The organism is Streptomyces sp. NPDC032721 (assembly GCF_055579625.1).
The window spans coordinates 78,081-135,751 of the sequence record NZ_JBVIMX010000023.1 but is presented as its reverse complement, the minus strand read 5'-3'; the positions used below and the strand labels follow the sequence as shown (position 1 = coordinate 135,751).

The 57,671-nt window shown below is 71.5% G+C and carries 45 protein-coding genes and 2 pseudogenes (2 of these 47 cut by a window edge); 21 read left to right on the top strand and 26 right to left on the bottom strand.

All coding sequences use genetic code 11. The features are described from left to right. The 3 genes from ACZ5PB_RS36285 to ACZ5PB_RS36275 form a co-directional block, all read right to left on the bottom strand. Window positions 1–551: the 5' portion of a TetR family transcriptional regulator gene (locus ACZ5PB_RS36285; protein WP_468697212.1), read on the bottom strand. 109 nt of this gene lie to the left of the window's left edge; the window shows 551 of its 660 coding nt (coding positions 1–551); it begins with the start codon at window positions 549–551; its stop codon lies off the left edge, out of view. A 124-nt stretch (window positions 552–675) separates the two neighbouring features. After that, complete coding sequence (locus ACZ5PB_RS36280) at window positions 676–963, bottom strand: YiaA/YiaB family inner membrane protein (RefSeq protein WP_468697211.1); 288 nt, start codon at window positions 961–963, stop codon at window positions 676–678. Between the two features lie 76 nt (window positions 964–1,039). Continuing rightward, window positions 1,040–2,191, bottom strand: coding sequence for an acyl-CoA dehydrogenase family protein (locus ACZ5PB_RS36275; RefSeq protein WP_468697210.1), 1,152 nt, complete (start codon window positions 2,189–2,191; stop codon window positions 1,040–1,042). A gap of 62 nt (window positions 2,192–2,253) precedes the next feature. Here ACZ5PB_RS36275 and ACZ5PB_RS36270 point away from each other — a divergent pair, with 62 nt between their 5' ends. From ACZ5PB_RS36270 to ACZ5PB_RS36260, 3 genes are read left to right on the top strand one after another with little or no spacing between them, the layout of a single operon-like run. Further along, complete coding sequence (locus tag ACZ5PB_RS36270) at window positions 2,254–2,985, top strand: TetR/AcrR family transcriptional regulator (protein ID WP_468697209.1); 732 nt, start codon at window positions 2,254–2,256, stop codon at window positions 2,983–2,985. Between the two features lie 14 nt (window positions 2,986–2,999). Next, window positions 3,000–3,767: an ArsR/SmtB family transcription factor gene (locus ACZ5PB_RS36265; protein WP_468697208.1), complete on the top strand. Its 768-nt coding sequence runs from the start codon at window positions 3,000–3,002 to the stop codon at window positions 3,765–3,767. A 32-nt stretch (window positions 3,768–3,799) separates the two neighbouring features. Continuing rightward, window positions 3,800–4,792, top strand: coding sequence for a DMT family transporter (locus ACZ5PB_RS36260; RefSeq protein ID WP_468697207.1), 993 nt, complete (start codon window positions 3,800–3,802; stop codon window positions 4,790–4,792). A 9-nt stretch (window positions 4,793–4,801) separates the two neighbouring features. Here ACZ5PB_RS36260 and ACZ5PB_RS36255 read toward each other — a convergent pair whose 3' ends face one another. From ACZ5PB_RS36255 to ACZ5PB_RS36225, 7 genes are all read right to left on the bottom strand, one after another. Beyond that, entirely contained in the window at window positions 4,802–5,884 is a 1,083-nt protein-coding gene (locus ACZ5PB_RS36255) for a zinc-binding dehydrogenase (RefSeq protein ID WP_468697206.1), read from the bottom strand. Window positions 5,885–6,689: 805 nt separating this feature from the next. Further along, window positions 6,690–8,084 carry an aldehyde dehydrogenase family protein gene (locus tag ACZ5PB_RS36250; protein WP_468697243.1) on the bottom strand — a complete coding sequence of 465 codons (1,395 nt, stop codon included), beginning with the start codon at window positions 8,082–8,084 and terminating at the stop codon, window positions 6,690–6,692. Window positions 8,085–8,292: 208 nt separating this feature from the next. Beyond that, window positions 8,293–10,560, bottom strand: coding sequence for a molybdopterin oxidoreductase family protein (locus ACZ5PB_RS36245; protein WP_468697205.1), 2,268 nt, complete (start codon window positions 10,558–10,560; stop codon window positions 8,293–8,295). A gap of 99 nt (window positions 10,561–10,659) precedes the next feature. Next, complete coding sequence (locus ACZ5PB_RS36240) at window positions 10,660–11,253, bottom strand: TetR/AcrR family transcriptional regulator (RefSeq protein WP_468697242.1); 594 nt, start codon at window positions 11,251–11,253, stop codon at window positions 10,660–10,662. Between the two features lie 352 nt (window positions 11,254–11,605). Further along, a complete protein-coding gene (locus ACZ5PB_RS36235; protein WP_468697204.1) occupies window positions 11,606–12,940 on the bottom strand; it encodes a hypothetical protein in 1,335 nt (444 codons plus the stop codon). Beyond that, window positions 12,937–13,797, bottom strand: coding sequence for a cupredoxin domain-containing protein (locus ACZ5PB_RS36230; protein WP_468697203.1), 861 nt, complete (start codon window positions 13,795–13,797; stop codon window positions 12,937–12,939). The genes ACZ5PB_RS36235 and ACZ5PB_RS36230 overlap by 4 nt, the downstream gene beginning before the upstream one ends. After that, the gene (locus ACZ5PB_RS36225; protein ID WP_468697202.1) at window positions 13,794–15,854 is read right to left on the bottom strand and encodes a right-handed parallel beta-helix repeat-containing protein; all 2,061 of its coding nucleotides are present in this window, start codon (window positions 15,852–15,854) and stop codon (window positions 13,794–13,796) included. The genes ACZ5PB_RS36230 and ACZ5PB_RS36225 overlap by 4 nt, the downstream gene beginning before the upstream one ends. Window positions 15,855–16,064: 210 nt before the next feature. Here ACZ5PB_RS36225 and hmgA point away from each other — a divergent pair, with 210 nt between their 5' ends. The 3 genes from hmgA to ACZ5PB_RS36210 are packed head-to-tail and all read left to right on the top strand — an operon-like array spanning window position 16,065 to window position 19,423. Then, window positions 16,065–17,396, top strand: a complete 1,332-nt coding sequence (gene hmgA, locus ACZ5PB_RS36220) for a homogentisate 1,2-dioxygenase (protein ID WP_468697201.1) — start codon at window positions 16,065–16,067, stop codon at window positions 17,394–17,396. 33 nt (window positions 17,397–17,429) lie between these two features. After that, a complete protein-coding gene (locus ACZ5PB_RS36215; protein ID WP_468697200.1) occupies window positions 17,430–18,179 on the top strand; it encodes a GntR family transcriptional regulator in 750 nt (249 codons plus the stop codon). 26 nt (window positions 18,180–18,205) lie between these two features. Beyond that, window positions 18,206–19,423: a type ISP restriction/modification enzyme gene (locus ACZ5PB_RS36210; RefSeq protein WP_468697199.1), complete on the top strand. Its 1,218-nt coding sequence runs from the start codon at window positions 18,206–18,208 to the stop codon at window positions 19,421–19,423. Window positions 19,424–19,555: 132 nt separating this feature from the next. Here ACZ5PB_RS36210 and ACZ5PB_RS36205 read toward each other — a convergent pair whose 3' ends face one another. Continuing rightward, complete coding sequence (locus ACZ5PB_RS36205) at window positions 19,556–19,831, bottom strand: hypothetical protein (RefSeq protein WP_468697198.1); 276 nt, start codon at window positions 19,829–19,831, stop codon at window positions 19,556–19,558. A 244-nt stretch (window positions 19,832–20,075) separates the two neighbouring features. Here ACZ5PB_RS36205 and ACZ5PB_RS36200 point away from each other — a divergent pair, with 244 nt between their 5' ends. After that, a complete protein-coding gene (locus ACZ5PB_RS36200) occupies window positions 20,076–21,785 on the top strand; it encodes a serine/threonine-protein kinase (protein ID WP_468697241.1) in 1,710 nt (569 codons plus the stop codon). Between the two features lie 88 nt (window positions 21,786–21,873). Here ACZ5PB_RS36200 and ACZ5PB_RS36195 read toward each other — a convergent pair whose 3' ends face one another. Next, complete coding sequence (locus ACZ5PB_RS36195) at window positions 21,874–22,677, bottom strand: SGNH/GDSL hydrolase family protein (protein ID WP_468697197.1); 804 nt, start codon at window positions 22,675–22,677, stop codon at window positions 21,874–21,876. Between the two features lie 201 nt (window positions 22,678–22,878). Between ACZ5PB_RS36195 and ACZ5PB_RS36190 the strand changes: the two genes are divergently transcribed. The 6 genes from ACZ5PB_RS36190 (at window position 22,879) to ACZ5PB_RS36165 (ending at window position 31,597) form a co-directional block, all read left to right on the top strand. Then, window positions 22,879–23,340, top strand: a complete 462-nt coding sequence (locus ACZ5PB_RS36190) for a hypothetical protein (RefSeq protein ID WP_468697196.1) — start codon at window positions 22,879–22,881, stop codon at window positions 23,338–23,340. A 1-nt stretch (window position 23,341) separates the two neighbouring features. Next, on the top strand, window positions 23,342–24,457 hold the full coding sequence (locus ACZ5PB_RS36185; protein WP_468697195.1) for a GNAT family N-acetyltransferase: 1,116 nt from the start codon (window positions 23,342–23,344) through the stop codon (window positions 24,455–24,457). Between the two features lie 343 nt (window positions 24,458–24,800). Then, window positions 24,801–25,676 carry a glycosyltransferase family 2 protein gene (locus tag ACZ5PB_RS36180; protein ID WP_468697193.1) on the top strand — a complete coding sequence of 292 codons (876 nt, stop codon included), beginning with the start codon at window positions 24,801–24,803 and terminating at the stop codon, window positions 25,674–25,676. Next, a complete protein-coding gene (locus tag ACZ5PB_RS36175) occupies window positions 25,673–26,794 on the top strand; it encodes a glycosyltransferase family 2 protein (protein ID WP_468697192.1) in 1,122 nt (373 codons plus the stop codon). The genes ACZ5PB_RS36180 and ACZ5PB_RS36175 overlap by 4 nt, the downstream gene beginning before the upstream one ends. Next, a complete protein-coding gene (locus tag ACZ5PB_RS36170) occupies window positions 26,791–27,636 on the top strand; it encodes a polysaccharide deacetylase family protein (protein ID WP_468697191.1) in 846 nt (281 codons plus the stop codon). The genes ACZ5PB_RS36175 and ACZ5PB_RS36170 overlap by 4 nt, the downstream gene beginning before the upstream one ends. Continuing rightward, window positions 27,629–31,597: a lipopolysaccharide biosynthesis protein gene (locus ACZ5PB_RS36165; protein ID WP_468697190.1), complete on the top strand. Its 3,969-nt coding sequence runs from the start codon at window positions 27,629–27,631 to the stop codon at window positions 31,595–31,597. The genes ACZ5PB_RS36170 and ACZ5PB_RS36165 overlap by 8 nt, the downstream gene beginning before the upstream one ends. Window positions 31,598–31,616: 19 nt before the next feature. On the opposite strand, the gene ACZ5PB_RS36160 is transcribed toward ACZ5PB_RS36165, so the two are convergent. Further along, complete coding sequence (locus ACZ5PB_RS36160; RefSeq protein WP_468697188.1) at window positions 31,617–33,050, bottom strand: xylan 1,4-beta-xylosidase; 1,434 nt, start codon at window positions 33,048–33,050, stop codon at window positions 31,617–31,619. 123 nt (window positions 33,051–33,173) lie between these two features. On the opposite strand from ACZ5PB_RS36160, the gene ACZ5PB_RS36155 reads away from it, so the two are divergent. Beyond that, the gene (locus ACZ5PB_RS36155) at window positions 33,174–34,316 is read left to right on the top strand and encodes a DUF5925 domain-containing protein (protein WP_468697186.1); all 1,143 of its coding nucleotides are present in this window, start codon (window positions 33,174–33,176) and stop codon (window positions 34,314–34,316) included. Between the two features lie 46 nt (window positions 34,317–34,362). Here ACZ5PB_RS36155 and ACZ5PB_RS36150 read toward each other — a convergent pair whose 3' ends face one another. Beyond that, window positions 34,363–34,752: a GntR family transcriptional regulator gene (locus tag ACZ5PB_RS36150; RefSeq protein WP_468697185.1), complete on the bottom strand. Its 390-nt coding sequence runs from the start codon at window positions 34,750–34,752 to the stop codon at window positions 34,363–34,365. 69 nt (window positions 34,753–34,821) lie between these two features. Here ACZ5PB_RS36150 and ACZ5PB_RS36145 point away from each other — a divergent pair, with 69 nt between their 5' ends. After that, entirely contained in the window at window positions 34,822–35,754 is a 933-nt protein-coding gene (locus ACZ5PB_RS36145; RefSeq protein ID WP_468697183.1) for a GNAT family N-acetyltransferase, read from the top strand. Continuing rightward, on the top strand, window positions 35,741–36,265 hold the full coding sequence (locus ACZ5PB_RS36140; protein WP_468697181.1) for a ribonuclease FAU-1 family protein: 525 nt from the start codon (window positions 35,741–35,743) through the stop codon (window positions 36,263–36,265). The genes ACZ5PB_RS36145 and ACZ5PB_RS36140 overlap by 14 nt, the downstream gene beginning before the upstream one ends. 24 nt (window positions 36,266–36,289) lie before the next feature. On the opposite strand, the gene ACZ5PB_RS36135 is transcribed toward ACZ5PB_RS36140, so the two are convergent. The 8 genes and pseudogenes from ACZ5PB_RS36135 to ACZ5PB_RS36100 form a co-directional block, all read right to left on the bottom strand. Then, window positions 36,290–36,937, bottom strand: coding sequence for a hypothetical protein (locus ACZ5PB_RS36135; protein ID WP_468697179.1), 648 nt, complete (start codon window positions 36,935–36,937; stop codon window positions 36,290–36,292). An 8-nt stretch (window positions 36,938–36,945) separates the two neighbouring features. Next, window positions 36,946–37,872 (bottom strand): annotated as a pseudogene (locus ACZ5PB_RS36130) (NUDIX domain-containing protein); the annotation flags it as partial. A 141-nt stretch (window positions 37,873–38,013) separates the two neighbouring features. Next, window positions 38,014–39,228, bottom strand: coding sequence for an MFS transporter (locus tag ACZ5PB_RS36125; protein WP_468697177.1), 1,215 nt, complete (start codon window positions 39,226–39,228; stop codon window positions 38,014–38,016). Between the two features lie 108 nt (window positions 39,229–39,336). Then, window positions 39,337–39,936 (bottom strand): TetR/AcrR family transcriptional regulator, encoded by a 600-nt coding sequence (locus ACZ5PB_RS36120; RefSeq protein ID WP_468697175.1) that lies wholly within the window; start codon window positions 39,934–39,936, stop codon window positions 39,337–39,339. A gap of 20 nt (window positions 39,937–39,956) precedes the next feature. Beyond that, complete coding sequence (locus tag ACZ5PB_RS36115) at window positions 39,957–40,421, bottom strand: GNAT family N-acetyltransferase (protein WP_468697174.1); 465 nt, start codon at window positions 40,419–40,421, stop codon at window positions 39,957–39,959. A gap of 10 nt (window positions 40,422–40,431) precedes the next feature. Continuing rightward, entirely contained in the window at window positions 40,432–41,928 is a 1,497-nt protein-coding gene (locus ACZ5PB_RS36110; RefSeq protein WP_468697171.1) for a tripartite tricarboxylate transporter permease, read from the bottom strand. Between the two features lie 5 nt (window positions 41,929–41,933). After that, window positions 41,934–42,416 (bottom strand): tripartite tricarboxylate transporter TctB family protein, encoded by a 483-nt coding sequence (locus tag ACZ5PB_RS36105; RefSeq protein WP_468697240.1) that lies wholly within the window; start codon window positions 42,414–42,416, stop codon window positions 41,934–41,936. A gap of 71 nt (window positions 42,417–42,487) precedes the next feature. Continuing rightward, on the bottom strand, window positions 42,488–43,471 hold the full coding sequence (locus ACZ5PB_RS36100; protein WP_468697169.1) for a Bug family tripartite tricarboxylate transporter substrate binding protein: 984 nt from the start codon (window positions 43,469–43,471) through the stop codon (window positions 42,488–42,490). Between the two features lie 187 nt (window positions 43,472–43,658). Here ACZ5PB_RS36100 and ACZ5PB_RS36095 point away from each other — a divergent pair, with 187 nt between their 5' ends. Together ACZ5PB_RS36095 and ACZ5PB_RS36090 are read left to right on the top strand one after the other, a co-directional pair. After that, entirely contained in the window at window positions 43,659–44,354 is a 696-nt protein-coding gene (locus ACZ5PB_RS36095) for a response regulator (RefSeq protein ID WP_468697168.1), read from the top strand. A 285-nt stretch (window positions 44,355–44,639) separates the two neighbouring features. Next, window positions 44,640–45,680: a lytic polysaccharide monooxygenase auxiliary activity family 9 protein gene (locus ACZ5PB_RS36090; RefSeq protein WP_468697166.1), complete on the top strand. Its 1,041-nt coding sequence runs from the start codon at window positions 44,640–44,642 to the stop codon at window positions 45,678–45,680. Window positions 45,681–45,736: 56 nt separating this feature from the next. Here ACZ5PB_RS36090 and ACZ5PB_RS36085 read toward each other — a convergent pair. Beyond that, window positions 45,737–46,371, bottom strand: a pseudogene (locus tag ACZ5PB_RS36085) (hypothetical protein). Between the two features lie 598 nt (window positions 46,372–46,969). Here ACZ5PB_RS36085 and ACZ5PB_RS36080 point away from each other — a divergent pair. Continuing rightward, window positions 46,970–48,025, top strand: a complete 1,056-nt coding sequence (locus ACZ5PB_RS36080; RefSeq protein ID WP_468697165.1) for a YhgE/Pip domain-containing protein — start codon at window positions 46,970–46,972, stop codon at window positions 48,023–48,025. 35 nt (window positions 48,026–48,060) lie between these two features. Further along, window positions 48,061–49,245, top strand: coding sequence for an AAA family ATPase (locus ACZ5PB_RS36075; protein WP_468697163.1), 1,185 nt, complete (start codon window positions 48,061–48,063; stop codon window positions 49,243–49,245). A gap of 69 nt (window positions 49,246–49,314) precedes the next feature. On the opposite strand, the gene adhE is transcribed toward ACZ5PB_RS36075, so the two are convergent. Next, entirely contained in the window at window positions 49,315–51,909 is a 2,595-nt protein-coding gene (gene adhE, locus ACZ5PB_RS36070; RefSeq protein WP_468697161.1) for a bifunctional acetaldehyde-CoA/alcohol dehydrogenase, read from the bottom strand. Window positions 51,910–52,248: 339 nt separating this feature from the next. Here adhE and ACZ5PB_RS36065 point away from each other — a divergent pair, with 339 nt between their 5' ends. Next, complete coding sequence (locus ACZ5PB_RS36065) at window positions 52,249–55,005, top strand: M4 family metallopeptidase (protein ID WP_468697159.1); 2,757 nt, start codon at window positions 52,249–52,251, stop codon at window positions 55,003–55,005. Window positions 55,006–55,200: 195 nt separating this feature from the next. On the opposite strand, the gene ACZ5PB_RS36060 is transcribed toward ACZ5PB_RS36065, so the two are convergent. Both ACZ5PB_RS36060 and ACZ5PB_RS36055 read right to left on the bottom strand, forming a co-directional pair. Further along, window positions 55,201–56,853 carry a dipeptide ABC transporter ATP-binding protein gene (locus ACZ5PB_RS36060; protein ID WP_468697158.1) on the bottom strand — a complete coding sequence of 551 codons (1,653 nt, stop codon included), beginning with the start codon at window positions 56,851–56,853 and terminating at the stop codon, window positions 55,201–55,203. Beyond that, window positions 56,850–57,671, bottom strand: partial view of an ABC transporter permease gene (locus ACZ5PB_RS36055; RefSeq protein ID WP_468697157.1) — the 3' portion only. 171 nt of this gene lie beyond the right edge of the window; the window shows 822 of its 993 coding nt (coding positions 172–993); its start codon lies off the right edge, out of view; it ends in the stop codon at window positions 56,850–56,852. The genes ACZ5PB_RS36060 and ACZ5PB_RS36055 overlap by 4 nt, the downstream gene beginning before the upstream one ends.

Below are 57,671 nucleotides of genomic sequence, written 5' to 3'. Positions count from 1 at the left end.
CACAGCGAAAGGACGGCGAGCGTGGTGCCCGACAGGTCGCTGACGTCGAACTCACCGGCCTTCACACCGTCGTTGATGATGCGCCGCACCGCCGCGTCGCTCCTGCGCCGCAGTTCGACGATCTCGGCGCGGTGCTCCTCGCCGAGGGCGTCCAGCTCGTACTGTACGACGCGCGCCGTGGTGTGGTGCGCGGCGTGCCACCGTACGAACGTGGTGACGGCGTCCGCGAGGCGTTCGGCGGCGCTGCCGTCGCCGTCGGCGGCGGTCTCCAGGATGCGCAGGGCCTTGTCGTGGCCGATGCGGCTGATCCGGTGGAGCAGCTCTTCCTTGGTCTTGTAGTGGATGTAGAGCGCGGCCGGGCTCATGCCCGCACGGCCCGCGATGTCGCGGGTGGTGGTGGCGTGGTAGCCGCGCTCGGCGAAGGCGCCGACGGCGGCGATCAGCAGCCTGCGGGCGGCGTCCGGCGCGACCTCGTCCCAGGCCGACTCCTCGGCCTGCTCCTCGCTGCCGGTGCCGTCCGCGCCCTCGGGCGTGCCCTCCGCCGTGCTCATCGCTGGTCCCTTCGCCCGGTGCCGTGCCGGTTCCGGCAGGACGAACACCATACCCCGGGTCTCTGAGCAAGCGCTTAGCGAGCCGGGTGTGCGTGCGTGCGGGTGCCCTGCACGGCCCGGCGTACTAGAGCTTCTGGAAGGGGTCGTGCTCGGCGAGCATCTTCTCCAGGCGGGCCTGGTCGACCCGGCTGACGATCTGCCCGGCCTCCTGCTTGTCCCTGATCACCTTGGCCAGGGTGAAGGAGGAGGTCGTGAGGTAGAGGACGGCGATGGCGAGGAAGGCACGGACCCAGCCGCTGACCTCCAGGTAGAAGATGCCGATGGTGACGGCGCCCAGTGCGACGGCGAAGGAGGCGATGGCCTGGGCGTAGTAGGCCCCGGTGTTCTGCTGCTTGACCTGTGTATCGCTCATGAGGTCAGGGTGACCGGCGTCACGTCGGCCGGATATCCGTACCCGTACTCAGAAACGTACTCAGAAGGCTCAGAAATCAGAAAGCCGAAACCCCCGTCAGCGCGCGGCCGATGACCAGTTTCTGGATCTGGCTGGTGCCCTCGTAGAGGGTCATCACGCGGGCGTCACGCAGCAGCTTGCCCGCCGGGTACTCGTCGATGTAGCCGTAACCGCCGTACACCTGGAGGGCGTTGTTCGCGGCCCGCACCGCGGCCTCGGAGGCGAACAGTTTGGCCTTGGACGCCTCGGTGACGAAGGGTTCGCCGCGGTCGATCAGGTCGGCGACGCGCCAGGTGAGCAGGCGGGCGGCGTCGACGTCGACCGCGATGTCGGTGATCAGCTCCTGGACGAGCTGGTGGTGGGCGATGGTCTTCCCGAACTGCTCTCGCTCCCCGGCGTACGAGAGTGCCGCGTCCAGCGCCGCCTGCCCGATGCCCACGCAGCCGGCCGCGACCGACATCCGGCCCTTGGCAAGGGCGGACATGGCGACCGAGAAGCCCTTGCCCTCGGGGGCCAGCATCGCGGACGCGGGCACCCGGACGTCCTGGAGGACCAGTTCGGCGGTGGCCTGGCCGCGCAGGCCGAGCTTGCCGTGGATGGTGCGGCGGGTGAGTCCCGGGGTGTCCGTGGGGACGAGGAAGGCGGAGACGCCCTTGTGTCCCGGGGCGTCGGTGGAGCGGGCGAAGAGGAGGACGACATCGGCCCAGGTGCCGTTGGTGATGAACATCTTGGTGCCGTTGATGACGTAGTCACCGCCGTCCCGCACCGCCTTGGTGGTCAGGTTCCCGGCGTCCGATCCGGTGCCAGGTTCGGTCAGGCCGAAGCAGCCGATCGCGTCGCCCGAGGTGAGCCCGGGAAGCCACTGCCGCTTCTGCTCCTCGCTCCCCCAGGCGGCGATCGTCTTGGCGACCAGGCCGAGCGATACGGAGACGATGCCGCGCACCGAGGAGTCGCCCCGGCCGAGTTCCTCGGTGACCAGGCAGTAGGTGAGGTGGTCGCCGCCGGAGCCGCCGTACTCCTCGGGGACGGTGAGACCGAGGAAGCCGAGCGCGCCCAGCTTCTTCACTATCGACCTGTCGACGTTCTCGGCGCGGTCCCAGGCGATGACGTGCGGGGTGACCTCGCGGGCGACGAAGTCGCGGGCGAGCTGCCGGACGGCACTCTGTTCCTCGCTGAGCTCCAGGTTCACGGCGGGCCACCTCTTTTAATTAGCAGTGCTAGTTTCCTGTGTGCGTGCCTACTATGTGCCGCATGGCCCGACCGCGCAAGCCCCTCCTGAGCAGAGACCGCATCGTCGAGACGGCGAGCGCGCTCGTGGACTCCGAAGGGCTGGACGCGGTCTCCACCCGGCGGCTCGCGGCCGAACTCGGGGTCAGCGGCCCGTCGCTCTACAACCACTTCCGCAACAAGGACGAGATCCTGGGGGCGGTCGCGGACACGGTCTCCGCGAAGGTCGATCTGTCGATGTTCGACGAGGACGATCCGCGCGGCTGGCGGACGGCGCTGCACGACTGGGCCCTCTCGTACCGCTCGGCACTGACCGAGCACCCGCACATCGTCCCGGTGCTGGCGAGCGGCCCAGGGCGGCGCCCGGCCGGACTGAAGGTGGCGGACGCGGTGTTCGGGGCGATGGTGCGGGCGGGCTGGCCGCCCGCGCAGGCGACGTACATCGGGGCGCTGATGCGGTACTTCATCACCGGCTCGGCACTGGGTTCGTTCGCGCGCGGCTTCGTCGACGACGAGGCGGCGTACGACCCGGCGGACTATCCGCACCTGGGGCAGGCGCATCTGCTCGCCGACCACCAGGAGAAGGTCGACGAGGGCGCGTTCTCGACCGGGCTGCGGGCACTGCTGGACGGGCTGAGCTGCCAGTACGAGGCCGGGGGGCATGGGGTGGAGGCGGCGGGCGGGACCTCTGGGGCGTCCGGGGCCGCCGTACCGGAGGACTTCGGGACAGTTCGGCCCGCGCCGAAGGGTTCTTAGGGCACCCTGGAAGGATGTCGCCTTCCTCCGCTTCAGGCTCCGGCTCCGATTCCGGCTCCGGCTCCGGTTCTTCCGGTACGCACACACCGCCCGCGGCGCGGCTGGCCGCATTCGCCGGGCTGCTGGCCGACGAGACCCGGGCCGTCTTCCTGCTCTCCCTGCTGGACGGCCGCGCCTGGACCGCGAGCGAACTGGCCCGGCAGGCGGGCGTCGCCGCCTCCACCGCCAGCGAGCACCTGGGCAGGCTCGTCGCGGCCGGGCTGCTCGCCGAGGAGCGCCAGGGCCGGCACCGGTACGTACGGCTGGCCGACAGCACGACGGCCCAGCTGGTCGAGGCCCTCGCCGGGCACGCGATCCCAGGCCGCGACAACCCGCACACCCTGCGCGCCGCCAGTGCGAGCTCCGCGATGGCCAGGGGCCGCACCTGCTACGACCATCTCGCCGGGCGGCTCGGCATCGCCGTCACCGATGCGATGGAGCGGCGCGGACTGCTGCTGATGAGCAGCGGGTTCGCGCTCACCGACGAGGGGCTGGCGTGGTTCGGCGGTCTCGGCATCGATCTGGCGCAGGCCAAGGGGCGCCGCCCGACGGTCAGTTCGTGCCTGGACTGGACCGAACGCAAACGGCACATCGCGGGCGTCGCGGGCGCGGAGCTGTGCCGTCACGCGCTGGCGGAGAAGTGGTGCGTACGGATCGGCAGCGAGCGGGCGGTAAAGGTCACGCCGGAGGGCGAGCGGGCGCTGCACGACCTCCTCGGTATCGAGGCGGACATACTTCGGTGACAGCCGAAGTGTTCATGCCCTAGCATCGCGGCATGACCAACTCCCCCTCCCCTTCGGGCATCTCATCCGAGTCCCGCACCGAACCGCTCGCAGTGATCGCCGCCGCCGTCACCGTCGTGCTGTGGGCCTCGGCCTTCGTCTCAATCCGCAGCGCCGGTGAGTCGTACGCGCCGGGTGCACTGGCGCTCGGCCGGCTGCTGTCCGGCTCGCTCGTCCTGGTCGCGATCCTGCTGATACGCCGGGAGGGCCTGCCGCCGCGCGCCGCCTGGCCGGGCATCGTCGTCTCCGGCCTGCTGTGGTTCGGCGGCTACGCGGTGGTCCTCAACTGGGGCGAGCAGCTGGTCGACGCGGGTACCGCGTCCCTCGTGGTGAACGTGGCGCCGATCCTGATGGCCCTGCTCGCCAGCCGTTTCCTGGGCGAGGGGCTGCCGCCCCGGCTGCTGGCGGGGATGGCGGTGTCCTTCGCGGGCGCGGCGATCGTGGGCATCTCGATGTCGGGCAGTGGCGGTACGTCACTGCTGGGTGTGGTGCTGTGCCTGGTGGCGGCCGTGACGTACGCGGTCGGTGTGGTCGCACAGAAGCCCGCGCTGGCGCATGCGAGTCCGCTCCAGGCGACGACGTACGGCTGTGTGATCGGGGCGGTGGCCTGCCTGCCGTTCTCGGGCCAGCTCGTCGACGGCCTCGCCCACGCACCGCTCTCGGCCACGCTCAACATGATCTACCTGGGCATCTTCCCGAGCGCACTGGCCTTCACGACCTGGGCGTACGCGCTGAAGCGGACGACGGCGGGGAAGATGGGCGCGACGACGTACGCGGTGCCCGCGATCGTGGTGCTGATGTCGTGGCTGCTGCTGGACGAGATTCCCGGGTGGGTGACGCTGCTGGGCGGGGTGGTGTGCCTGGCGGGGGTGGCGGTGTCGCGGTCGAGGTCGCGGCGGACGCGGGCGGCGGGCGTGCCCGGGCCGGTGCCGGTGGCCGGTTCGGCGGGGGCGGCCGACGCCCCCACCGAACCCGAGAAGGTCTGAAGGCTCCGACTAGAAGACCACGAGTGCGCGGCCGCCCTTGCCCGCGAGCATGTTGTCGAAGGCGGCCGGGATGCCGTCGAGTGCGATGTGCTCGGTGACCATGGAGGCCAGGTCGAGGCGGCCGGCCCGGACGTGTTCGGCGAGGACCGGGAGGTCGCGGGCCGGGTCGCTGTTGCCGTACACGCAGCCGGTGAGGGTGCGGCCCCAGTGGAAGATCTCCAGCGCGTTGAAGGTGACCTGCTGGTCCTTGCCACCGATGCCGACGACGGTGGTACGGCCGCCGCGCCGGGTGGATTCCCAGGCGGTACGGATCGTGGCGGCGCGCCCCACGCATTCGACGGCAACGTCGGCGCCGTGCCCGCCGGTGAGCCTGCGGACGTCCTTGGCGGTGGTGTCGGAGGCGACGAGGTAGTCGGTGGCCCCGGCGGCGGTGGCCAGTTGTTCCTTGGCCGGGGAGACGTCGACGGCGATGATCTGTGCGGCGCCGGCGATGCGGGCGGACTGGATCGCGGCGAGTCCGACGCCGCCGACTCCGTACACGACGACGGTCTCGCCCTCGCGGACGCGGGCACTGTGGTGGACCGCACCGTACCCGGTGAGGACGGCGCAGCCGAGGAGGGCCGCGTCGACGAGCGGGATGCCGGGCGGGGCGGGCAGGACACACTTCGCGGCGACGACGGTCTCCTCGGCGAAGGCGGCGACGTTGAGGCCGGGGTGGAGGTCGGTGCCGTCGTCGGTCGTACGGGCGTAGACGTCGGCGGCGCCGGTGAGGGCGTCGGCACAGAGCCAGACCTCGCCGAGGGTGCAGGCGTGGCACTTCCCGCAGGACGGCGCCCAGTTGAGGACCACGTCGTCACCGTGGGCGAGGTCAGTGACGCCCTCGCCCACGGCCGTGACAGTCCCGGCACCCTCGTGGCCGAGAACGGCGGGGAGCGGGACGCGCATGGTGCCGTTGGTGAGGGAGAGGTCGGAGTGACAGACCCCGGCGGCGGCGAGCCGGATGCGGACCTGGCCGGGGGCGGGGGTGGGGAGGTCGATGTCGGTGACTTCGAGGGGGGTGTGGGGGGTGCGGAGGATGGCGGCACGGGTCATGGGGGTGGGGCTCCTGGGATAGGGGGCGGGGTGAGTGTGGGGTGGAACGGTCGGGCTGTGTCCGGGGGGCGGGGTGGGGTGGGGCGTGGTGGTGCGGGGCGGTGCTTCGGGGGCGGACCCTGACAGCCGTACGACTCGGCGGCACGGGGGCATGCCGCCCCATCCACCCCCGCGTGGGGCTGCGACCGTGTGCGACTCCACCGCCGCGGGCGCGGCCAGCCACGAAGCAGCCGGACACCCCCACCCACCCTGGAAGGGCTGCCACTTGGGGCCCGGACGCAGCCCCGGCAACCCCGCGGGGGTACGCCCCGTCAGGGGCGCGGGGTTGTGCCACTGTGCGGCTCCGCCGCGCGAGCGCGACCAGCCCTCCTCGCAGGGGTACCTCCTTCCCACCCACCCCCGCAGGGTGCGCCCCGTCAGGGGCGCGGGGAACTGCGCGACCAGCCACGAACCACCCGCACCTCCCCCACCCACCCCCACCGGGCTGCCACCCCGGGGCCCGGGGCGCAGCCCCGGCAACCCACCCACCCCCGCCCGCCCACACGGGCGGGGTCCGGGGCAGCGCCCCGGTTTCGGGAAGGGGCGGGGTGGGGTGAAGCCCCGCGCAGCGGCCACTCGGGTACGGAGCGGGGGCCAAAGCGGAGCTGGGACGGGGCCCAAGGGTGCGGCTCCGCCGGGGGCCGCCCCCTTGCCCGCCCGTTCCGCCCCCGGGGGGGCGGCCCCGCCGCCCAAGAGGGCGGGCGGCGTAGGCGGCTTCGCCGCCCAAGGGGGCTAGGGGGCGGGGGTAGCGGCCCCGGCACGGGGGTTAGAACTGGAGGGATTTGGTTTGGAGGTATTCGGAGAGGCCGTGGGTGCCCAGTTCTCGGCCTACGCCGGATTGTTTGTAGCCACCGAAGGGGGCCAGGGGGTTGAAGCGCCCCCCGTTGATGTCGACCTGGCCGGTGTCCATGTGGCGGGCGAACGCCGCCGCCGTCTCACCGTCCGCCGCCCACACCGCCCCCGCCAGCCCGTACACGGTCCCATTGGCGATGCGCAGCGCGTCGGCCTCGTCCTCGTACCGGAGGATCGAGATCACCGGGCCGAAGATCTCCTCCTGGGCGATGGTCATCTCGGGCGTGACGTCGGCGAAGACGGTCGGGGAGACGTAGTAGCCCTTGTCGAGGGGGGCTTCGGGGCCGCCGGCCACCACCCGTGCGCCCTCCTCGACGCCCTTGGCGATGTAACCGCGCACGCGTTCCTGCTGCTTGGCGTTGACCAGGGGGCCGACCCGCTCCCCCGGCACGTACTTGGCGACCGCGTCGGCGGCCAGCGAGACCGCTTCGTCGTAGCTGTCGCGGTGGACCAGCATCCGGGTCCAGGCGCTGCACGTCTGGCCGGAGTTGGACATGACGTTGGCGACGCCGACGTTGACCGCCTTGGCGAGATCGGCGCCGGGCAGGATGACGTTCGCGGACTTGCCGCCCAGCTCCAGCGCGACCCGCTTCACCGCCGCGCCCGCCGTGGCACCGATCTGGCGGCCGACGGCGGTGGAGCCGGTGAAGGACACCAGGTCGACGCCCTCGTGCCCGGCGAGTGCCTGGCCCGCGACCGGGCCGAGTCCGGTCACCAGGTTGAACACCCCGGCGGGCAGCCCGGCTTCGTGCACCACCTCGGCGAAGAGCTGCGCGGTCAGCGGGGTGTCCTCGGCGGGCTTGAGGACGACCGTGCAGCCCGCCGCGAGAGCGGGTGCCACCTTGGCAACGATCTGGTGCAGCGGGTAGTTCCAGGGTGTTATCGCGCCGACGACACCGACCGGCTCGGCGTAGACGGTCGAGTTGCCGACCTTCTCCTCGAAGGAGTACGTCGCCGCGAGTTCCGCGTACGAACCGGCGACCAGCACCGGCAGCCCGGCGTGCACGGCCTCGGCGAGGGCGGGCGGGGCCCCCAGTTCGGCGGTGACGGTGGCGGCGATGTCGGCCTGGCGGGCGGCGAGCCCGTCGCGCAGCGCGCCGATCAGCGCGGCCCGCTCGGCCTGTGGGGTGGCCGCCCAGCCGGGGAACGCGGCCCGTGCCGCGTCCACCGCGGCGTCCACGTCGGCCGCCGTACCCGCCGGAACATGCGCGATGACCTGCTCGTCCGCCGGATTCACCACGGCGATCGTGTCCTGGCCCGCGGCGGGCCGCCAGGTCCCTCCGATGTACATGCCGTCGTGTGCCTGCATAGCCATGCGTGTCCTCCCGCGCCGGTCCGGTCGTCGTCCGGACCCCAAACTAGCGGCGTTAGTTTTTCGGCGCCAGGGGCGGCCGGTGCGGCGTCCGGCACAGCCCCCGCCGCCATCAGTAATTCGCCAGTCTCGGCCGACCCGCCCCATAGGTCCCCGGAGGCACGTACCCATGCATCCGTCCCACAGTCCCCGGCGTAGACGCGCCCTATCCGGCGGGGGTGCGGCCGGCGGAGGAGGCCGAGCGGGTGCCGGGCCGAGCGGTGGACTCGGCTTCCGTGGTCCCGTCCGCCATTGCCGCCACCTCCACCGGGAACCCGTTCAGCACCGCCGTGCCCGACAGCGGGTCCAGCCGGGTGCCGTCCAGGAGTTGGTTGACGTTGACGCCCGGCCGTCCGGCGGCGACCGTCATCCGGGTGCCGGGGCGGTCGTGGCCCCAGCCGTGCGGCAGGCTCACCACTCCGACCCGTACCGCGTCGGTGATCTCCACCGGGGCCCGTACCTCCCCGCCGTCGCCGGTGATCCGGGCCGTCGCGCCGTCCGCCAGGCCGAGGCGGCGGGCGTCGTCGGGGTGGACCTGGAGGGTGCAGCGGTTCGAACCGCCGTTGAGGGCGGGGACGTTGTGCATCCAGCTGTTGTTGGACCGCAGGTGGCGGCGGCCGACCAGGAGCAGGCTGCCGCCCGTCCGGTGCTCCTCCACCGCCCGGCGCAGTCGCGGCAGGTCCGCCGCGAGGGGTGCGGGCAGCAGCTCGACGCGTCCGCTGCGGGTCCGCAGGACCTGGCCGAGCCTGGGCAGCAGCGGTCCGAGGTCGATGCCGTGCGGGGCGGCGCGGAGTTTCTCCAGCGTCAGGCCTTCGTACGGGCCGAGCCTGAGCATCAGGTCGAGGCGGCGTTCCGGCCCGCTGTCGCCGGTGAGGCTCGCGGCCAGTTCCTCCGGTGCCCCGGCCTTCGCGAGCGTACGGGCGATGACCGATTCGTCCACGGTGGCGGGGTCGGCGCCGTGCATGCCGCCGACGGCCAGTACGAGGCGGGCGTGGATCTCGCACTCGTCCATCCGGTCCGCTTCGAGCGGGAGTACGGCCGGGGTGTAGCGGACCTGGTTGCGGACGGCGAACCCGTTGAAGGCGAAGTCGAAGTGGGCGCTGCGGGAGGGCGGCGGGGGCGGCAGGACGACGTCCGCGCGGCAGGAGGTCTCGTTGAGGTACGGGTCGACGCTGACCATGAAGTCGAGGCCGTCGGCGAGCGCGGCGTCGAGCCGGTCGCCGTCCGGGGCGGAGAGGACCGGGTTGGCGGCGATGGAGATCAGCGCGCGGATCCGCCCTTCGCCCGGGGTGTCGATCTCCTCGGCGAGTGCGGCGAGCGGCAGTTCGCCCTTGGCCTCGGGGTGGCCGCCGACCCTGCTGTGCCACCGGCCGAGGTCGAATCCCCTGCCGGGTCCGGGAGTTCGCGGCTTGGCCGAGGTCGCGGAGAGCGGGAAGAGGGCGCCGCCGGGGCGGTCCAGGTTGCCGGTCAGCGCGTTGAGCACGTCGATAAGCCAGTTGGCGAGGGTGCCGAACTCGACGGTGGAGCTGCCGACCCGCCCGTACACGGCCGCCGTGGGCGCGGCGGCCAGTTCGCGTGCCACGGCCCTGATGTCGTCGGCCGGTACGTCGCAGACCCCGGCGACCTTCTCCGGCGTGAACCCGGCGACTGCGGCGGCGACTTCGTCCATCTGCGACAGCTGCCCTTCGAGCTCCCCGGGCGCCACGAGCTTCTCCTCGAAGAGGACGTGGGCGAGGGCTGCGAGGAGGGCTGCGTCGGCGCCGGGCCGGATCGCGAGGTGCCGGTCGGCGAGTTTCGCCGTACGGGTGCGGCGCGGGTCGACCACGGTGAGGGTGCCGCCGCGCGCCTTGAGCGCCTTGAGCTTGCCGGGGAAGTCGGGGGCGGTGCACAGACTCCCGTTGGAGTCGAGGGGGTTGGCGCCGAGCAGCAGGAGGTGGTCGGTGCGGTCCAGGTCGGGTACGGGGATGGCGAAGGGGTCGCCGAAGAGCAGCCCGCTGGAGACGTGCTTGGGCATCTGGTCGAGGGTGCTGGCGGTGAAGAGGTTGCGGGTGCCGAGCGCGGCGAGCAGCACGGGCGGGTAGAGGGCGCCCGCCATGGTGTGGACGTTGGGGTTGCCGAGGACGACGCCGACCGCGTTGCCGCCGTACTCCTCGACGAGCGGCCGGATGCGGGCCGCGATCAGGTCGAAGGCCTCGGCCCAACTCGCCTCGCGGAGTGCGCCGTCGGTACGGATCAGGGGTGCGGTGAGCCGGTCCGGGTCGGAGTCCAGTTCGCCGAAGGCGGCGCCCTTGGGGCAGATGAAGCCCCGGCTGAACACGTCGTCGGCGTCACCGCGTGCGCCGGTGACCCGGGTGCCCTCCAGGGTGAGGGTCAGGCCGCAGGTGGCCTCGCAGAGCGGGCAGATGCGCGGGGCGGTACGGGAGTGTTCGGACATGGGTGCTCCCCGTGGCGGCGTCGGTGGCGCATGGGCGCAGCCGAGCATACCGACCGGTACGCACTTCGGCGAGGGGCCGAGCGCGGGGCAGCCCCGAGGTCAGTCGCGGGGGCGGTCGAGAACTCCCGCGAGGTAGGCGCGGAGCAGCACCCGGGTCTCGGCGATGATCTCCGGATCGCCCAACGGGTCGTTCCGGAAGGCGAGTTGGAGTACGGAGTCGGCGGCTTCGACGGCGACGGTGAAGATCCGGCGCAGGTGCGCGTCCGGGGTGCGGCCCAGATGGGCGGGGAGCAGGTCGATGAGCCGGTCGGCCACCCGGTTGTCGGGCTCCCCGGCCCGTGCGGGAGCGATGAACTCGACCAGCGCGAAGCCCGGCCGGGTGCGCTTCATCACCAGGTACTCGTCCAGGACCGCGTCGACCGTCGCGCGCCAGTCGGCCGGGGGGATCGTCTCCAGGCGGTGGGCGATGGCCTGGGCGTAGGTGTCGAGGTTGCGCTGCGCCAGGGCGTCGGCCATGGCGCGCTTGTTGGAGAAGAAGCGGTAGACCGAGCCGATGGGAACTCCGGCGCGGGTGGCGACGGCACGGGTGGACAGGTGCTCGTAGCCGGTCTCGTCGAGGAGCTCGGCACAGGCGTCCAGGATCCGGGCGAGGCGCTTGGCGCTGCGCTGCTGCACGGGCTCGCGGCGGAGCACCGGGCGGCCGGTGCGACCGGCCGGGGACTCCGGATCGGCCGGATCGGCTGCGCCTGCCGCGTCGGCCGCGTCCGTCACGTCGACGGCATCCTCCCCCTCTGCGGCATCTGCCGTACCGGCCACGCACTTCGGGGGCGCCTGGGCGGCTGCGGGAACCGGAGCGAGGGAGGACGACGGACCGACCGGGGACGTCTGACCGACCGAGGACGACGGACCGACGCGGGACGTCTGACCGACTAGGGACTCTGGGCTGACCGGGGACTCTGGGGACACGGACACCATGATGCCGCTCCTGTCGTACGCGGAGAGCGTCGGCATGTCAGAACGCACGCGGGGGTATCGGCCCCGGACCTCACGCGAGCAGCAGGCTGAGCCCTCCCGTGGTGTACGCGATCATCAGCACCAGCAGCGGGAGCTGGCCCGCGACCGCGCGGTGGGGCGGGAAGAGCCGGACGGACCGGTCGTGGGCGGCGATCACACCGAGCACGTGGCCGGTGACGACGGCGCCGACCTGGAGGGCGGCGATGGCGCCCGGGGACAGGGGTGGTTCGGGCGGGGCCGGATTGTCAGTGCCGAGTGCCAGCATGAAAGTACGCGGTCCTTCGGTGACCAGCAGCGTGAAGTAGTGGGCGACGAGGTAGCCGAGCGCGATGGGCAGGAGGGAGTGGGCGAAGGCGGTGAGGGGGTGCGGAAGTGGGCGCCCGGACCCGGACCCGGGGCCGGCGCTGGTGCTGGTGCTGGTGCTGGTACTGCCCGAGATCAGGCGGGTGGCTCCGGCACACAGGCAGTAGAGCGCGGCGGCCAGGGCGATGGCGCCGAGCAGTCCGAGTGTGGCCGTGGGGGTGCGGCCCAGCGGCGAGGTCTGGACGGTGGTGATCCAGGAGGGGGCGTCGGAGAAGCCGTCGTACGCGGTGGAACCGAGGAGGACGCAGAGGACGGCGACCAGGCCGGGGCGCTGCCCGATCGCGTCGAGTCCGTTGAAGGGCGAGCGCAGCACCAGGCGGCCGTCGCGTCGTCTGCCCAGCGGGGAGAGGTGGGCGAGCAGGGTGGAGTACACCTCGAAGGCGTCCGAGGTGGCGAACCAGCGGGAGCCGTACCGGGCGGCGCCGAGCAGGTGGACGGTGGCGTAGCTGCCGAGGAAGGCGAGCAGGACGGGGCTCGACGCGGAGTCGGGGGCGGCGAGTTCGAGCCAGGTGTAGGCGAGCAGTCCGGCGGCGGCCGGCCACAGGCCCAGGCGGGGCGGGAGCGGGCGGCCCGCGTCGGGGGCGCGGTCCCGGGCGCGGCGGAACAGGAGGTGGAGCGTACGCAGGGGGTTGAGGAGGCGCCAGACGGGGCCCAGGAGGAGGGAGGCGGGGACCAGGCCGACCCAGAGCAGGACGTGGACCGCGCCGGGGGCGGGGTTGCGGTCCGGGTCGTCGGGGCCCAGGAGGAGGTGGAGAGCGACGAACAGGGCGGCGGCCAGGCCGAGTGCGCGCAGTGCGGTGCGGGTGGCGCGGGCGTCGGCGAGGCCCTGGAATACGGCGGGGAGCGGACGGCCCGCGCGGTCGCCGCGGAAGCGGGAGGCTGACCAGAGCAGGCCGAGTGCGAGGAAGGAGACGAGGAGCGCGGCGAAGGCGCCCGCGAAGGCGTAGAAGGGCGAGAGGGGCAGGTCGTGCTGGGAGCCGATGCCGTGCGCGAGGGTGTTCACCGCACGGCGAGTTGGGTCAGGAGCAGCTCGGACCCGTGTGTCTCGACCTCGAAGAGGCCGGTGCGGTCGACGACGAACGAGAGGACGGTGCGCTGCCCGGCGGGCAGTTCCGCCTTCCGGTCGTAGCCGTGGACGTGCAGGGTGTCGTCCTTGTCGCTGATCACGCCGAGCGCGACGCGCTGTCCCTTCTTGAGCTCGGTGCGGCCGGGCGCGGGGGTGACCTTGCCGTCGGCGATCGTGATGTCGACGGTCCGGTCGGCCTTGGGCGGCGCCTGGTCGGGGGCGCCGGCGCCGGGTGTCGCGGTTCCGGGTGTCGCGGTACCGGGCGTGGTGGGGCCGGGTGCCGACTGCGTGAGGGGCGTCGTGCCCTCCACCGGTTTGCCCTTGACCGCCCAGACGGTGTGGTCGTCGGCGTGCAGGCGCACGGTGAGGGTGTGCGCGCCCTTGGGGGCTGCGCTCCTCGGCAGGTGGTGCCAGGGGCCGTAGAGGCGGGCCAGTTCGCGTCCGTCGAGGTAGAGGTGGGCGTGGCCGCTGCCGGGGAGGGCTGCTCCGCCGGTGCTGTCGGGGGTGAACCGGAAGCGCTGGAGGGTCAGTTGGAGGTTCCAGCCGTCCTCGGAGTCGGGCCGGACGGTCACCTTCACCCCGGGTGCTCCCCCGGCGTCGACCTCCCGCAGCCGGTGGCCCTCCTCGTCCTTGGTGTCCAGGAGCCGCCCGGACGTCCCGGTGGCGACCTCGTGGCCGGTGCCGGGCCTGTGGTGGGTGGTGGTCGGCTCGCCGCACCCGGTCAGCAGAACGGCCGGGGCGAGCAGAGCGCCGCTGAGGAGCGCGCGGGTCCTGGTGCTCGCGGTGAGCTTCATGCGGCGACCCCGGTCCGCTCGGACACGGGCGCCGGTTCGGGTTCCGCGCCGTGCCGGGCGGCGGCGACCACTGCCCAGAGCACCCACACCACGGCGAGCAGCCCGCGCATCCAGGCCGGTCCCAGCGGGATCCAGGGGATCATCACCACCGCCTTGTCGAAGGCGTCGAGCAGGGTGAGCCCGCCGAGGAGGACGGTGGTTCGGCCGAGCCACCGGCGCTGCCCGCGCAGGGCGAGCCCGACGGCCGTCCACCAGACGCCCATCAGCAGGAGCGCCAGGGCGGGCAGGTAGCCGGAGTTCAGCGGCCTGGTGGACCCGACGACGTCGAGCACCAGGCCGACGGCCCCCAGCACGGTGGCCACGGTCGCGATCCGGTGCTGCCGCAGCCTGCGCCACCACAGCACTCCCCCGACCAGTGCCAGCACCGCCGCCACGGCCAGCGCGAGCTGTGTCTCGACCCGGGAGATGCCGGTGGCCCCGTACCAGTCGCAGCCGGCGGGCAGCCGCCGTGCCTGGACGTTGTAGTCGGCGCAGACCAGCAGTTGGGCCAGTTTCACCGGTTCGCCGACGAGGCGGTCCGAGCCGCCGGACAGCTCGCCGAGGCGCTTCCCGCACTCCGGGAGCGCGCGCGGGGTGCTGGCTCCGGAGTCCCCGTCCCAGCAGTTGCCCTCGCCCTGTCCGTCCCAGAAGACGTCGGTGGCGTTGGGCGCGGACCTGCCCGCCCTGTCCTTGCCGAGCACGTTCCCGGCGTACCGGTTGTGGTGCGAGGTGTCGGCCTGCTTCGACCAGGCCTCCTCGCCCCGGATGAAGGCGGGTACGGCGTGCAGGACGAAGCCGGCGCGTTCGTGTCCGTACACCCAGTTGTTCTCGTAGCGGTTCCAGTTGCCGCCCGCGGTGATGATGCCCGAGCCGGGCGGCATGGAGATCTGCGGGCAGACCACGCCGCGTTCGTAGCCGCGCTCGGCGGGCTGCTTGGCGCAGGTGCCGTCCGCGACGTACGGGTAGTAGTCCTCGTTGTTGTCGTGGATCAGGTTGCGCTCGAACCGGGCGTGGTTCTGCGGGAGTCCGGGGTGTCCGGGGAAGGCGCTGTCCATCGAGGCGCCGCCCATGTTGTGGTCGAACTCGTTGTCGTGGACGTAGACGGAGTCGCCCGCCGTGCCGGAGTAGCCGACCATGTTGTGGTGGCTGCGGCAGCCGGTGATCTCGATGGAGTAGCGCGGGACGTCGTAGCCCCGGCCGTTGTTGATGTCGGAGGCGCTGCCGGGGTAGATGCCGGAGTCGCCGTTGCCGTAGGACTCGCAGTTCTTGTAGAGGCCGTGGTCGCTGGCGAAGGTCAGGAAACCGTACTCGTCGTTCCACCGGGTCAGTACGTCGTCGATGACGAAGCCGTCGCCCGCCAGGACGTACAGCGAGTTGAAGGTGGTGCGCTGCGCGGTGAAGTTCTTGAAGTAGACCCCGTCGGACTCGTCCGCGCGTATCGCGTTGAGCTTGCGGTACTTGGCATCGAACACGACGTCGGTGCGCCGGGCGCCGGTGCCCTCGATCTGGAGGTCCTTCTTGCCGAGGATCGCCACCAGGTTCTGGTTGTGCGGGCACTGCTTCTGCTGGGCGAACGACAGGATCTGGTAGCCGAGCTGCGACTTGCGGGCCTTCAGCGAGGCGCAGGCCCCGGTCGGCCCGGCGGTGTACGGGTCCTCCTCGTACAGCCCCGGCAGCACCGCGATGTTCGTGCCCGGCTTCTTCGCGGCGTCGACGGCCTGTTGCAGGTGGCGGTAGCCGGAGGTGGCGCAGCGGGCGAAGAGCGCGAGGTTACGGGCCTTCAGCTGCTGCGGGAATCCGGAGATGCGGCGCTCGAAGTCCGCCCTGTCGGTCTTGCAGACGATCAGGTCCGGTTCGCCGCCCCGGTACGTGGGGACGCTGCCCGAGCCGTCCGGGAAGGTGACGGGGCGTTCCTCGTGGGCCTGCGCGGCGGGCGCGGCGAGGAGGGCGAGGGTGAGGGCCAGGAGGGCGGCCAGGAGGGCGGCCGGCCACGTGCGGAACGAGCGTGTCCACGACATGCGCGAGAGAGTAGAGCAATGTTCATGTTCTTGGATCCCCCCGCGCAGCACCAATTCCCGGACCCCACTTCAAGGCCGCCTCGCCCGCCCCCTCAGCACTAATCGCACCCCACCCGCCCCTCCCGCCAACCCGGTTCCCGTTGACGCCCGGGCAGCCAATTCCTACAGTTGTGCATAGGATTCTTTCGTCAGTGGCACCGGGAGCGGACAATGAGCGACAGCGGGCACGGCATCGAACAGGCCAGGAAGACCGCACAGGCCCTGGTGTACTCCACGGGATTCGGCAACGAACACAGCTCGGAAGCCGTTCCCGGCGCACTCCCCGATGGCCGGAACTCGCCCCAGCGCGCCCCGCTGGGCCTCTACGCGGAGCAGTTGAGCGGCAGCGCCTTCACCGAGCCGCGCGCCCACAACCGCCGCTCCTGGCTGTACCGGATCCGCCCGTCGGCCGCGCACCCGCCGTTCCAGCGTGCCGACAACGGCAACCTGCGCAGCGCGCCCTTCACCGAGACCGTGCCCGACCCGAACCGGCTGCGCTGGAACCCGCTGCCCGCCCCGGCGCCCGGCACCGACTTCCTGGCCGGCCTGTGGACGCTCGGCGGCAACGGCGACGCCACCCAGCGCACCGGCATGGCCATCCACCTCTACCACGCCAACTTCCCCATGCGGCACCGCGTGTTCAGCGACGCCGACGGCGAACTGCTGATCGTCCCCGAGCACGGCGGACTACTGATCCGCACCGAGTTCGGCCTGCTGCGCGCCGAGCCCGGCGAGGTCGCCCTGATCCCGCGCGGCATCCGCTTCCGCGTCGAGCTCCTCGACGCCACCGCCCGGGGTTACGTCTGCGAGAACTACGGCGCCCCCTTCCAGCTCCCCGACCTCGGCCCGATCGGCGCCAACGGCCTCGCCAACGCACGGGACTTCCGCGCGCCCGTCGCCGCGTACGAGGACGTCGAGGGCCCGGTGGAGGTGGTCAACAAGTTCTGCGGCAACCTCTGGTCGGCGACCTACGACCACTCCCCGCTCGATGTCGTCGCCTGGCACGGCAACCATGTCCCGTACGTCTACGACCTGCACCGCTTCAACGTCATCGGGACGATCTCCTACGACCACCCGGACCCGTCGATCTTCACGGTCCTCACCTCGCCCTCCGACACCCCCGGCCTCGCGGGCGTCGACTTCGTCGTCTTCGCGCCGCGCTGGCTGGTCGGTGAGGACACCTTCCGGCCGCCGTACTTCCACCGGAACGTGATGAGCGAGTACATGGGCCTGATCGACGGAGCGTACGACGCCAAGGCGGAGGGATTCGTTCCGGGCGGTGGCTCGCTGCACAACATGATGTCGGCGCACGGACCCGACCGGGAGACCTTCGACCGGGCGAGCGCGGCGGAGCTCAAGCCGCAGAAGATCGACGACGGTCTGGCGTTCATGTTCGAGACGCGCTGGCCGGTGACGGCGACCGAGCAGGCGGCCACCGCCGGACACCTCCAGGCGTCCTACGACGCGGTGTGGCAGGGTCTCCAGCGCCACTTCCGCCCGTAAGCCGCCGCGCCCTTCCCGTACGGAGACCCCCAGGTGACCGCCTTCGCCCCCGACTCCCTCGTGCTGAACCGGAAGCTGCCGCTCTGGTATCAGGTCTCCCAGTCGCTGCGCGCCTCGATACTCGGCCGCACCCCGGACGCCTCGCTGCGGCTGCCCACCGAGGAGCAGCTCGCCGCGCACTACGGGGTCAGCGTCCTGACGATGCGCCAGGCACTCAAGGAGCTGGAGTCGGAAGGGCTGATCAGCAGGCACCGGCGGCGCGGCACCTTCATCGAGCCGGGGGCCAGGCGGAGCGCCCCGCGCCGCCTCCTCGGCTCGATCGACGCGATCGTGGCCCAGCAGTCGGGCGAACCGACGACCCTGCTGGGCCACGGCCCGGTGCCGGTCCCCGGCGAGCTGGCCGAGTACTTCACGGACCTCTCCGAGGTCATGACGTACCGGCGGCTGCGGCACGACGCGGAGAGCGGCGAGCCCACCAACTGGGCGCAGAACGCGGTCCGTCCGGAGATCGCCGACCTCATCAAGGCCGACGACCTGGAGCGCTGGCCGATGACGAAGGTGCTGCGCGACGTCGTCGGCATCCGCATCAGCCGCATCACCGACACCATCGAGGCCCGCCTCGCCGACCCGGAGACGGCGGACCTGCTGAACGTCCCGCTGCTGTCGCCGATCCTGCACTACACGGGAGTGACGTACGACGTGCAGGGCCGGGTGGTGGACGTGGCCCGGATCCGCTACCGGGGCGACCGGTTCTCCTTCACGGTGACGGTGGAGGCGGACTGAGGTCCCCGTCGTCCCGAGCGCCTACGATGCGGGGCGTGAGCGATGTTGCCGAGACGCCGCAGCCCCTCCTGCTGGACGATCTGATGCCGTGGTCCGTGGCGCCGCTGCGCCTGGGCCGGAGCTGGATCATGGGCCCGGACCCGGTGTCCCTGCGGGCCCGTTGGGACGCGGTGATACGGGCACAGGGGCCGGAGCGGGACTCCCTGTTCGCCCCGACCCGGCAGCGCACCCCGCAGACCTCGGTGGCCGCCCTGCCCGGCCAGCGCACCGCCACCACCCGCTTCGCCACCGAGTCGGGCCGCTGCCCCGACCCGCTCCGGGTCCTGCACGGCGCCTTCGACGAACAGTGGCTGATCCCCGACCACCGGCTGATCGACACCGCCCGCCCGGAACTCTGGCGGGTCGCCGACCCCGCGCACCAGCTCTTCGCCGTCGAGCAGGGGTACGTCCCCGGGGCGGCCGGCCCCGCCCTGCTCGCCACCGCGCTGCTGCCCGACGGCCGCTCGCCCGCCGGACGCCCGGGCCGCATCCGCCCGCTCTACCGCCGCCCCGCCGGGCACGAGCCGAACTTGGCCCCGGGCCTGTCCGCCTTGCTCGCCGCGCGCTACGGCCGCGAGGTCGCCCCCGAGGACGTGCTCGCCTGGGCCCTGGCCGGGGCACTGCCCTCGCCGAAGGGGCCCTTGGTGCCGCTCCCCCGCGATCCCCTGGTGTGGGCGTCCGGCGTCGCGGCGGGGCACCGGCTGCTCACCGTCCTGCTGCGCGGCGCGCGGGGCGGCGACCGCCCCCGGCTGCCGGGCGGGCAGCGCCCCTACGTCCGCGCGGCGGTTCCGCCCCGGCCCGACTCGCTCTCCTACGACCACGGGGAAGCGGCCCTGCTGCTCGGCGCGACCGGCCGCATCTCACCGGTCCCGGCGGCGGCCTGGGAGTTCGAGGTGGGCGGGGTGCGGGTGCTGGAGCGCTGGTTCGAGGAACGCACGGCGCGCACCGAGGGCGGCGGGCTGGCGGCGATCGGCCCGAAGGGCTGGCCCCAGGAGTGGAACTCCGAGCTGCTGGAGCTGATCACGGTCCTGGCGCTGTACGCGGACGCGGCGGGCGGACGGCCGGAGCCGGGCTCGTACGACACCTTCGGCCGCCAGGATCTCCACGAGGCCGGCGTGCTGCCCGCCCCGGCGTCGGCCCGCCGCCCGGCCACGGTCCTCGACCAGCCGGAGGAGGGCCCGGGCGGGCAGTTCGCGCTGCTGTGAGAGTCCGAGGCGCACGAAAGCGCCGCCCAGCACTGCTGACCCCTGCCCAGGGAATGACGGATGGACAGGCAGCGGGTCAGTGAGTACCGGAGCGGCGCTCTCGTCGTAGAGCAGTGCTCGGGGCGGCAGCTGTCAGCCGCGGCTCCCGAACAAAGACCGTCGCAGCCGCCGCAGCGGCGCGAAGAGGGAGACCCGCGAGATCCGCGTCCCCCTGCTGGTGTTGCGCGTGCGCGGCACCTCACGCGAGGTCAGTTCACGCATCAGCATCGTCGCCTCGGCCGTCTCGCGCTGCGGGACGGCGGGACCGCCCAGCACCGAGAGATGGCGGTCGAGCCGCGAGCTGGTCGCACTGCTCCCGCATGTGATGGCAGGCACCCGAGGCCTGCTGCGCACCGTTATCTGTTCCATGTCACTCCCCACCCGTACGAGGGCACCCGTCACCGGGCAGGGTAACCCTATCTCCCCCGCATCACACAGGTGTATCCCGCCCGGAGGATTCACCACAGGGGTATCGGGGTTGACGGACCGTAATCGTTCAAGGAGGCGGCAGGAGCGCGGAGTTGAGCTAACTTGGAATGGTTTCGACCATGATGCCGCTCCGCTGCGGATCGGGGGACTGACGCCTGTGAGCGAAGTGCCGGGTGAGGGACGGGTGGTGACGGGCCGATACCGCCTTTTGGCCCCCTTGGGGCAGGGCGGCATGGGCGTCGTCTGGCGGGCCCGCGACGAGGTGCTGGGCCGCGAGGTCGCGGTGAAGGAGGTGCGGGCACCGGCCGGTCTCGGCGGCACCGACCAGTCGCGGCTGTACGCACGGCTGGAGCGCGAGGCCTGGGCGGCGGCCCGGATCTCGCACCGCAACGTGGTCACGGTGTACGACGTGGCGACCGAGGACGGCCGGCCGTGGATCGTCATGGAGCTGGTACGGGGACTGAGCCTGTCCGACGTGCTGGACGCCGAGGGCGCCCTCTCCCCGCAGCGGGCCGCCGGGGTCGGCGCCGAGGTGACCGCCGCGCTGCGGGCCGCGCACGAGGCGGGGGTGCTGCACCGGGACGTCAAGCCGGGCAACGTACTGCTCGGGAACGACGGACGGATCGTCCTGACCGACTTCGGCATCGCCATGGTGGAGGGCACCTCCGCGCTGACGATGACCGGTGAGCTGATCGGCTCGCCGGAGTTCCTGGCCCCCGAGCGGGCGCTGGGGCGCACTCCGGGCCCCGAGTCGGACCTGTGGTCGCTGGGCGTGCTGCTGTACGCGGCGGTGGAGGGGGCGTCGCCGTTCCGGCAGGACACCCCGCTGTCCACGCTGCGTGCGGTGGTCGACGAGGAACTGCCGCCGCCCACCAGGGCGGGGGCACTGCGGCCGGTGATCGAGGGTTTGCTGCGCAAGGAGCCCGCCGAGCGGATGGGGGCGGCCGAGGCGGAGCGGCAGCTGCGGCTGGTGGCGGCAGGGGGGACGGTGCCGGGTGCGGCGGGCGCGGGCATGCACGCCAGCCCCACCGTCACGGCCTCGACGCCCCGGCCGACCCCCCGGCCGACGCCTCGGCCGGCACCCGTGCCGGTGCCGCTGCCCTCCACGGGCCCGGCCACCGGTGGGTACGGCCCGGCCACCGGACAGACGACGGCCACCACGCGGCAACAGCAGCCGAACCGCGCGACGGCCCTGCTGGCGGTCGGGGTCGCGGTACTGCTGCTGGCCGTCGCAGGCCTGGTGTACGCGCTGACGAGGGACAACGGCACCAAGGGCAACCTCACCGGCGGCACCACGCAGGGACAGACCGGCGCCAACGGAAGCACCGGCTCCTCCGGTGCCACGGGTACCGGCAGCACCGGAGGCAGCCCCAAGCCCAGTGACACCGGGAAAAACTCCTCCGGCAGCAGCACCACGGGCGGCTCCACCGGCAGCGGCAACTCCAGTGGCAGCGGCAACAACGGGAACAGCGGGGGCAGGACCACCCCGCCGCCCCAGCAGACGGTCGAGGTCAGCGTCCATGCGGTGCGCGACAGTTACTCGGGGAAGTGCCCGGTCCCCGAGGCCCAGGCACCCGCCTTCGCCGCCACGGTCACCGTCGGGCGCGCGCCGGAGAAGGTCGAGTACCGCTGGAGGACCAGGAGCGGGGAGTCCTCGGACGGCGGCTGGAAGACGCTGGAGTTCCCGGCGGGTACGACGTCCCAGCAGGTGCACCACGCGGAGCTGACGTACCGGACCGGGGAGACCTGGAAGGACTCGGTCCAGCTGGAGGTGCGGAGTCCGCACCGGGTGACGTCCGACTCGGTGGCGTTCTCGGTGACCTGCGACAAGGAGACCCCGGACACCACGGGCGGGGGCTCCTCGCCGCCTGTCACACCGTACGAGCGGTACTGAGGACGTGCGGTACTGAGGACGTGCGGTACTGAGGACGTGCAGGTAGTGACGACGTGCGGGGACGGATGCCTGTGCGGCGGACCAGGTGCTAGGCGGCCGAGGTGAACACCGGCAGGTAGCCGCCCGACTGCCCGGCGGCGGTGGGGTGGTAGGACTCGCCGATGTTGCCCCAGTTCAGGCTGTGCAGCCACGGGGACGAGGTGCAGATCTCGTGTCCGGTGAAGGTGCCCGCGACGTCCGCGTACGAGTAGCCGTGGTCGGCGGCGCGCTTGGCGGTGGCGGTGTTGAGGTGGTCGGCCGCCGAGTTGATCGCGCTCCGGGACTTCTCGCTGAGTCCGACGGAGCAGGTGCCGCCGATCTTGTAGAAGCGGGGGTAGCCGAGGACGACCACGCGGGCGGCGGGCGCCTTGGCTCTGATGCCGTCGTACACCGTGTCGAGGAGTCCCGGCAGGGTGCTGTCGACGTACGCGCGTGCCTTGTTGACCCGGGAGATGCAGGCGGACTCGCCCTGCAGCACACAGGTGGTCATGACGTCGGCGAAGCCCGCGTCGTTGCCGCCGACCGTGATGCTGACCAGGTCGGTGGCCGCGCTCAGGGAGCTGAGCTGACCGCTGGTCACATCACCCGTACGAGCACCGCTGCACGCGGCGAACTTGAAGCTCGCGGGTGCCGACTTGGCGGCCCACAGGGCCGGGTACGCCTTGCTGCTGCGCTTGCAGCTGCTGCCGTCGTAGCTGCCGGCGCCGACCCCCGAGGAGTACGAGTCACCGAGGGCCACGTAGTCGACGGCCTGGGTCTGTTGGTCCGCCTGCGCCGCGCCCGCCCCGGTGAGGGCGATGACTCCGGCGAGCAGGAACGAGCATGAGAACGCCGTAATACGGGTCAATTTCATGGAACCTCCTCTTAGCAGGCCAAATCGGATTGATCCAGCCGCCACACATTTACTACCAGCCCCAGTGACCCGTCGGTAGTGTTCATGCCAAGAACATTCGGCCCGGATCTTCTGCACAAGCTCTTCGCATCCTTGACGGGGGTCGGACGGCTGCGCGACATTGAAGCCCGGCATCCGGCGCGTCGGGGGGCAAAGTCGCCAATGCAGAGCATCAGGAACATCAGTGACAAGCCATCAGTGGACGACGGCGGTGACGGCACCCTGGACAGCGGTCCGGGCGGCGACGGAAGCGGCCTGCGCGGCCGCGACCTGCTGCCCTCCCTGGCGGGGGCGGCGATCGTGGTGGCCGCGGCGGGCGCGTTCCTCGCTCTGACCGACCGACAGACGCCGCTGCGCGCGCCGTTCACCCTCGTCTTCATGGTGGTGGTACCCGGTGCGGCGGTCGCGATGTGGCTGCGCGGGCTGGAACCGCTCGGGCGTGCGGTGGCGTCCTTGTCGGCAGCACTCGCGCTCAATCTGCTGGTGGCTCAAGCGATGCTGGCCATGCACCTCTGGTCGACCAGGGGCGGGATCGCGGTGGTCGCCGCGGTCAGCGCCCTGCTTCTCCTGCTCACAGCGGTCCGGCGCGGAGCCGGCCGTGCGGCGCGAAGGCGGGCATCCTGACGTGGACATCACTGTGTATCGTCCCGGCGAACTCACCGCCGCGGACCGGGCGACCTGGACGGCGATGCAGTCCAAGGCGCATCTGCACGGTTCGCCGGAACTGGCGAATCCGTTCCTCTCCCCGGAGTTCGCGCTGGCGCTGGGCAGATGCCGGCGCGGGGTGCGGATCGCGGTCGTACGGGAGGGGGGCGAGGCCGCCGCGTTCTTCGCGTACCAGAGATCCGGCACCGGCGTGGGCCGGGCACTGGGTCTCGGGGTCTCGGACAGCCAGGGCATCGTGCACAGACCCGGCTTCACCTGGGACGCGCGGGAGTTGCTGCGGGCGTGCGGGCTCGCGGTGTGGGAGTTCGACCATCTCGCCCAGGGACAGGGCGCGTTCGAGGCCGGGGCGACGGGGCGGTTCGCCTCCCCCGTGATCGACACCCTCGACGGCTACGACACGTATCTCGCCCGCCTCCGGGCCACCTCACCGAAGTTCCTCAAGTCCACGCTGGCCAAGGAGCGCCGGCTCGCGCGCCAGGTCGGCGAGGTGCGCTACGTGCACGACGAGCGCGACCCGGCGGCGCTGCGGGCGCTGATGCGCTGGAAGTCCGCGCAGTACCGCAGGACCGGGCGCAGCGACCGCTTCTCCCAGGACTGGATCATCCGCCTGGTCGAGCAGCTCTTCCACACCCGTACCGACTCCTTCACCGGGCTGCTGTCGGTGCTGTACGCGGACGGACGGCCGGTCGCCGCGCACTTCGGCCCGCGCTCGGAAAGGATCATCGCGAATTGGTTTCCGGCCTACGACACCGAGTTCGCGAAATATTCACCGGGGTTGCTCATGCAACTCAAGATCGCCGAAGCCGCGGCATCCGAAGGGATCGCCTACATCGATCTGGGGCGCGGCCAGAAAGAGTACAAGGATTCCCTCAAGACCAGGGAGATCACGGTCTCGGAGGGATGGGTGATGCGCCGGCACCCGGTCGCATTCGGCCACCGGGCACACCGCGCCCCGGTGCGCGTGTTGCGGAATACGGTGGTCGAACGGCCGGAATTGTTCGAACCCGCCGACAAGTTGCTCAAACGGATCGGCGAAATCCGATCCGGGCGGTTTCGGGTGCGACCGTCGAAGTAAGGCCAAAGTCACAAAAAAGCGAGGCTTCGTTCCAGGTCTTGCCATAGGGTCCCAATCATCAATACCGTCGTACATCCACCCGCATCGGTCCATCAAGCAAGGCGGCTCTAGGGGAGGGCTCAAGCGTCGCGATGGGGTCCGGGGCGGGAGCGCGGTAGGGGGGTGCCGTGCTCGGCAGCCAGCATTCATGTCGAGGCACGTTCCGCGCAGAGCAATAGCCAGCTCACCCAACCAGTACGGAGAGTCATTCCGTCATGGCCGGGGTGAAACCCCCCTTTCGAACCGGAAACTCATCCGGACCGCCCGGGGGCGGGCGGTCCACCGGTGGAGAGGGAAAAGACTCATGAGCTCATTTCTCCGACCCGCGGTACCGGGACAGGATCCGCTCGGCACGCCGTCCACGAACGGCAACAGCCGCAGTAGCGCGATCAAGAAAAGTCTGAAGTACCGGCCCATCTCTTCACATCTCGCGATCACCGTTCCCGTGAGTGTGGTGATCCCCGCCATGAATGAGGCGGAGAACCTTCCGTATGTGTTCAAGTCGCTTCCGGAATGGATTCACGAAGTCGTTCTGGTGGACGGGAATTCCACCGACGACACCGTTCGCGTCGCCCGCGAACTCTGGCCCGACGTCAAGGTCGTACGGCAGACCGGAAAGGGCAAGGGCGACGCGCTGATCACCGGTTTCGCCGCCTGCACCGGCGACATCATCGTGATGGTCGACGCGGACGGCTCGGCCGACGGCAACGAGATCGTCTCGTACGTCTCCGCGCTCGTGTCGGGCGCCGACTTCGCGAAGGGTTCCCGGTTCGCGAACGGCGGCGGCACCGACGACATGACCCCGATCCGCAAGCTGGGCAACTGGGTGCTGTGCTCGGTCGTCAACGCCAAGTTCGGCGCCCGCTACACCGACCTCTGCTACGGCTACAACGCCTTCTGGCGCCACTGCCTCGACAAGATCGACCTCGACTGCACCGGCTTCGAGGTGGAGACTCTGATGAACATCCGGGTCGTCAAGGCGGGCCTGAAGGTCCAGGAGATACCCAGCCACGAGTTCGAGCGCATCCACGGCATGAGCAACCTCAGTGCCGTACGCGACGGGCTGCGGGTCCTGCGGGTGATCCTCAAGGAGCAGGGCAAGCGGCACGGCCGGCGCGAGCGCAACGCGATGGCGGCGCTCCCGCCCCGGCGCATCGTCGGCCGGGGAGAGGTGTCTTGAGAGCACAGGAGACGCCTCGTGTCTCGGTGGTGATCTGCGTGTACACCGAGGACCGCTGGGAGGACATCCTCGCGGCGGTCGCCTCGGTGCGCGCGCAGTCCCGGCCCGCCGCGGAGACGCTGCTGGTCGTGGACCACAATCCGGCGCTGTACGAGCGCCTGGTACGGGAGTTCAAGTCGCCAGGGCCGGACGGACCGGAGGGGCTGGAGGTGCGGGTGCTCGTCAACACGGGCCCCCGCGGCCTCTCCGCCGGCCGCAACACCGGCATCGCGGCGGCCGTCGGGGAGGTCGTCGCGTTCCTCGACGACGACGCGGTGGCCGAGCGGGACTGGCTGCTGCACTTCGCCGCCGGGTACGCCGATCCGCGCGTGATGGCGGTCGGCGGCCGGACCATGCCCGCCTGGGCGTCCGGCCGCCGCCCGGCCTGGTTCCCCGAGGAGTTCGACTGGGTCGTCGGCTGTACGTACAAGGGCATCGCCCCCGGCCGGGTGCGGGTCCGCAACGTGCTGGGCGGCAACGCCTCCTTCCGCAGGACCGCCTTCGACGCGGCGGGCGGCTTCGCCACCGGCATCGGCCGGGACGGCGACAAACGCCCGCTGGGCTGCGAGGAGACCGAGCTGTGCATCCGGCTCAGCAACGCCCTCCCGGACGCGGTGCTCCTGATCGACGACCGGGCGGTGATCCACCACAAGGTCCCGGGCGGCCGGGAGAAGTTCGGCTACTTCCGTTCCAGGACCTATGCCGAGGGGTTGTCGAAAGCGCTCGTGGCGCGAAGTGTGGGGGCGGGCAAGGGACTTGAGTCCGAACGCCGCTACACCACCCGGGTGCTGCCCGCCGGAGTGCTGCGCGGGCTGCGCGACGCGCTCCTGGGACGTCCTGGCGGGGCGGGCCGGGCGGGAGCCATCGTGTCCGGAGTGGCGGCTGCGGCGGGCGGGTACGTACTGGGCAGCCTCCGGGCCCGCAGGGGAGGCGGCGGATTCACGGTCGCACCGATCACACCCGCCGTACGGGAGAAGGCGGAGGCGGCGATGACGGAGGCGGCCAAGGCGGCGGAGGCGGGGGCCGATACGGCCCGGGACGCCGGGGATTGCGAGGGACGCGAGGGGGCGCACGCATGAGCAGCAGTCCGAGAGCCACCACCGGTGGCGCACCGGTGCCGATCCTGATGTACCACGCGGTCGGCCACCGGCCCGCGCAGGCCGCGTACGGGCTCTCCGTATCGCCGGAGGCCTTCGCCGAGCAGATGGCGCTGCTGGACGCGGAGGGCTTCACCCCGCTCACCACCGGGGAGCTGGGCGCGGTGTGGCGCGGCGGCCGCGCCGTGCTGCCACCCAAACCCGTGCTGATCACCTTCGACGACGGGTACGAGGGCGTGCACCGCCACGCGCTGCCCGCCCTCGCCAAGTACGGCTTCCGCTCCACCCTGTTCGTCTCGACGGGCTGGCTGCGCGGCCGTCACGAGGGGCCCGGCGCGCTGGACACCATGCTCGACTGGCACCAGGTGCGCCAACTGGCCGCCGCCGGTGCGGAGATCGGCGGGCACAGCCACACCCACCCCCAGCTCGACCAGCTGGACGACGCGCGGCTGCGGTTCGAGGTGCTGCGCTGCCACGAGATCGTCAGCGAGGAGCTCGGCGGCTCCCCCGTGTCGTTCGCCTACCCGTACGGCTATTCCAGCCGCCGGGTCAGGCAGGCGGTGCGGGACGCGGGTTTCGCGCAGGCACTCGCGGTGAACAACGCGCTCGCCCTCCCCCGCCAGGGCCCGTACGCCCTGCGCCGGCTGACCGTCCAGCGCACCACGGGCATCGAGCGGTTCGCCCGCATGGTGGAGAACACCGCCACCTACCGCGACTTCGCCAGGGAGCGCGCCCTCACCCGGGGGTACGCGGTGGTGCGCAGGTCCCGCTCCGCCGTCCGCCTCGTGCGGCGCGCAGGAGAGGCAGCCGCCAGCCGTGTCTGACACGACCACCGCACAGGCCGGGAGCGCCGGGAACGACACCGGCGAGAACAGGGCGGTGCCCGGGGAGGACCTGCCCGCGCGGAAGTCGCGGCTGCCCGGCTCCGGTACTCCGAAGGGCGGCGGGAGCCCGCTCTTCCGCAACGCCTACGCGCTGATGCTCAACACGGGTGTCAGCGCACTCCTGGGCCTGAGTTTCTGGCTGGTCGCGGCGCGCTACTACACGCCGTCCGCGGTCGGTCAGGGGTCGGCGGCCATCGCCGCGATGAAGCTCCTGGCGGGGCTGACCGCGCTGACGCTCACCGGGGCGATGGCGCGGTTCATCCCGGTCTCCGGCCGCCGGACCGGGCGGCTGGTGTTCCGTACGTACGCGGGAAGTTCGCTGGTCGTGGCCGTGGCCGCGCTGATCTTCCTGTCCACGCTGGACCTCTGGGGGCCTTCGTACAGATTCCTGCACGGGCCGCTGAACGGGCTCGGCTTCGTCCTCGCCGTCGTCATGTGGTCGCTGCTGACCCTCCAGGACGGGGTGCTGACGGGGCTGCGCAGCGCGCTGTGGGTGCCGGTCGGCAACACCGTCTTCTCGGCGGTGAAGCTGCTGCTGCTGGTGCTGATCGCCTCGTCGATCCCGACGGCCGGGGTCTTCGTGTCGTGGGTCGCGGCCATCGCGGTATCGGTGATTCCGCTGGGGATCCTGGTGTTCCGCAGGCTGGTGCCCCGGCACGTGCTGGCCACCGAGGGGCTCGCGGAGCCGCCGACGATGCGGCAGATGGGCCGGTTCCTGGCCGGGGACTACACCGGTTCGCTGTTCTCGCTGGCCGTGGTCTACGCGGTGCCGGTGATCGTCGCCTCGCAGGTCAGCTCGGCCGACAACGCGTACTTCTACATCACCACCACCATCGGCGGCACGGTCAATCTGCTCGCCATCAACATGGGTGCCTCGCTCACCGTCGAGGGCGCGCACGACCCGGCATCACTGGCCCGCAACACCCGGGCCGCGCTGAAGAAGATGGCCAAGCTGATGCTGCCGGTGGGGGCGGTGCTGTTCCTCGGGGCGCCGTACATCCTGCGCGTCTTCGGCGACGGCTACGCGGAGGCGGCGACTCCGCTGCTGCGCTGGTTCGCGGTCGGGGCGCTGCTGCGGGTGGTCATAGAGGTGTACTTCGCGGTGCTGCGCGCGCAGAGCCGCACCAGTGGACTCGCCTATCTCCAGGGCGCGTTGTGCGTCCTGGTGCTGGGGCTGACGCTGCTCCTGCTGCCCCGGATGGGGCTGACCGGGGCGGGCGTCGCGGAGATCTCCAGCCTCGCGGTGATCGCCGCCATCGCGGCTTTCAAGCTGTACGGGGTGGTACGCGCGGCTCCGCCGGAGGGGGCTGCGGTCGAGGGGGGCCCGGCGGCCGAGCCCGAGGAGGAGGGCAAGGGCCCTCAGGGCGGGCAGGAAGCCACTGCCGCCGAGGCCGTCGATGCCGACCCCGTCGAGCCCGAGCCCGACCCTGTCGAGCCCGAACCCGAGCCCGAGCCTGTCGAGCGGCCCGCCAAGGAGGGCCCGCGCTGGGCGCTGCGGGCCGCGCTGGGCGACGCGTCCACGCTCCCGCTGGGCACGGCGGCCGACTTCGACCACCAGGAGCGCAGACCGGACGTGCGGACGGGCCCGGAAACTCCGGCGGCCGGGCTGTACATCCCCCGGCCCGCCTCCGGTGTCGTACAGGGCATGAAGCAGGAGGACGCGGAAGAACACCGGCCGACGTGGGCGCTGCGCAAACCGCCGACGGTCCCGCCGGTGGACCGATTCGCCAAGTCCCACGCCCCGCTCGCCACTTCCGGAACTCCGGCCCCGTCGTCCACCGCGTCGACTCCGGCCGCGCAGCCGTCCGCCGAGGAGAGCGAGAAGCCCGCACCGGTCACCGCCCCTCCGCCGCACCGGCTACGCACCTTCCTGCGCGGCCACGTTCCCGAACTCGCCGTCGGCGTCATCCTGTTGGCGGCGCTGCTGCTGTACTGGCTGCCTGTGCGTGGCATCGGCGAGAAGGACCTGGACCGGATCGGCGGGCTCGGGCTGATCTCCGTACTCCCCCTGGCCACGCTGGTGGGGGCGGCGCTGCTCGCGGTGTCGTTCGCGTCGCTGCTGTGGCTGGAGCGGCCGAGGACCGTGCTGCTGGCCGGTGCGCTGCTCGCCACGGTGGTCTCGCTGCACGCGCTGCCCGCGGTCCTGGAGGCGGCGCCGCGGTTCGCGACGGCCTGGCAGCACCTCGGCTTCATGGACTACATCGACCGCACGGGGACCGCGGTGCCGGACCTGGACGCCAGGTGGAGCTGGCCCGGGTTCTTCGCTGCGGCGACCTTCGTGGCCCAGGCCTGCGGGATCTCCGACATGTCGGAGGTCATCCGCTGGTGGCCGCTGACCATGCAACTGCTCTACCTCGCACCACTGTTCCTGCTGATGAGGTCGATGCGGGCGAGCTGGCGGGCGAAGTGGACGGGTGCCTGGATCTTCGTGCTGAGCGGCTGGGTCGGCCAGGACTACTTCTCGCCGCAGGGCTACACGTACCTCCTCTATCTGGCCTTCGTGGCGATCCTGCTGGTGTGGTTCCGCGATCCCCGGGTCATCTGGACCAGGCGGCGGCCCGGCGAGGCGGAGGTGCGGCCGGCCGGGCGGCGGGAGCGGGCGGTGCTGCTGGTCGTGCTGATCGCCCTGTTCGCCGGGACGGTCCCGGCGCACCAGCTGACGCCGTTCGTGATGCTGGGCGTGGTGGCGGTCCTGGTGATGTGCCGCAGGTCCACGCTGCGCGGGCTGCCGATCCTGTTCGCCGTGCTGGTCGCGGTCTGGATCGGCTTCTTCGCCGAGCCGTACTGGTCGGGGCACTTCGACGAGCTCTTCGGCGGCATCGGCGGGCTGGGCGACAACGTGTCGTCCTCGGTCGCGGGCCGCATCGAGGGCGGCAGCTCCACGCACAAGCTGGTGCTGTACGTCCGGGTGGCGATGGCGGGCGGTGTGATGGCGCTGGCCTGCTGGGGCTTCTCGCGCCGCCGCTTCGCGGGGTACGGCGAGCGCTCGCTGCTTGTCCTGGCCTTCATTCCGTTCCTCGGGCTCGGGATGCAGTCGTACGGCGGCGAAATGGCCCTGCGCGTCTTCATGTTCGCCCTGCCGGGGGCCGCCCTGCTCGCCGGGCTCGGCTTCTTCCCGCGTACCGGAGCCACCGCCGCCGAGCGCGACGCGGACCGCACCAGCCTGGCCCCGCTGGCCGCGCTGATGGCGGGTCTCGTCCTGATCGGCGGGTTCCTGGTGGCCCGTTGGGGCAACGAGGCGTTCGAGCGGATCAGGGCGGGCGAGGTCGCGGCGATGGAGTACGTGTACGCGCACGACGAGCCGACGACCCGGCTGCTGTGGATGAGCAACGACGTCATCGACAACGTGACGCCCGCGCTGCCGTGGGGCGCCAAGGACATGGAGAAGGTCCAGTACGAGCCGACCGAGGCGCCGCGCGACCCGGTGCTGGTGGCCGGTCTGGTCAAGGCGCTCAAGGACGCGGGCCCCAACTCGTACCTGATGATCAACCGCAGTCAGGTGGTCTACCTCCAGATGGACTCGGGCTACTCGCCCACCTGGGAGAAGCGCCTGGTGCAGAACCTGGACGCCAGGCCGGAGCTGAAGAAGGTGCTCACGAACGCCGATGTCTCCCTCTACTCGCTGCGCGAGCAGCCGGACGGCCCGGTGCCGAAGGCGGAGCCGGGGCCGATCGGTCCGCAGGTGACGTGGACGCCGTGGTCGGTGGTGGGTGCCATGGCGGCCGCCGCGCTGATCCTGCTGCTGTCGGCGCGGGAGGTGGTGCGGGTGGCGCGGCCGGAGAGCGTGCGGAAGCTGCGGTGGATGCAGTCGACGTACTGGTTCTCGCTGCCGCTGCTCGCGGTGCTGCTGGCGGCGCTGGTGATCCGGATGGTGTCGCTGGCGGGGATCGGGGGCGGGTAGGACGTAGGACCACCGCGGCTCAGCGGCGGTCGAGCCAGCGCACCTCGTAGGGCCCCATCCCGAACTCCTGGCCGTCGACCTTGGCGCTGATGGCACGGTCGAGGGTGTTCACGACGAGGACGGTCCGCTCGCTCGCGAGGACGCGCACATTGGGTACGTCGTCGGGGGCGACGGCCACCGTGCTGTCGTAGCGGGTGTTCGGCGGGAACTCCCGGGCGAACCGCGAGAGCAGCTTCATCATGGTCAACTCCGCTCCCCCGTCGGCGAGTTCGGTGGAGGTCCACAGACATCCCGCGCATTTGGCGCCCTTGTTCTGCGGGTTCCAGTAGAAGGCGGTGCCGGTGCCGCCGCGGGCGAGAGCGATCATGCCGGTGGCCTGGACGGCGGCGCGGCGGGGTTCGCTCCACTCGTCGCGCTCGTCCTGGTCGTCGCCCGGCTCGACGTAGTACTCGGCCCACCAGAGCGGCAGTTTGCCGACGGTCTGCTGCCGGACCCATGCGCTGACGGCGGTGAACTTGTCGGTGGCCCGGAACGGGTCGGGCAGCAGTTCGTCGTCGCGGGTGTAGCTGGAGCCGTCGACGACGACGAAGTCCGCACCCGCCTTGTTCTTGTTCCAGTACGTGAAGGCGTCCAGGGAGCGCTGGTCGATGCTGCCCCAGGGGCCCTTGACGGAGGAGGCGTACTCCGTGGCGCGGGGCTCGTAGCTGTCCATGACGAGGTAGGGGCCGCCGACGAGGATGTCCTTGGCGACCTTCTTCAGCTCGGCGTGGACGAGGTTGTAGAGCTGGGTGTAGCCCTCGTAGTTCCAGCGCCTGGCGCCGTCGTCGAAGAAGCCCTTGAACTCGTTCCAGACGATGAAGTGCTTGACGTCGGGGTAGCGCCTGGCGACGACCCCGGCCAGCTTGGCGAAGTCCGCGTAGTGCTCGGGGCTCGGGGCGGTCTCCAGGGACTGCTTGCTCCAGTCGGTGTTGGCGGCACCGGGCTTGCCGCCCTTCATCCAGTCGGGGGCGCAGCACAGGGTGACCACGGGGGTGCCGCCGGACCTGCGGATCAGGTCGATGCGGCTGTCCATCTCGCCGAACTGGTAGCGACCCGGGGAGGGTTCGGGGTTGTTGGACCCCCAGCCCATGAGGTGCTGGATCTGCGGCAGTTTGGCGTCGGCGAGGAGCTTCTCGGCCTTGCCCCTGGCGGTCGCGTTGCCGGTGTCGGCGCTGTACTGGGTGTGGGTGAAGCCCCAGCCGAGTGCGGGCTTCGGCTGCCCGGGGGCCGGGGGCGGGGTGCCGTGGACGCGGGCGCCGTCGCTCGACGTACCGGCGGTGTCGCCCTTGCCGTCGTCGCCCGGCGGCCAGGCGCTGCACATGGTCAGCACGAGCGCGAGCGCGACCATGCCGACACCGATGAGCGCGCCGAACCGCCAACGCCGTGCCCCCGTGTCCCACCCATGACGTCCCATCATTTTCAGGGTAGCGGCGGTGGCCGGGTTTCCGGAGGTGCTGTCGCGATCTGGCTGACATCGGGCCGCATTCCGGGGGAAAAGCCCGTGCACGGGGCGACTTGGTGCCGGATCATGTGCCGCATGTCTGCGAACCGCGAGTCCGCGCTCCCCGCCGGTGCCGCCGAGCCGGTACGGCTGGAAGCGGCGCTGCCACTGCGTCTGAACGTCGACGACTCCGATTCGCCGTCCGACGTGGTCGACGCGCTGTTCCTGGGCCGGTTCGCGACCGGGGAGCAGCCGTACGCGCACAGTTCCTCGGTGGACCGGGTCAGAAAGGGGGCCGAGCTGCTGCCGGACGGGGCGCGGGTGCTGCGCGCCGCCAAGGACGACGACCGCAGCGCGACGCTCGCGGAGGGCGACGGCTGGACCCTGCTGGTCTCGCGCTGGAACCGGGGCGCGGACGTCACGGTCACGGCGACGTCGCCGGAGCTCGCCCAGAAGGTGCTCGGCGAGGCGACGGACGGCGCCCAGGACGAACCGGAGCCGCAGCCCGAGGCGGTGACGATGGGCTTCTGGTACGTGTCCCCCAGGCGCGGCCCGCACCGTACGACCCGGCAGATCTCGGCCGGTACGTGGGAGGAGGTGCGCGCCAACTACACGGCGCCGGTGGCCGATGCCATGGACCGGCTGATGAAGGTCACCCCGGACGACATCTCCGGCCGCCTGCTCCTGCTGCACGGCCCGCCGGGCACGGGCAAGACGAGCGCCCTGCGGACCCTGGCCAGATCGTGGCGGGACTGGTGCCAGGTGGACTGCGTCCTCGACCCCGAACGCCTCTTCAACGACGTCGGCTATCTGATGGACATCGCCATCGGCGAGGACGAGGGGGTGTCCGGCAAGTCCCGCTGGCGACTGCTCCTCCTGGAGGACTGCGACGAACTCATCCGCGGCGAGGCGAAGCACACGGCGGGCCAGGCCCTCTCCCGCCTGCTGAACCTCACCGACGGCCTGCTGGGCCAGGGCCGCAACGTCCTGGTGGGAGTCACCACCAACGAAGACCTGGAACGCCTCCACCCCGCGGTGGTCCGCCCGGGCCGCTGCCTGGCCCGCATCGAGGTGGGCGGGCTGACGCGGGGGGAGGCGGTGCGGTGGCTGGGAACGGAGGAGGGCGTGGGCCGAGAGGGAGCCACCCTGGCGGAACTCTTCGCGCTGCGAAGGGGCGTTACGGGCCCGGGAGTCCCGGCCTCCCGGGACCCGGGCGCGGACGCGGGCCTGTACTTGTAGTCCCCCCCCCGCAGACGGCGGGCGACGGCCCCGGGCGGCGGAGCCCTCAGCCGGGGTACGCCGCGCGTACCGCCTCGCCCGCCGCCTCCACCGCCGCCTCCCTGGTCAGCCCCAGCCTCCGCACCCTCTCCGCGAACACCCGCGCCGCAGCCGCCGCCTCCCTCTCCGCCACTCCCCCCGCCGCCGCGACGAACGTCCCGTTCCGTCCGCGCGTCTCGATCACTCCGTCGCCCTCCAGTGCCCGGTACGCCTTGGCCACCGTGTTGGCCGCCAGGCCCAGGTCCGCCGCCAGGCCCCGTACCGTCGGCAGCTTGTATCCGGCCGGCAGCTTGCCCGAGCGGGCCTGGTCGGCCACCTGGGCGCGGAGCTGTTCGTACGGGGCAACGGTGGCGTCGAAGTCCACGACGATCTTCAAAGTCTGCTTCTGCGAGGTCACGCCCCAAGTCTCGCGCACGCGCGGAAAAGAAGAGGCGAACGGCCCCGCCGGACCGTAACGTCCCCTTCCATGACCGTGATCTTTCGCGAGTTCCGTCCGGACTCGGCCGACGCCGAGTCCATCGTCCGGATCCGCAGCCTCACCACCCCGTACATCGTCACCACCGCCGAGGCCATCTCCGTCGGCATGGCCACCGACAACCCCGCCGCCAGGAACCGCGTCCTGCTCGCCGAGGACGAGGCGACCGGGCAGGTGGTCGGCGTCGTGCACTCCGGGATGGTGTACGAGAGTGCCGAGCCGGGCCACGCGTTCAGTTCCCCGCAGGTGCATCCCGACTTCCGGGGGCGCGGCATCGGAGCCGCCCTGCTGCGTTCGGCGGAGGAGTACCTCGTCGCGCAGGGCGCCACCACCCTGCACGCCTGGGCGAGCGACACCGCCGACCGGGCCTTCGCGGAGAAGCGCGGCTACACCAGTGCCCACTCCATGCACTACCAGCTGCTGGACCTGACGGCGGGCCCGCTCCCCGACGCCCCCGCCCTGCCCGCCGGGCTGGCCCTCCACAGCGCCACCGCCCTCGGCGACGACCCCCGCCCGCTCTTCGAGGCGGACGCCGAAGTCACCCTGGACGAGCCCGGGTCGACGCAGACCGTCCTGGACGACTACGACGACTGGCTGAACGGCACCTGGAACGACTCCCTCCTGGACCGCGACCTGACCTCCCTCGTGCTCACCGAGGACGGCCGCGTCGCCGCCTTCACCCTCGCCCACACCGACGGACATACCCGCTACGTGTCCGGAATGACCGGTGTGCGCAAGGAGTTCCGGGGGCTCGGTCTGGCGAAGGCCGCGAAGGTCGATTCGCTGCGCCGCTCCCGTGCGGCCGGTCTCCGGTCCGCGTTCACCAGCAACGACGACACCAACAAGCCCATGCTCGCGGTCAACACCTGGTTCGGCTACGAGCGCTGCGCCACCGCTGTGGAGTACACCCGTGCACTCGTCTGACCTCACCGCCCGTGAACTCGCCGCCCGTGGCCTCGGCACCGTCGAGATCGCTCTCACCAAGGCCGGGCAGACCAAGATCCGCTACCCCGCCACCCTCCTCTCCGACGACGGCACGCACCTCACCGTGCGCGCCGCCTGGGCCCGGGAGACCGTCAAGGACTTCGGCTTCGTGCAGTTCGCGCCGGGCGACGTCTTCACCGAGCACTACTGGCGGGACCGGTGGTACGCGGTGAAGGAGGTCCGCTCCGGGGACGGCACGCTCAAGGGCTGGTACTGCGACGTGGCCCGGCCCGCCGTCGTCCACGCCGACGGCACCGTGGAGGTCGAGGACCTGGACCTCGACCTGTGGCGTTCGGCGGACGGCGGCACCGTGCTGCGGCTCGACGAGGACGAGTTCGCGGAGAGTGGCCTCGCGGACCGTGACCCCGAAGCGGCGGCCGAGGCGTCCCGCACCCTGGACGCCCTCGAACTGGCCGCGCGCGAAGGCCGGTTCGAGGAGCTGATCGACTGAGGCGCCGAGGCCTGCGGCCGGCCGTCAGCCGCTGACCCCCACGTCGTTGCGGGGTGCCCCGTCGCCGACCGGCGGCAGGTCGCCCCGCTCGACCGGGGCACCTCCGCCCGCGCCACCGCCCGTGGCCGCCTCCTCCGGCAGGACCTCGTCCATCTCCGCCGGGCTCGCGTGGTGCGCCTTCTCGGCCGCCGCCCGCAGCGTGGCCCGGTCGACCCCGGTACCGGTGAGCCGCACCACGTGCCCGCCCTCCGCCCTGCTGTACGTCGCTTCGCCGCCTGCGGAGCGGTACCAGTTCGCGCCGTCCTTGACGCAGCCCTCGCAGCCCTCCTTCGGCAACTTGCCCCGGTCAACCGACAGTTGGACCCGGCTGCCGCTCTGCGAGACGTACGTACCGGAGAAGCCGTCGTCGCCGATCACGCCCACCGACTGCTCGGCCAGCGTGAAGCCGGGTATCTCGGTCACATAGACGTGTTCCAGCGCGGACTCCCCCGCCCGCTTCCTCAGCTCGGCGCTGTCAACGGGGGCGGCGGAGCCCCCGGATCCCCCGGAGCTACCGGAGCCACCGCCGCTGCGGCCGCCTTCGCCCGCGCTGCCCACCAGTTCGGTGCCGCAGCCGCTCAGCAGCAGCGGGAGCAGCAGTGCCGCGGGCAGGGTGCGTCTGTCGGATCTCATGGCGCCCATCAAACCGCACCCCCGTTCGCCTCTCGGCGTTCCTCCGCCACGATCTCCACCTCGTAACCGTTCCGGTCCTCCAGGTATGCCGCACAGTGATCCTTGCCGCCCGCGTAGGGGTGCCGGTCGGCGAACAGCAGACGCCACCCGTGCTCCGGCGACCGGGCGACCAGGTCGTCCAGCGCGGCCCGGCCGCCCACCCGGAGGGCGAGGTGGTTGAGGCCGGGGGCCCGGCGTTCGTGCGCGGCGCCGATCAGGCCGGGCGACTGCTCCAGCACCACGTACGTACGCCCCAGCCGCCAGCTCCGGCCGTACGGGTAGGACTGGTACGGGGTGTAGCCGAGTTCACCCAGCAGCCATCCCCAGCTCTCCTCCGCCACCGCCAGGTCGGGCACCCACAGTTCGATGTGGTGCACCGAACCGGCCGCCGCACCCGACTCGGGCAGTGCCACCTTCCGCCCGGGGGTTCCCGTACCGCGCGCGATCGGGTCGTCGCCCTCGTGCCAGTGCAGGACGAACCGCTCCCCCGCCCGGTACGCATCGAGTCCCGCCGCGCAGTACGCCACCGTGTCGTCCGGCAGGGAGGACAGGCGGTACCAGCCGAGGCCGGAGCACTTGTCGGGTTCCCGGTTCCCGGGCGGGTCCCCGGGGTCGTACCGCGCCTCGAAGAACCAGCCCGTGCGCGGCCGGCCGCCGGGGCCCCGGTGCTGCATGACCAGGGCGACGGAGAGGTCGTCGGGGGTGAGGGTGATGCCGATCTCCTCGGCCGCCTCCCTGATCACCGCCTGCCGTACGTCCTCGCCGTCCTCGACGTGGCCCGAGGGGGCGTGCAACAGGCCGTCCGCGTAGCCCGTGTTCGCGCGCCGGGCGAGCAGTACCTCCTCGCCCCTGCGCAGGATCAGGTGGACGTCGACCACCTCGGTGTGCCGCGCCGGTCGTCCGCCTGGGCGGTCTTCGTCGTTCATGTGCCGATGGTGGCACCCGCCACTGACAACGGGCCCGTCAGCAGCGTGCCGAGCGGCACGGATTCACCGGCGCGCAGGCGGTGTTCCACGGCCGGCGCGGGCTCGGCAAATTTACGGGACTGTCACGGGAGGAGCCGGAACAGTCGCCGCCACAGCCGCCTCCGCAGCCTCCTTCACGGGCGTTTCCGCCCCGGCCCGCCGCCGGAGGTCCGGCACCAGCGTGCCCAGCCCCAGCACCGCCAGCCCGACCCCCAGCCACAGCGGCGCCCGCAGCCCCCACTCGCCGATCGCCAGACCACCGACCGAGGAACCGATGACGACGCCGAAGGTGATGAAGGAGGAGTGGACGGTGTTCACGAAGGGGCGGGCGTTGGCGGTGCGCTGTACGCGGGTGATCATCGCGGGGTTCATGGTGACGCCCACCAGGCCGACCCCGAGCATGAACACCACAGCGGGCACAGGGAGTTCGGCGAAGAGGGCGAATCCGGCGAGGAAGAAGGCGTTGAGGACGAGCCCGGTCAGCAGGACGGGCAGGGTGTACCGGTCGGCGAGGCGGCCGACGATGTTGTTGCCGACCACGGTCGCGGCACCGTACGCGACCAGCAGCAGCGGTACGGTCCCCGAGCCGAAGCCCGTGACCTCGGTGAGGATCGGGTTCAGATAGCTGAAGGCCGAGAAGGTAGCGCCGATGACCAGCGTGCTGGTGGCGAGCACCAGCCACAGCCGGGGCCTGCGGAACACGTCCAGCTCCTCGCGCATGCCGCCGCCGGCTTCGGCCCGGCCGAGCTTCGGTACGCCCACGGCGGTGGCGGCCGCGGCGAGCACGGTCAGCCCCGTGATGGCCCAGAACGCGGCGCGCCAGCCGGCCCGTTCGCCGATCAGGGTGGCCATCGGCAGGCCCAGCAGGGTTCCGAGCATCAGCCCGTTGAGGGTCATCGCGATGGCCCTGCCGCGCAGTTCGGGCTTGGTGAGCTGGGCGCTCAGGGAGATCGACATACCGAAGAAGGCGGCGGAGGCGGCGCCGGTGATCAGGCGCGCGACGACCATGACGGTGTAGTCGGTGGCGGTCGCGGCGAGCACGTTGCCGACGAGGAAGACCGCGAAGAGCAGCATGAGCGCCTGCTTCTGACGGGTCCTCATGAGCAGCACGCTCAGCACCGGGCCGCCGAGTGCCATGGCGACGGCGAACGCGGTGATCAGATAGCCGATCTCCGGAATGGTGGCGCCCAGCCCCTCGGCCATCTGCGGCATCAGCCCGGCGACCACGAACTCACTGGTGACCATGGCGAAGATGCCGACGGCCAGGACGTAAACGGCAAGTGGCATGGCAGGTTGCCTCTTTCAGCGAATCGAATGTGTTTTAGATGGAGCAGTACAAAACAAGGGCAAAAAGAAATGCCGCCTCAGCGGCACCCCTTCAGCACGCACCCGACGTCAACACGTCAGCGCGTCCATCGCCGTCTCCGCGACCGCCTCCAGCGTCGCCCGGTCCGCGCCCCCCTGGGCGGAGACCCTCATTCCGCCGACGACGGCGTTGACGTACCGGGCGAGCGAGTCCGCGCCCCGCCCGGAGGTGACGGAGCCGTCCCGCCGCCCCGCCTCCAGCGCCTGCCGCAGTCCGGCCAGTCGCCTGGCCAGGTCGCGTTCCAGCAGGGCCGCCACCTCGGGCTCGTCGTAACGCGCCAGCTCCACCGTGGTGTTGACGGTGAGGCAGCCGATGCTGCGGCCCGCCGACCTGGCCTCGTACTCGCCCTCGATGACGACGGCGAAGTGCGCGCGGATCCGGTCCGCGCCGCTGAGCGACTCGTCCTCCATGAGGGCGAGCTGCCGCCCGGTCATGGTGTCGATGTACCGGCCCAGCGCCCGCACGAAGAGGTCGCGCTTGCTGCTGAAGGTGTTGTAGATGCTGCTGCGACCGAGCCCGGTGGCCTCGCACAGGTCCTGGGTGGAGGTGGCTTCGTAGCCCTTGGCCCAGAAGGCGTGCATCGCCGCTTCCAGGGCCCGGTCCTCGTCGAACATCCTCGGTCGCGCCATGTGGACGACCGTAGCACAGATTATGTACCGGTCAGTTCAATACTCTTGCGGTAGTGGAAGCGGTCGTAACCGCCCTCGTCGATGCGGCGCTCGACCATCTCGTAGCCGTAGCGCGGGTAGATCTTCTGGTTCTCCCACATCATCGCGTTGGTGTAGAGGCGGATCTCGGGGAGGCCCAACTCCTGTGCGTAGGCGTCGGCGTGGGCGAGCAGGTCCCGGCCGACCCCCTTGCCCGCCATGCCGGGGGCGACCGCGATCGAGTCGAGGAAGAGGTGGTCGGGCTCCGGGACCAGTACCAGCACGCCGTGCACGGGGTCACCGACGACGAACACCCGCCCCGCCGCGACGTTCTCCCCGTGATCGGCCAGCATCGGGACGGGCACACGGCCTATCCGTTCGATGTAGTGCCGGTACGCCGCGTCGGTCACGGCTTTCACTGCGGGGACGTCGTCCGAGGTGGCGGGACGGATGTTCGTGTCGTTCATGCCCGGTACGTTACGACGCCGCTCCACGGCGCAGGAAGGGCAGCTTCTTCAGCAGCGGCCACGTCAGCAGGAGCACGACGATGGCGTACACGGCGATCGAGAAGGGCGTGTTGACCAGGCCGCTCACGCTGCCGTCGCTGATCTGCAGGGCGCGGCGCAGCTGCTGTTCGGCGGCCGGGCCGAGGATGACCCCGATCACGGCGGGCAGGACGGGAAGCCCGTACCGCCGCATCCCGAAGCCGATCAGGCCGATGATCAGCAGCACCACCAGGTCCAGTGCCTCGCCGCCGACCGCGTACGCGCCGACGGAGGCGAAGAAGAGGATGCCCGCGTAGAGGTACGGGCGCGGGATGCGCAGCAGCTTCGCCCAGAGCGGGGCGAGCGGGAGGTTGAGCGCGAGGAGCAGGATCATGCCGACGAAGAGCGAGGCGATCAGGCCCCAGACCAGCTCGGGTTCGCGCTCGAAGAGGAGCGGGCCCGGCTGGATTCCGTACTGCTGGAAGGCGGCCAGCATCACGGCCGCGACGGCGGTGGTGGGCAGGCCCAGGGTGAGCATGGAGACCAGGGTTCCGGCGGCCGAAGCGGAGGCGGCGGACTCCGGGCCCGCGACGCCCTCGATGGCGCCCTTGCCGAACTCGTCCTTGTGCTTGGACAGGCGCTTCTCGGTGACGTACGAGAGGAAGGTGGGGATCTCCGCGCCGCCGGCCGGGATCGCGCCGAACGGGAAGCCGATCAGCGGGCCGCGCAGCCAGGACTTCCAGGTCCGCTTGACATCGCTCTTGCCGAGCCACGGGCGGCCGACCGGGATCGCCTCGATGCCGCCGCGGCGGAGGTGGGCGGCGACCCAGAGGGCCTCGCCGATGGCGAAGAGGCCGACCGCGACGATGACGACGTCCACGCCGTCGGCGAGTTCGAGCGAGCCGAAGGTGAGCCGGGACTGCCCGGTCATCTGGTCCAGGCCGACGAGGCCGATGGTGAGGCCGATGAGGAGGGAGGCCAGGCCTCGGATGCGGGAGGAGCCGAGGACGGAGGTGACCGCGATGAAGGCGAGAACCATGATCGCGAAGTAGTCGGGTGCGCCGATGTCGACGGCGAGCGCGGCGACGGCCGGGGCGAGGGCGACCAGCAGGATCGTGCCGATCATGCCGCCCGCGAAGTGGCCGATGGCGGCGGCGGCGAGGGCTTGCGCGCCCCGGCCCGCCTTGGCCATCGGATGGCCTTCCATGGCGGCGACCACGGCGGCGCTCTCACCGGGGGTGTTGAGCAGGATCGAGGTCGTCGAGCCGCCGAACATCGCGCCGTAGTAGATGCCCGCGAACATGATGAACGCGCCGGTCGGCTCCAGTCCGTACGTCACCGGCAGGAGCAGCGCGACGGCCATCGCGGGGCCGATGCCGGGCAGCACGCCGATGGCGGTGCCCAGCAGGACGCCGAGGGCGGCCCACAGGAGGTTGATCGGAGTGAGGGCGGTTCCGAAACCGTCCATCAAGGAGTTCAGGGAGTCCATGGTGGTTACAGCACTCCCATCAGGGGGCCGCCGGGGAGCGGGACGCCCAGCAGGTTGTTGAAGACGAAGTAGGTGAAGAGGGCGAGGCCGGCCGCGATCAGCGGGTCGCGGCTGAGATGGCGGCTGCCCAGTGCGTACGCGGAGCCCCAGAAGAGCAGGGCGCCGGAGATCGGGAAGCCGAGCGGGCCGATCAGGACCGCGTTGCCGAGGAAGACCCCGGCGAGCAGCAGGACGGTGCGCCAGTCGGCGGGCTCGGAGAGGTCGATGTCCTCACCGCCCTCGGCCTCGCCGCGTCCGCCGCGCAGAACGTCCACCGCGAGGAGTACGGCGACCAGGATCAGCGCGCCGCCGACCACGATCGGCACGGTGGTGGGCCCGACGGGGCCGCGCTGGGCGATCTCGACGTGCATGGTGAGGGCGTCGGTGAGGACCAGGACGCCGATCACCGCGAGCAGGACACTGACACCGAGCTCGGAGTGCTCGCGCAGCCAGGCGGCCCGGCCCTGCGGGGCGGGGGCCTTCGAGGTGTCCGTGGAAGTCGGCGATTTTTCGAGTGAGTTCACAGCCCGAGCTCCTTCAGGACGGAGTCCACGCGCTTGTCCTCCTTGTCGAGGAACTCGCCGAAGCGGTCCCCCGTGAGGAAGGCGTCGTCCCAGCCGTTCTTCTTCATCGAGTCCTTCCACTCCTTCGAGGCGTGCAGCTTCTCGAAGAGGGCGATCAGCTTGCTGCGTTCGGCGTCGGTGAGGCCGGGCGGGGCGACGATGCCGCGCCAGTTGGTGAAGTCGGTGTCGAGCCCCGACTCCCGCAGGGTGGGGGCATCGAGGCCGGGCACCCGCTTGGGCCCGGTGACCGCCAGCAGCCGCAGTTCACCGGCCTTGATCTGGTCGAGGTACTCGCCGACGCCGGAGACGCCGAAGGCGACCTTGTTGCCGAGGATGGAGGCGAGGAGCTCGCCGCCGCCGTCGAACGGGACGTAGTTGACGTCCTTCGGCTTGATCCCGGCCGCGCGCGCCATCAGCATCGGCGCGAGGTGGTCGGGCCCGCCGGGCGAGGAGCCGCCGCCGACCGGGACCTTGGCCGGGTTCGCCTTCCAGGCCTTCACCAGGTCTTCGAGCGTCTTGTACGGGGAGTCCTTGGCCACCACCACGATGTCCTGCTCCTCGGTGAGCCGGGCGATGGGGGTGGTGTCGGCGAGGGTCTTGGGCGCCTTGTTGGTGTGTACGGCGCCGACCACGCCGAGCCCCATCGACATGGCGGCCTTGCCGTTGCCGTGGTCGGAGGCGAGGCGGGAGAGGCCCACGGTGCCGCCGGCGCCGGGGAGGTTGAACACCTCGATGCCGGAGGTGAGTCCGGCCTCCTCGGCGTTCTTGGCGGCGGTGCGGGCGGTGATGTCGTACCCGCCGCCGGGGGTGTTGGGGACCATGAAGCGCAGTCCGGGGATCTGGGTGCCGCTGTCGGAGCCGCTGCCCGTGGTGAGCAGCGGTGGCCCCACGAGCACCAGGAGTGCCGCCCCGGCCAGGGCGAGGGGGGTGCGCATACGCACGGGCGCCGCCTTTCGAGAGGTGTACGGAGGATGAGGGGGTCGCGCGGGGGTGTCCCTGGAGGTGTCCAGTGGGGGTGTCCTGCGGACGTAGGGGGGTGGGGACATGTTGCCGGGGCGTTAAGGAGCTGTCGCCGTTCCGGAACCAACGGACGTTGTGGTCGTTGTGGTCGCGCCCTAGCGTGGGCGGGTGACGAATGTGCTGGTCGTGGACGACGACTTCATGGTGGCGAAGGTGCACAGCCGCTGTGTGTCCGCGATGGACGGTTTTGCCGTCGTCGGGGTCGCCCACAGTGGTGCCGATGCGCTCCGGGCGGCCGAGCGGCTGCGCCCGGACCTCGTACTGCTCGATGTGTATCTGCCCGACATGGACGGGCTCGATGTGCTGCGTGAGCTGCGTGCGGCGGAGGCGCTGGACGCGGGGCGGCCGACGGCGGACGCCCTGTTCATCACTGCGGCGCGGGACGCCGGGATCGTACGGGCGGCCCTGCGGGCCGGGGCGCTGCACTATCTGATCAAGCCGTTCCACCAGGCGGCACTGCGCGAGCAGCTGCGGCACGTGGCCGCGCTGCGGACCCGCTTCGACTCGCTCGCACTGCACGGGCAGGCCCGGCAGGAGGACGTGGACCAGCTGTTCGGGACCCGGCCGCCGGGTTCGCGGGAGCTGCCGAAGGGGCTGGCCGCGCACACGGCGGAGCTGGTGGAGCGGACCCTGCGGGCCCATCCGGAGGGGCTCTCGGCGACCGAGTGCGCCGAGGGCGGGGCGCTGTCGCGGGTGAGTGCGCGCCGGTACCTGGAGTACTTCACGGCGACCGGGCGGGCCGAGGTGACGCTGCGGTACGGGGGTACGGGCCGGCCGGAGCGGCGGTACCGGTGGGTGGCCTGAGGCGGAGGGACGTCTCCGCACCGGGCGGCGCACCGGGCGCCGCACCGGGCCGCGCACCGTACCGGCAGCGCCCATTCCGATCACTCGCGGTCACCCCCACCACGCTCTCGGGCAGCCTTCTTAATCGTCACTGAGCGGGTCCTTAAGCGGGCCATAAAGATCGCCATCACCCGCCCCCAGCAGGGCATTTCGCGGTTTCCGGGGTCTAGCGTGCTGTTGCGCCGGGGAAGATCTCCCCCCCTCTTCCCCTGCTACGAAACGTTCCCTGCCTAGGAGTTCGCCACGATGTCCACCGCTCGTCGCAAGGCCGCCACCGTCGCCGCTCTCGGTCTCGCCCCGCTCGCCCTGACCGGTCTGGCCGCCACCCCGGCCGCCGCGCACGGTTCCATGACGGACCCGGTCAGCCGGGTCTCGGCCTGCTACGCGGAGGGTCCGGAGAGCCCGAAGTCGGCGGCCTGCAAGGCGGCCGTCGCCGCCAGCGGCGTCCAGGCGTTCTACGACTGGAACGCGGTGAACATCGCCAACGCCGCGGGCAACCACAAGGCGCTCATCCCCGACGGCAAGCTGTGCAGCGCGGGCAACGACAAGTACAAGGGCCTGGACCTGCCGCGCGCCGACTGGCCGTCCTCGAAGCTGGCCGCGGGCAAGCACACCTTCCGCTACAAGGGCACCGCCCCGCACAAGGGCTCCTTCGAGCTGTACATCACCAAGGACGGCTACGACCCGACGAAGCCGCTGAAGTGGTCCGACCTGGAGGCCCGGCCGTTCGCCAAGGTCACCGACCCGAAGATGGAGGCCGGTGACTACGTCTTCGACGGCACCCTGCCGAAGAAGTCCGGCCGCCACCTCGTCTACAGCGTGTGGCAGCGCTCGGACAGCCCGGAGGCCTTCTACACCTGCTCCGACGTGGTGTTCGGCAAGGACTCCGGTGCCGGTGCCGGTGCGGGTACGGCGAACCCGGCTCCGGCCGCGTCCGCCCCGACCGAGAAGGACATCGCGGCGGGTGCCGACAAGTCCTCGGTCGAGCACAAGGGCCACGGCGACGCCGACCACAAGACCGGTGCCGGTGCGAAGTCCGCCGAGCCGAAGGCCGACGCCCCGGCCCAGGCCCCGGCCGCCGCTCCGGACGCCAACGCTCCCGCCCCGCAGGGCGGCGGCCAGGCCCCGGCGCAGGCTCCGGCCGGTGAGAATCTCGCCGAGACCGGCGGCGACAGCACCACCCCGTACATCGCCGTCGGCGGTGCGGCGGTGCTGGCGCTCGGTGCCGCGGTGATGTTCGGCTCGGTCCGCCGCAAGGCCGCCGCCGGCGGGCGTCACGGCCGCTGATCCAGGCGCGGGCAGAAGGGCTCGTCCGTTCCGGGGGAACGGACGAGCCCTTCCCCCTACTCCTTCCAGTACGGCATGATCTCGTCGTGGATCAGCCGGAGTTGGGCGTCCACGTCGGCCACGCCCGTCAGCTCGCGTCCGGTGAACGCCTTCACCAGTCCGCTGTCGGTGATCGCGCAGATCATGTGGTTGACGCCGCTGGGCTCGATCTCCCGCCTGATCTTCTCCAGGCACTCCTCGGGCGTCCCTGACACGGACAGCTTCTCGGTCACCTCGGGCGAGGTCAGCTCGATGCCCCTGGCGAGGTCGCCCGCGGCGATGGCGTCGATGACCGGCTTGAGCTCGGCCGGGTCCACGCCGTTGCGGCGCAGCTGCTCCTCCGGCATCGAGGAGGCGTAGATCCCGACCATGCTGCGGGCCGCCTCCCGCGCCTTCGCGGAGTCGAGTCCGTACGGGGCCAGCAGCCCGAAGTTCCCGCAGGGCAGCGCCGCTCAGGCCCGTCCGGCTGACAACTCGTTGAGGGCGGAGAGAGCTCGGGACTTCAGGATCGCCTCGCGCGGTGCGCCAGTGGACTGGCTCGGTCCGAAGCGGATGCGCTCCGTCTGTCCGGCCCTCGCCGCGAACAGCAGCCGATTTCGTCGGCGAGCTTGATCGAGGCGAGGGACTCCTGGAGCGGGCAGTCGGGGAGCATCACATAGGTCAACTACTCGGCCGTGAACGGGCCGAGCGTATGACTCGGTCGCGCACACCGGCTCATGCTCTCCGCTCGACGCTGGCTGCGACGCCGGAGGCACATCGACCGCACAGCGGTCCGGGACCGTTGACAGGGCCCCACGCTGGGCTACGCCCAGCGACATCCGTCCGGTCAGCGTCGTCTGAACCGTGTCCCCGGCAAGCCGGTTCGTGCCTTACGGACTCACGGACGGATACGTGGAGACTAGCGGACCGCGCAGCTGTCCGGGGTCGAAAGACTCAATTCCTCCCGAGCCCTTGACTGCCGCGGTCTCTTGCAGGATCGCGCAGAACTTCGCCGGGTCGCTTTGCCCCGTGCGGTCATGGGTCATGGCTGCTGGGGGCCGACCGGCGACCAGCAGTCCTCCCCGCGCTGCGTCCGGACACAAGGATGGCTGTGGCCGCACGGACCAGGACGGATCTCGCAGAAGCGGAATCGCCGGGGACGACACACACCGAACTTCGCCGCACCAGCACGGTCATCGCACCGACGCCCCGGTCACCCGTACGGCCCCTCCCCGCCTGCCGTCGCGCGCGGGTACCGCGAGCGTGGGTGCATGAGTCTCGCCTCCGATTTGAAGCAAGCCGTCACCCCACGGGCCGCCCTGCTCGTGATCGGTTGCCTGGCGTTGCAGCTGCTGTTCATCACGTCGTACGTGGGCGCGCTGCACCACCCGAAACCGAGGGACGTGGCATTCGGGGTGGTGGTGCCCGCGCAGGCGCCCCCCGAGGCCGGCGACCAGCTGGTGACGGAGCTCAACAAGCTGCCCGGCGGGCCGCTGGACGCGCGCGAGGTCGGCACCGAGGCCGAGGCCCGTGAGCAGATCACGGACCGGAAGATCGACGGGGCACTGCTGTACAACCCGGCGGGCAAGCAGGACACCCTGCTGGTCGCCTCCGGCGGCGGTGCGGCGCTGTCGACGGCGCTCAACACGATCGGCGAGAAGTTCGGGGCCGCGCAGGGGCGCACCCTGAAGACGGTGGACGTGGCGCCCGCCTCCGCGGAGGACTTCGAAGGGCTGTCCGCGTTCTACCTGGTGGTCGGCTGGTGCGTGGGCGGCTATCTGTGCGCGTCGATCCTGGCGATCAGCGCGGGTTCGCGGGCGGCCACCCCGCAGCGGGCGGGCATCCGGCTGGGTGCGATGGCGCTCTACTCGATCCTGGGCGGACTGGGCGGTGCGGTCATCATCGGGCCGGTCCTGGGGGCGCTGCCCGGGAGCGTCATGGCCCTGTGGGGGCTGGGTGCGCTGGTGGTGTTCGCGGTGGGCGCGCTGACGCTGGCCCTCCAGTCGCTGACGGGAATCGTGGGCATCGGACTGGCGGTGCTGATCGTGGTGATCGGCGGCAATCCGAGTGCGGGCGGTGCGTTCCCGGCGCCGATGCTGCCGCCGTTCTGGGAGACGATCGGCCCGGCGCTGCCGCCGGGTGCGGGTACCTGGGCGGCACGCTCGATCGCGTACTTCAAGGGCAACGCCGTCTCCGGCTCGCTCCAGGTCCTGGCGATCTGGGCGATCGTCGGCACGGTCATCACCCTGGTCATGTCCTCGCTGCGCAAGCCGGCTCTGGAAGGTACGGAGGGCCCGGGCGCGACCCAGTACCCGCAGAACTCCTGACGGCCGGTTCCCGGCACCCGAGGAGCCCCGGAATCGTGATCACCACCCTCGCGGTCGAGAACTACCGCTCCCTGCGAAAACTGATCGTCGAGCTGGGCCGGGTCAATGTGATCACCGGCGCGAACGGCACCGGCAAGTCCAGCCTCTACCGGGCGCTGCGGCTGCTCGCGGACTCGTCCCGCAACGGTGCGGTGGCAGCCCTGGCCCGCGAGGGCGGCCTGGACTCGACGCTCTGGGCGGGCCCCGAGGTCACCGGCCGCGCCGTCCGGGAGGGCCGCCATCCGGTCCAGCCGGTGGTACGGCGTGAGCCGGTGGCGCTGCGGCTGGGCTTCGCGGGCGACGAGTTCGGGTACGCGATCGACTTCGGCCGGCCGTCCCCGGACGCGCACTCGATGTTCGGCGGCGATCCGGAGATCAAGCGGGAGTGCACGTGGGCGGGCCCGGTGCTGCGTCCGGCGGCGCTGCTGTCGGAACGCGCGGGCCCGGCGGTCAGGGTCCGTACGGCGTCCGGGGGCTGGCACCGCTCGCCGGGCCCGCTGCGCCCGTACGACAGCATGCTGAGCGAGATGGCGGACCCGCAGCTCGCCCCCGACCTGCTCCTGCTGCGCGAACGCATCCGCGACTGGCGGTTCTACGACCACGTCCGCACGGACGCCCACGCACCGGCCAGGGCCGCCCAGGTGGGCACCCGTACGCCGGTGCTGAGCGCGGACGGCTCGGACCTGGCGTCCGCGCTCCAGACGATCCGCGAGATCGGTGACGCAGCGGCGATGGACGAGGCGATCGACGCGGCCTTCCCGGGCAGCCGGGTCACGGTCGCCGCCCACCACGGCCGCTTCCACCTGGAACTCCACCAGCACGGCCTGCTCCGCCCGCTGGGCGCGGCAGAACTCTCCGACGGCACGCTCCGCTACCTCCTGTGGGTAGCCGCGCTGCTCACCCCCCGCCCGCCCACCCTCCTGGTCCTCAACGAACCGGAAACCAGCCTTCACCCGGACCTTCTGGTCCCTCTGGCGAACCTGATCCTCACCGCGAGCGAACACATCCAACTGGTGGTGGTCACCCATGCGGGCCCTCTGGCCGAGGCCCTGGAGGACGGTACGCACCGAGCCCGCGTGGACCTCACCAGGATCGAACTGACCAAGACGTTCGGCCAGACAACGGTCACAGGCCGCGAAGGCCCTTTGGACGAACCCCTCTGGCACTGGCCCAAGCGCTGATCCCCCCATGCCGGATCGGCCGACAGCAAGCGCCGTCGGCCGATCCCCCGGGGGCTGCGCCCCCGTCCCTCACTTCCCGTAGTACGCCCGCGTCATCAGCACCTTCATGTCCTCGATCATCGGCATCCGCGGATTCGCCGGCGCGCACTGGTCCGCGTAGGCGTTCAGTGCCTGCTGCGGGAGGGCCTCCAGGAAGGCTTCCTCGTCGACGCCCTCCGCCTGGAAGCTGGCCGGGATTCCGCACCGGGTGCGGAGGTCCTCGACCGCCTTGGCGTAGGACTCCACACCCTCCTCCGGCGTCGAGGCCGGCAGGCCCAGCGCCTGGGCGATGGCCTGGAGGCGCTCGGGAGCGCGGTAGACCTCGGCCTTCGGCCACGGGGTGGCCTTGGCGGCGACCGTGCCGTTGTGCCGGATCACGTGCGGCAGCAGCAGCGCGTTGGTGCGTCCGTGGGCGACGTGGAAGGTGTTGCCCAGGGTGTGGGCCATGGCGTGGACCATGCCCAGGAAGGCGTTGGCGAAGGCCATGCCCGCGACCGTCGACGCGTTGTGCATCTTCTCGCGCGCCTCGGGGTCGTTGGCCCCGTCGACCACGCACCGCTCCAGGTTCTCGAAGATCAGCTTGATGGCCTGGAGGCAGAGTCCGTCGGTGTAGTCGTTGGCGTACACCGACACGTACGCCTCCGTCGCGTGGGTCAGCGCGTCGAAGCCGGAGTCCGCCGTGACCTTGGCGGGCAGCCCCATCGGCAGCGTCGGGTCGACGATCGCGACGTTCGGGGTGAGCGCGTAGTCGGCGAGCGGGTACTTCTGGGCCGCCGCCGGGTCCGAGATCACCGCGAACGGGGTGACCTCCGAGCCGGTTCCCGATGTGGTCGGCACGGCCACCAGCTGCGCCTTCGCACCCAGCGCCGGGAACTTGTACGCCCTCTTGCGGACGTCGAAGAACTTCTCCTTGGTGTCCGCGAACTCCACCTCGGGCCGCTCGTACATCAGCCACATGATCTTCGCCGCGTCCATCGGCGAACCGCCGCCGAGCGCGATGATCGTGTCGGGCTCGAAGTCCCGCATCATGGCCGCGCCCGCCCGGACCGTCTCCAGCTCGGGGTTGGGCTCGACGGTGTCGATGACCTGGAGGACGACACGGTCCTCCCGCCCGTTCAGGATGTCGGTGACCCTCTGGACGAAGCCCAGCGCGCTCATGGTCCTGTCGGTGACGATCGTGACCCGCTTCATTCCGGCCATCTCGCCGAGGTAGCGGAGCGAGTTGCGCTCGAAGTAGATCTTCGGCGGGACCTTGAACCACTGCATGTTGGTGTTGCGCCGTCCGATTCGCTTGATGTTGAGGAGGTTGACCGCGGTGACGTTGTTGGAGACCGAGTTGTGTCCGTACGATCCGCAGCCCAGGGTCAGCGAGGGCAGGAAGGCGTTGTAGACGTCGCCGATGCCGCCGAAGGTGGAGGGCGCGTTGACGATGACGCGCACCGCCTTGACGCGGGTGCCGAACTCCTCGGCCAGTTCCTCGTTCTCGGTGTGGATGGCGGCACTGTGCCCGAGTCCGTCGAACTCGACCATCTGCGCGGCCAGTTGCAGACCGTGCTCGGTCGAGTCGGCCTTCAGGGCGGCCAGTACCGGGGAGAGCTTCTCGCGGGTCAGCGGCTCGCCGGGGCCGACCTCCGCGCACTCGGCGATCAGGATCGAGGTGTCGGCGGGGACCTCGAAGCCGGCCTGTTCGGCGATCCACTGCGGGGACCTGCCGACGACGGCCGCGTTCAGCTTGGCGCCCGAGCAGTTGGCCGCGTACGCCGTCGTACCGAAGACGAACTCCTCCAGCTTGGTCTTCTCGGCGGCGCTGACCACGTACGCGTGCAGCCGCTCGAACTCGGCCATGCCCTTCTCGTAGATCTCGGTGTCGAGGATGACGGCCTGCTCGGAGGCGCAGATCATGCCGTTGTCGAAGGCCTTGGAGAGGACGATGTCGTGGACGGCGCGCTCCAGCTTGCCGCTGCGGGCGATGTACGCGGGGACGTTGCCCGCGCCGACGCCGAGGGCGGGCTTGCCGCACGAGTAGGCCGACTTGACCATGGCGTTGCCGCCGGTGGCGAGGATGGTGGAGACGCCCTCGTGGTTCATCAGCAGGCCGGTGGCCTCCATCGACGGGCTGTCGATCCACTGCACGCAGTCGGCGGGCGCACCGGCGGCGACGGCGGCGTCGCGGACGATCCTGGCGGCCTCGGCCGAGCAGTTCTGGGCGGAGGGGTGGAAGGCGAAGACGATGGGGTTACGGGTCTTCAGCGCGATCAGCGCCTTGAAGATCGTGGTCGAGGTGGGATTGGTGACCGGCGTCATCGCGCAGACCACTCCGACCGGTTCGGCGATCTCGGTGATGCCGTTGAGTTCGTCGCGGGCGATCACGCCGACGGTCCTGAGACCGGCCATCGAGTTCGTGACGTGCTCGCAGGCGAAGAGGTTCTTGACGGCCTTGTCCTCGAAGACGCCCCGGCCGGTCTCCTCGACCGCCTGCTGAGCGAGGTCGCCGTGCGCGGCCAGCGCAGCGAGCGAGGCCTTCTTGACGATGTGGTCGACCTGTTCCTGGTCGAGCCGCTCGAAAGCGGTGAGCGCGGTGAGCGCCCCCTGGACGAGTCCGTCGACCATCTCCTGGGCCTGCATGACAGGTACTCCTTCGCTGCGGCCTGCTGCTCCGTCTCTGATGTCTCCATTGCACTCCCCGGCGGCCCTCCGGATGATCGGCGAACGCCCCCAACACAGGGGCAGAAAGTCCCTTTGATTCCACGGACCTCTCCCCCACACCCACCCCCACCTGCGAAAACGCTCCGGGACCAAAGCCCCTTGAGTGTTTGTGAAATCTTTCACAAGTTTTCGCCGCCGGTGCCCACAAGTGGGCATCCCCGCATCTGGACACGGCTTATTCCTTGATCAACACTCCTGCAACACCTTGCATGAACGATGAACAGCGCAAGCGACCAGGGAAGTTGGGAACAGAACACCGTGAACAGATCCAGACCCCTCACCCGGATATCCGGGGTCGCCGCGCTGCTCGGCGCGGCGGCCCTCCTGGCCGGAGTGCTCCCCGCGAGCGCCACCGCCGCGGCCCCGCCCGCACCCGCCTCGGACGTCGTCCCCGGCGAGGGCACGGCCACCCCGTCCCTGGTGGACGGCATCGCGGAGCCCGCGGCGGCCACCGCCGGCCCCGCCGACGCGGCCCGGGACCACCTCGCGGCGAAGAAGAGCCGCTACGCCATCGCCGACCCGGCCCGCGACCTCACCCCGGCCGCCACCGTCCGCGACGGCGACGCCGAGACGGTCCGCTTCCAGCAGAAGCATCACGGGGTGAAGGTCCTCGGCGGCCAGTACCTGGTGCGGATGAAGAGCCAGGGCGGCGAGCGCCTCGTCACCGGCACCTCCGGCAAGTACTTCACCGGCCTCGACGTCGACGCGAAGGCGACCGTACCGGCCGCGACCGCGAGCGAGCGGGCCCTGGCGTCCGTACGCACGGAACTCGCCGACGGCAAGCTCCGGCTGCCCGGCAAGAACGGCGCCCCCCGGCTGGAGGCCACCTCGCACGGCCTCGTCGTGCTCCCGCAGGGCAAGGGCGTCCTCACCCACCACCTCACCGTCTCCGGCTTCGACCCGGTCGCCAAGAAGCCGGTCAAGCAGGAGGTGTACGTCGACGCCCGGGCCGGCTTCCCCGTGCTGTCGTACTCGGGCATCCAGCACGTCAAGGAGCCGGGCGAGGGCGCGGCGGGTGCCGCGGCGGGCAAGGCCCCGCAGCCCGGCGTCACCGGCAAGGGCGTCAAGCTCGATGGCGCCAAGGTGAAGCTGGAGGTCGAGAAGCGGGACGGCGCGTACCTGCTGATCGACCGCACCCGCACCCGGAGGACCAGCAAGAACCCGATCACCACCTGGGACGCCACGGGCGTCGACGTCGGCGAGGCGTCCGGCAAGTGGCCCGGGGGCATCAAGGAGGTCTCCTCCCCCTCGAAGACGTTCGACGCCAAGGCCACCGGAAGCGGCGCGATCGACGCGCACTGGGCGGCCGGTCAGGTCTACGACTACTACAAGAAGAAGCACGGCCGCGACAGCCTCGACGGACGCGGCATGGCCCTCAACTCCCTCGTCGGCGTGACGGAGTACGGGTCCCCGTACGTCAACGCCTTCTGGGACGGCGACAAGATGGTCTACGGCAGCGGCGACGAGGAGTTCAAGAGCCTCGCCGCCGACCTGGACGTCGTCGGTCACGAGATGACGCACGGCGTCGTCCAGCACACCGCGGGCCTCGTCTACACCGGCCAGTCCGGCGCCCTCAACGAGGCCGTCGCCGACTACTTCGGCAATGCCGTCGACGTCACCGTCACGGGCAACGAGAAGTCGCCCGACGCCGGTCTGATCGGCGAGGACCTGTGCCGTACGAAGTCGCCGCGCGACTGCGCGCTGCGCGACCTGAACGACGGGCGCACCACGTCCAAGGACTTCCTCGGCGTCTCCTTCGGCCTGGACCGGGGCGGCGTCCACCTCAACTCCACCATCTTCTCAGGGGCGTTGTGGGACATCCGGGAGGACCTCGGCGGCAAGCAGGCCGACCGGATCGTCTACAAGGCGCTCACCGAGTACCTCACCCCGCTGGACGGCTTCACCGAGGCCCGCGCCGCGGTGCTCGCCGCCGCGAAGGACCTCGGCGTCAAGGGCGACAAGCTGAGGAAGGTCACCCGCGCCTTCACCGCGCACGGCATCGTGCCCGGCTGGGAGCAGGCCATCGGTGTCGACTCCGACAGACTCCTCGGCGACCTCAACACCCGCGGCACCGTGCCCGGCGCGGGCGGCGGCTGGTGGGCCGCCTCCCGGTCCGACGCCGAGGGCGAGGAGGCGTACTCGGTCTGGGCCGGACGCACCGACGGCAAGGGCGGCGCACCCAAACTGATCAGCCCCAACGACGGCCGGTACCACACCAACCCGGACACCGACGGCACGACCGTCGTCTGGGTCGCCGTCGGCGCGAACGGCTCCGAGGTCCTCTCCCGTTCCCTCAGGGGCGGCCCGATCCGCACGGTACGCACGCTGCCCACGCTCGCGGGCGCGGCGCACGTCTCCGGTGACGTGATCACCTGGCAGGAAGAGGGCGCGGACCGCAGGCCGCGCGTCGCGTGGGTGCGGGGCAACGACCCGAAGGTGCAGCACGCGGACGGGGGCGACCCCGCGATCACCACGGCGATCCCGACCGTCAACGGCACGACGCTGGCCTACGGCAAGGTCTACCCGACCCCGGAGGGCTACTCGGAGATCTCCACCGAGATCCTCGACCTGAAGACCGGCAGGAAGACGCTGCTCCCCGCCAAGGGCGGCTACATCGGCATCGGCAACCCGGTGCTCACCGGCAAGCACCTGTACTGGCTGGTCGACAACATCATGGACGACAGCCGGCAGATCCTGCGCCGGGCGAACGTGGACGGCACCGGCATGACCGACCTCATCGAGGAGCAGGACGAGCGGGCGTACATCTGGAGCCTGGACGCCACGAACGAGGCGCTCACGTACACGTACTTCAAGCCCGGACAGGACCTGGTCAACTCCAGCCTGTCGAAGCTGGTCCAGGCGGACCCGGACGGCAAGAACCAGCAGCGCGTGTCGTGCTCGCGCGGCGAGCAGTACGGCGTGGCGGCGGACACGGGCCGCCAGGTGGTCTGGGGCGACGGCACCACGGGCCACACGGACCTGGTCACCCGGGAACGCCCGGCGGGCCGCTGCTGACACCTTGAGCGGTGACGGCGTTGCCGTCACCGACGGGGGCTGGCTTCCAGGGGCGCGGGGAACTGCGCGACCAGCCACGACGCACTCGCACGCACTCCGGGACAGCCGCGCGGCCGGCGCTTTCGGGAAGGGGCGGGGAGGGGAGAATCGCCCCGCGCAGCGGCCTGAACCCCCGCCCCCACCCACCCGCAGAACTCACCCCTTCGCCGCCGCCAGCAGCTCCCGCGTGTACGCGGCCCGTGGGTCCTCGAACACCTCCTCCCGCGTCCCGCTCTCCACCACCTCGCCCCGGTGCATGACCGCCACCCGGTCGCAGAAGTGCCGTACGACGGCCAGGTCGTGCGAGACGAAGAGCAGCGAGAGGCCGAATTCGTCGCGCAGGTCCATCAGGAGGTTCAGCACCTGCGCCTGCACGGACACGTCCAGGGCCGACACCGGCTCGTCCGCCACGATCAGTTTCGGCCGCACCGCCAACGCCCTCGCGATCCCGATCCGCTGCCGCTGACCGCCGCTGAACTCATGTGGGTAGCGCGGGAGTTGATCAGGGGTGAGCCCGACCTGCGTCAGCAGCCGCGCCGCCCGGTCGCGGCGTTCGGCGGCGTTCAGCGAGGTGTGCACGGCGAGCGGGGTCGTCACGATCTGCTCGACCGTGCGGCGCGGGTTCAGCGAGGCGTACGGGTCCTGGAAGACCAGCTGGACGTCGCGGCTCAGCTCGCGCCGCAGTGCCGTGTCCGTCGCGGCGCCCGAGATGTCGCGGCCCGCGACGCGTACGGTCCCCGCGGTGGGGCGCTGCAACCCGGCCAGCACACGCGCCGTGGTCGACTTCCCCGAACCGGACTCCCCCACCAGCCCCAGCGTCTCCCCCTCGGCGACCTGGAGGGAGACGTCGCGGACGGCGACCCGGGGTTCGGCCCGCCGCCCGAAGAGCCGCCGGGGGGAGCGGAATTCCACCCTCAGCCCCGCGATGTCGGCGAGCACGGCACCCCCCTTCGGGGCCGGGCGCACCTCTCGCGCCGGCGCGGGTGCCGGCTCGTCCACCGTCGCCAGCCGCGTACCCGGCACCGTGTCCAGTGTCGGAGCCGCACCGATCAGCGCCCGCGTGTACGGGTGCCGCGCGTCCACGAGGAGCTTGGACGTCGGCCCCTCCTCAAGGAGCCGGCCACCCCGCATGACCAGCATCCGGTCGGCCCGCTCGGCCACGACGCCGACGTCGTGCGTCACCAGCAGCACGGCGGTCTCGCTTCCGTCCACCAAGTCACCTAGTACGTCCAGCACTTGGCGCTGCACCCGCACGTCGAGCGCGGTCGTCGGCTCGTCGGCGACGACCACGGCCGGGTCGTTCACCAGCGCCATGGCGATCATCACGCGCTGCCGCATCCCGCCCGAGAAGAGGTGGGGGTGGTCCCGGGTGCGGGCGGCCGGGATGCCGACCCGCTCCAGCATCGCCGCCGCCCGTTCGCGTGCCTCGGCGCGGGAGGCCGCGGGGTGGTGCAGCCGGTAGGCCTCCGCGACCTGCTCCCCCACCGCGTGGAACGGCGACAGCGCGGCCAGGGCGTCCTGGAAGACCATCGTGATGCGGCCGCCGCGCAGTGGGCGCAGGCGGGGTTCGGGCGCGCCGACGACCTCCGTGCCGCAGACGCGCAGGCTTCCCGAGATCCGGGTCCTCACCGGATCGTGCAGGCCCAGCGCGGCCAGTCCGATCGTCGACTTGCCGGAGCCCGACTCCCCGACCAGGCCCAGCACTTCACCCGCCGCCAGGTCGAAGGAGACGCCGTCGACGGCGGTCACCTCGCCCTGCCTGCCGGTGAAGGCGACGGACAGTTCACGCGCGGCCAGTACGGCGGTCATGCGAGCCTCACCCTCGGGTCGAGACGGGCCACCACCAGGTCGGCGACGGCGACGAACACCACCACGGAGAACGCGGCGAGCAGGACGGTGCCGACGACGGTCGGCAGGTCGTTCTGGAGGACGGAGTCGACGGCCAGCCGGCCCACCCCGCTGATCCCGAAGACCGTCTCGGTGATGAAGGCCCCGCCGAACAGGGCCCCCACCTCCAGGCCGAGGAGCTGCACCAGCGGCCCGGACGCGCCCCGCGCCGTGTACTTCAGATGGGCGCGGACCGCGCTCATCCCCTTGGCGCGCGCGGTCCTCACGTACCCCTCGTGCATGGTCTCCAGGAGCTGGGAGCGGGAGAGGCGGGCGAAGACGGCCGCGTTGACGAAGCCCAGCACCAGCCAGGGCAGCAGGAGTCCGGCGAGCCAGGCGGCCGGGTCCTCGCCGAGGGGGGTGTAGCCGGGGACGGGGAGGAGCCCGGTGGAGTGGACGAGGAGGTACTGGAGCAGGTAGCCCAGGAAGTAGATCTGCACGCTCGCGCCGACCAGCGTGAAGATGGACAGGAGGCGGTCGGTGGCGGTGCCCCGGCGCAGTGCGGCCGTGAAGCCGACGCCGATGCCGAGGACGACGATCACCACGAGCGCTCCGGCGGCCAGCGACAGGGTGGCCGGGAGGCGCTCCAGCACCGCTTCGAGGACCGGCTGCTGGAGTACGTACGAGTATCCGAGGCACGGCGCCGCGCAGTCGAGTGCGGTGCCGTCGAGGTCTCGGATCGTACGGCCGAGGAAGAGCCCGCGCAGATAGTCGGCGAACTGGGCGAGGATCGGCTGGTC

Coding starts and splice junctions, on each gene's coding strand:
- ACZ5PB_RS36120 (WP_468697175.1), bottom strand. CDS start 39,936: ATGGCGCGACCGAGGATGTTCGACGAGGACCGGGCCCTGGAAGCGGCG.
- ACZ5PB_RS36210 (WP_468697199.1), top strand. CDS start 18,206: ATGCGGGGCGTGAGCGATGTTGCCGAGACGCCGCAGCCCCTCCTGCTG.
- ACZ5PB_RS36170 (WP_468697191.1), top strand. CDS start 26,791: ATGAGCAGCAGTCCGAGAGCCACCACCGGTGGCGCACCGGTGCCGATC.
- ACZ5PB_RS36255 (WP_468697206.1), bottom strand. CDS start 5,884: ATGACCCGTGCCGCCATCCTCCGCACCCCCCACACCCCCCTCGAAGTC.
- ACZ5PB_RS36125 (WP_468697177.1), bottom strand. CDS start 39,228: ATGCCACTTGCCGTTTACGTCCTGGCCGTCGGCATCTTCGCCATGGTC.
- ACZ5PB_RS36110 (WP_468697171.1), bottom strand. CDS start 41,928: ATGGACTCCCTGAACTCCTTGATGGACGGTTTCGGAACCGCCCTCACT.
- ACZ5PB_RS36225 (WP_468697202.1), bottom strand. CDS start 15,854: ATGTCGTGGACACGCTCGTTCCGCACGTGGCCGGCCGCCCTCCTGGCC.
- ACZ5PB_RS36135 (WP_468697179.1), bottom strand. CDS start 36,937: ATGAGATCCGACAGACGCACCCTGCCCGCGGCACTGCTGCTCCCGCTG.
- ACZ5PB_RS36205 (WP_468697198.1), bottom strand. CDS start 19,831: ATGGAACAGATAACGGTGCGCAGCAGGCCTCGGGTGCCTGCCATCACA.
- ACZ5PB_RS36160 (WP_468697188.1), bottom strand. CDS start 33,050: ATGGGACGTCATGGGTGGGACACGGGGGCACGGCGTTGGCGGTTCGGC.
- ACZ5PB_RS36115 (WP_468697174.1), bottom strand. CDS start 40,421: ATGAACGACACGAACATCCGTCCCGCCACCTCGGACGACGTCCCCGCA.
- ACZ5PB_RS36265 (WP_468697208.1), top strand. CDS start 3,000: ATGTCGCCTTCCTCCGCTTCAGGCTCCGGCTCCGATTCCGGCTCCGGC.
- ACZ5PB_RS36270 (WP_468697209.1), top strand. CDS start 2,254: ATGGCCCGACCGCGCAAGCCCCTCCTGAGCAGAGACCGCATCGTCGAG.
- ACZ5PB_RS36245 (WP_468697205.1), bottom strand. CDS start 10,560: ATGTCCGAACACTCCCGTACCGCCCCGCGCATCTGCCCGCTCTGCGAG.
- ACZ5PB_RS36060 (WP_468697158.1), bottom strand. CDS start 56,853: ATGACCGCCGTACTGGCCGCGCGTGAACTGTCCGTCGCCTTCACCGGC.
- ACZ5PB_RS36195 (WP_468697197.1), bottom strand. CDS start 22,677: ATGAAATTGACCCGTATTACGGCGTTCTCATGCTCGTTCCTGCTCGCC.
- ACZ5PB_RS36145 (WP_468697183.1), top strand. CDS start 34,822: ATGACCGTGATCTTTCGCGAGTTCCGTCCGGACTCGGCCGACGCCGAG.
- ACZ5PB_RS36260 (WP_468697207.1), top strand. CDS start 3,800: ATGACCAACTCCCCCTCCCCTTCGGGCATCTCATCCGAGTCCCGCACC.
- adhE (WP_468697161.1), bottom strand. CDS start 51,909: ATGCAGGCCCAGGAGATGGTCGACGGACTCGTCCAGGGGGCGCTCACC.
- ACZ5PB_RS36180 (WP_468697193.1), top strand. CDS start 24,801: ATGAGCTCATTTCTCCGACCCGCGGTACCGGGACAGGATCCGCTCGGC.
- ACZ5PB_RS36280 (WP_468697211.1), bottom strand. CDS start 963: ATGAGCGATACACAGGTCAAGCAGCAGAACACCGGGGCCTACTACGCC.
- ACZ5PB_RS36190 (WP_468697196.1), top strand. CDS start 22,879: ATGCAGAGCATCAGGAACATCAGTGACAAGCCATCAGTGGACGACGGC.
- ACZ5PB_RS36155 (WP_468697186.1), top strand. CDS start 33,174: ATGTCTGCGAACCGCGAGTCCGCGCTCCCCGCCGGTGCCGCCGAGCCG.
- hmgA (WP_468697201.1), top strand. CDS start 16,065: ATGAGCGACAGCGGGCACGGCATCGAACAGGCCAGGAAGACCGCACAG.
- ACZ5PB_RS36090 (WP_468697166.1), top strand. CDS start 44,640: ATGTCCACCGCTCGTCGCAAGGCCGCCACCGTCGCCGCTCTCGGTCTC.
- ACZ5PB_RS36230 (WP_468697203.1), bottom strand. CDS start 13,797: ATGAAGCTCACCGCGAGCACCAGGACCCGCGCGCTCCTCAGCGGCGCT.
- ACZ5PB_RS36250 (WP_468697243.1), bottom strand. CDS start 8,084: ATGCAGGCACACGACGGCATGTACATCGGAGGGACCTGGCGGCCCGCC.
- ACZ5PB_RS36080 (WP_468697165.1), top strand. CDS start 46,970: ATGAGTCTCGCCTCCGATTTGAAGCAAGCCGTCACCCCACGGGCCGCC.